The organism is Pseudomonas sp. CC11G, assembly GCF_056174845.1.
Genome location: NZ_JBWBZC010000008.1, coordinates 166,029 through 222,959, shown reverse-complemented (window position 1 = coordinate 222,959; position 56,931 = coordinate 166,029). Strand labels below are relative to the sequence as shown.

The window sequence follows — 56,931 nt, the reverse complement described above, 5'->3', positions numbered from 1 at the left end:
ACAAAGCAGTCGCCATCACCAGCTTTGCCGACTTCGAGCGCGGTTACGGCGGGCTCGACCGCGACAGCCCGGTGTCGTACGCCGTGCGCCAGTTTTTTCTCAATGGCGGCACCCAGGCGTTGATCGTGCGCGTGGCCACCGGCTATGCCACTGCCGGCTGGGTACTTAACGACGGCGCGGCGGCGGCCACCCTGAACGTCACTACGTCCAGCCCTGGCGGCTGGGGTAATGGCATTCGCCTGAGCGTACAGCAGACCGGTGTGCGCAACCCCGATAGCGACTTCAACCTGGTGGTGCTGCAACTGCAGCCCGACGGCGCCACCCTGGTGCCGGTGGAAACCCACCGCAACCTGAGCCTGGACAGCAAGTCGCCGCAGTACGTGGAGTCGGTGGTGAACAACGCCTCGGCCTATATCAAGGTGGAGCGCGACGGCGCCCTGGTGTTTGCCGGCAATGGCGCGGCGGTAAGTGCCGAATTGACCTTCCCCCTCGCCCCCGCCAATAGCACGCTCGGCGGCACGCTGGACGGCACCACGCCGTTTCTGCTGACCCTCGAAGGCGCGCCGTGGGCGAACATTGGCGACCTGGTGTCTGCCACCAACGACGCCATCGTCGCTGCCGGCCTGGCCGCCACCCTGCAAGCCTCGGAAACCGGCGAAGACGGCCAGGCCGGCAACGATCACCTGGCGCTGCAATCGTTAACCACCGGCGAGTTCTCCAGCGTGGTGATTGCCGGCGGCGCATTTGGCGGCCTCAGCGCCCTGGCCAAACTCGGCGCGGCCAATGGCGGACGGGAATTTACCGGCGCCGCCGAACACCGTCCGGCAGTGGTCAGTAATGTGGCGCCCGCCTCGGCCGGCGTCGACGGTGCTCGCGGTGGCGCCACCGATCTTGTGGGCAGCGAGTCGGGCAAGACCGGCATCTATGCGCTGCTCGATGCCGACCTGTTCAACCTGCTGGTGATACCGGAAACGTTCGAGATGACCGCTGGCCAGGAAGCCGGGATTATTCCGGCGGCGGTGGCGCTGTGCGAAGCGCGCCGGGCGTTTTATATCGTCGATGCGCCGGCCAATCGCACCCTGGCCAATATCGGCAGCTGGGCCAACGGCGCCTCGCAGTCGCGCAATGCGGCCACCTACTTTCCAGCGGTGCGCATTGTCGATCCGCTGGATGGTTTGCGACCGCGCGCCATGGCCCCATCCGGCACCCTGGCCGGGGTGTATGCGCGTACCGACGCCACCCGTGGCGTATGGAAAGCACCGGCTGCACAGACGCCAACCTGAATGGGGTTCTCGATTTGGCGTTGCCGGTCAACGACCTGGAGAACGGCCAGATCAACCCGCTGGGCATCAATGTGCTGCGCAGTTTTCCTGCCTACGGTCGCGTGGCCTGGGGCGCGCGCACGATGAAGGCGGCGACGCCCAGGCCGACGAATACAAGTACATCCCCATCCGCCGCCTGGCGCTGTTTCTGGAGGAAAGCCTGTACCGCGGCACTCAGTGGGTGGTGTTCGAGCCCAATGACGAACCGCTGTGGGCGCAAATCCGCCTTAACCTCGGCGCCTTTATGAACGGGCTGTTCCGCCAGGGCGCCTTCCAGGGCAAAACCCAGCAGGAAGCCTTCTTTGTGAAGTGCGACAAAGAGACCACCACCCAGGCCGACCGCAACCTCGGCATCGTCAATATCCAGGTCGGCTTTGCTCCGCTGAAACCGGCGGAATTTGTCGTCCTGACCATTCAACAGATCGCTGGCGATCTGCAATAAAGGAGTCGGACCATGGCCCAATTCGCGGTTACACCCATCGCTTCGACCCCTACAAAAACTTCAAATTTCGCATCAAGTGGGACGGCCGTTACGTGGCCGGCGTCAGCAAGGTCGGCGCCCTCAAGCGCACCACCGAAGTGGTGGAGCACCGTGAAGGCGGCGACCCCTCCACCTCGCGCAAATCGCCGGGGCGGACCAAGTACGAGGCCATCACGCTGGAACGTGGGGTTACCCATGATCTGGAATTCGAGACCTGGGCCAACAAGGTCTGGCATATCGGCACCGGCCTAGGCGCGGAAGTGAGCCTCAAGGACTTTCGCAAAGACCTGATCCTCGAGGTGTACAACGAGGCCGGGCAAGTGGTGCTGGCCTACAAGCTGTTCCGCTGCTGGGTGTCGGAATTCCAGGCGCTGCCGGACCTGGATGCCAACGCCAATGCCATCGCCATTCAAACCCTCAAGCTGGAAAACGAGGGCTGGGAGCGCGATAGCGAAGTGGCCGAGCCCAGCGAACCGGCGCTGGTGGGTTGACCATGACGGCGCGGGCCTTTGGCGCGGTGGAAGACCTCGACCTGGATTTTGCCAGCGCCGACCGGCCGCAGCTGGTCACGCAACTGCTGGCCCAATGCAGCGAGACGGCCGACGCCGCGTATTGGTGGGCGCAGCCGGTGAGCAGTCGCACCGTCGCCCTATTGCAGTTGGCGGCACGCAGTGAAGGGTTGAGCGTGTTGCCCTTTACCGCGCAATGCAGCCAGTGCAACGAGGCTTTCGAGTTCGACTTGCCGCTGGCGCCGTTACTGGCCGAGCCCATCGACCCCACGCCGCTGCGCGTGCAGTTGCACAGCCGCACCCTGGCCCTTCGGCGCGCCACCGGCAACGACTTGCGCCAGTGGCGCGCCGCCCAGCCCGGCAGCCAGGAACAGGCCGTGCAATTGATGCTCGACAGCCTGTTGCTCGAAGGCGAGGTGCAGGCCGACGACCATGGGCCGCTGGCTGCTGCGCTGGCCGATGCCGACCCGTTGGCGGCCTTTGCCGTGGCCTGCCAATGCCCGGCGTGCGGTGCCGAGCGCGAGGTGGATATCGACCTCGATGCCGCTGCCCTCGCCCGCCTGCACCAGCGTCAGCGCGCGTTGCTGCTGGATATCCATCAACTTGCCAGCCGCTATGGCTGGAGCGAAGCCCAGGTGCTGGCCATTCCGGCGAGCCGCCGTGCCCAGTATCTGGCCCTGATCGAGCAGACGTTATGAGTGATTATTTTGCCGCGCTGCTACGGCCAGTGGCCTGACCGGCGCGCCTGGCGCTGCACCACCTGGCGATGCGGGTTTGGAAGTGGTGGATACGTTTACCGCGCCGCCACCAGCTGTTGGCCAGACGACTACACCGCCGACCTCACCCGCCGCAAAGCCCATCATGCGTAAAAACGTTGAGCCGGCGACGGCTGTAGAGGTGCGAGCGACGGTAACTGAGGCCAGCCGTGCACCTGTTGCTCAACCTACGCTCGCCACACCTCAGCCGTCGGTTCCAGAGGCGATTACAGCGGCGGATCACCTGCCGTTACGCAACAAGCGCTGCTGCAATCGGTGTTCCAGTGGGTGGCCAGTGATCCGCAGCAAGCACCTGAAGTCGCTGTCAGTGAACCTGCGCCACATCGCGTGGCTGCTCCCACTCACGCGCAGATTTCTGCTGCTGCACAGCCTGCACCCGCTGTACCTCTGCCCAGCCCAACTGTGCTCGCCGCGCCCAACGAAACCCACAGCGTTGCCGCCGCCCACCCAGTGGCCAAACCGCTACCGGCGCCAAGCATTGCGCTGCCGGCAGCCAACCCGGTCGCCACACTTCAAACCACCGCACCAGCCGAGGTCTCCGCCGCACCCGTCGAGCAACCCATCACCGTGTCCATCGGCGCTATCCATTTGCGCGTGGACGCCCCTGCCGCCCCGGCGCAACCAGCGGCCGCCGTTAAACCCGCCACGACCAAACCCGCACCCGCAGCTGCCAGCAATGCACCCGCCCGAAGTGGCCTGAGCCGCCGCGCCTTGAGGTCGTTCTAACCATGGCCCTGGCCGATTCCGGGCGCGCCATCGGCGCTGTCACCCGCCTGCTGCAAGACCTGCTGATTCGCCGGGGCTTCGACGTGGCCGTGGGCAAACCCGAGCAAGCGGCCAAAACCAATAGCGACCAGAAACTCAACCTGTACCTGTTCGAAACCGCCTTCGATGGCCAGTTGCGCAACCAGGTGCTGCGCGACGGTGAAGCGCCGCCGATCTGGTTGGTGCTCAAGTACCTGCTGACCGCCTTCGACGTCGGCGAAAACAGCGACAGCGCCGCCGCCCACGACCTGCTCGGCCGAGGCATCGCCGCGCTGCAGGAGCTGGCTTTTTTGCGGTTGGACGCACTGGTACCGCTGGACGTGCGCAAGGCCCTGGAGAACAACCCCGAGCCGCTAAAGCTGAGCTTTGACGACGCCCACGTCGACCTCATCGCCAAGACCATGCAAGGCAGCGACGAGCGTTATCGGCTGTCGATAGCCTTTCAGATTCGTCCGGTGATGATCGTGCCCGCCGCCCTGCCCCGCGGTGCGCTGCTGGTGGGCGTGAACTACAGCACCGCGCCGCAGACCGTGATTGGCCGTGACGGTGTACAGATCGACGTCACTGCTTCCATGGGCGCGACGCTGATGCGCGTGGAGCCGGCGCGGGTAGAAATCGGCGCCACGTTTACGATTTACGGCGATGACCTGAATTCCAGTAGCCATGAGGTGCTGCTCGGCGCTGTGCCGCTGACCATCCTCGAACGCGCGCCGGATCGGCTGCGCGTGCAGGCCCAAGCCGCCAGTGGCGCCACCCTGGAAAGCGGCACGCGGCTGTCGGCCGGCGAGCTGCCGTTGATTGTGCGGCGGCGTCTGGGCAACGACCGGTTTCGCTCCAGCAACCTGCTCGCTGCCACGCTGTTGCCAACGTTGACCAGCGCCGCTCTGGCCGGCGGCGATCTGCAGCTACACGGTCTGCTGCTGGGCAAACAGGATGACGATGTAACGGTGCTGTTTTACCGCCAAAACGACGGCACCACCGTGCACCTGTTCGACACCTTTAGCGCCAGCGCCGACCAGCAAACCCTGACCGTTCCCGGCGCCGCCGCAGCGGTACCCGGTGGCGACTACCTCGTGATTCTGCGGGTGAACAACCAGCAGGCGCTGGGCAGCCCCGTGGTGAGCGTGCCATGAGCGGCTTTGTGCCTGGGCTGCAGACCACCGACGCCGGCACCCTGTACTGGCTGAATCAGGTCACCCTGCGCCTGCGTCGGGAAGTTTGCTGGTTGTGGCGTGAGCGCGGCGAACAGGGCAATGCCGTGCTGCCGGGGGAGATCAACCCCGCGGCCTTTGCCCTCGACCTGCAGCGTTATCACTATGAGAAACAGCAGTTCTTCAGCAGCGACGTGACGGCGCGCTACCTCACCGAGCAAATTGATCAGCCGCCCAGCACAGCACTTGTGGCCAGCACCTTCCTGGCGATGGCCGGGCGGTTGCAGCTGAAACCGGTGGAGCGTTTTGTGTTGGCCCTGGCCCTGCTGCCCAGCTTCGATAGCGCGGCAGGCGCCGTCATTGCGTGTTGCCAGAACGACCCTAACCGTCAGGCGCCGAACCTGGCCCTGGCCCAGCGTCTGTGGAACCAGCCGGACGAATTACTGCGCTGTTTCGATCCCGGTCACCCACTCTTCAGTCACGGCGTGTTGAACCCCATCAGCGGCTGGGATACGCCGTTGCACGTACCGGCCATGGTCGCCCGCGAGCTGCTGCTTCCCGGCATCCCCCTGCCGTGGGCATTGGCGACGGTCAGCCACTTGGACTACCCGTTACCGGCCCCGGCGAAGGCGCGGCTGTACACAGCCTCATCGCAAGCCGCACGAGGCGTGCAGATCATTCCCATGCTCGGCGTCAGCGACGCAAGGCTGGCCGTAGTCGCCAACGCCTGTGCCGGCGGCAAGGTGCTGGAACTGAGCAACGCAGTGCCGCGCGAACACCTGGGTGCGGCGATGACCGTGTGTTGGCTACGCAGCCACTCGCTGTACATCGATGTCGATGTTCTGAGGGACGACCACAGCCATGAAGCCCCGAGGCTCACCCTGCCACTGCCTGCCCTGCCCCTGGTGCTCTGGGTCGGCGCGCACGATGCGGCCAGCCTCAAAGGCCTGCCTAATGCCTTGCCGGTGCTGATAGTGCCGCCCTTGACCTACGCGCAACGGCTGATGATGTGGCAGGCGTACCTGCCCGACGCTCCAGCCTTGCCCGAACTGGCCCGGCGTTTTCGTTGCGAAGAGGCGACGATTGCCCGCGTGGCCGGCGAAGTAAACGCCATGCTCGAAGCACCCGACGCCCAGCAACTCTTCGCCGCCGCCCGTGCCGACCTAGACCTCGGCGCCCTGGCCCAACCGGTACAACCGCGCTTTACCCTCGACGAACTGATGCTGCCCGCCGCGCAAGCCGGCCAGGTGCAGGAAATCATCGCTGCGATGAACAACCTGACCCGCACCCACCACGACTGGGGCACCGCGCGCCCGTGGAGCGAAGGTGGCCTGGCCGTGCTATTCGCCGGTCCGCCCGGCACCGGCAAAACCATGGCCGCCGAGGCGATTGCCAGCGAACTGCAACTGCCGCTGTACCGCATCGACCTCTCGCAAGTGGTGAACAAATACATCGGCGAAACCGAGAAAAACCTGCGGCGTTTATTCGATGCCGCCGACGCCGCCGACCTGATTCTGTTCTTCGACGAAGCTGATGCGCTGTTCGGCAAACGCACCGAAGTCAAAGACGCCCACGACCGCTACGCCAACCTGGAAATCAGCTACCTGCTCGAACGCATGGAACGCTTTAAAGGGCTGGCGATTCTGGCCACCAACCGCCGCAAAGACCTCGACGACGCCTTTTTGCGCCGGCTGCGCTTTCTCATCGAATTCCCGCTGCCGGGCCCAGCCGAGCGGCTGCGCATCTGGAAAAGCGTGGTGCCGGAAAACATCGACACCAGCGCCATCGACTTCGACTTTCTTGCGCAGCGCTTTGCCCTGGCAGGCGGGCATATCCGCGGCATCGTCTTCAGCGCCTGTTTGCAAAGCGCTCACGAAGGCGCCGAGAAACGGCTGGAAATGCCAGCGGTGGTAAGGGCCATACAACGCGAATACGAGAAGCTCGACCGCGCTAACAGCCTTGATCAATTTGGGCCGTACGCCGAGTTGGTGGCAGCACAGAGGGTGGACCGATGAACCCACACCGCTGCGTTTTTTTGTAGGAGCCAGCTTGCTGGCGAACCCTGCAAACACAATTCGCGAATACCTTTTCCAGGGTTCGCGACCAAGGTCGCTCCTACAAGAGCCGTTCGCAGAAAAACGAGATTGCCAAATGGACCAGAACATCAAAAGCATCGCGGCTGAAGCCCCGAGCTTTTCCATCGACGCGCTACACCTGGACCTGCGCGGCATCTCCCCTGCCACCGCCCAGGCCGCCGTGCAGCTGCTCGGCCCTGCCCTGACCAACGCCCTGCACCACCCTCAGGACATACAACTGACTGGCACCAGCACCCCCGAGCAAGTCGCCAGCGCCATCGCCCACCAACTCGCCCGCCGCCTGGGGAGCCTGAAACCATGACCCTCTTACGCGGCGCCCTGATCGAATACGGCACCAGCCTTATCGGCCCGATCCCCAACGTGGTGATCTTCCAGTTCAACCCGGAATCCCTCTCCCGCTCCCTGGAAATCCCCACGCGCCCCGGCGGCGCCACCCCACGGGAAACCACCCAGGCCGGTGAGAAAACCTACGAGAAAATCACCTTCAAAGCCCACTTCAGCGCCGCCAATATGCTCGACGAAGGCAAGGTGCTGGCCCAGCTATTCGGCATCGGCCCGCAACTGGCCGCCCTGGAAAAAATGGTATTGCCCAGCGCCAAACTCGCCGGCCTGCTGGGCGCCGCGCTGGATGCCATCGGCAGCGCCCTGGGTGGCGGTGGCGAGAGCGCGCCGGCCCAGCCTATCCCCGGGAAAAATACCCACGCATCTTGTTTATCTGGGGCCTGACCCGCGTGCTGCCGGTGACCATCGATTCGATGAGCATCAACGAACTCGAATACGACGCCCTGCTCAACCCACCCGCGCCGAAGTGGATTTGCAACTGAGCGTGATCGCCGTGGACGACTGCTCCGACGACATCCTCGCCAAAGGCGCACTCGAATATTCGACCCTGGCCAAAGAGGCGCAGGCCATCGCGAATCTGGCCAATACAGCGGAGCAGATTGTGGAATTGATCCCGCTGTAAAACCCAACACCGTCATTCCGGCGTAGGCCGGAATCCAGAATTTCGAAGCGGGCACATTTCTTCGTCCCATCCGCAAGCCTGGATTCCGAATCGTCGGACCGCCACCTGCGCGGGAATGACGTGTTTCATTTGGAGATAGCCAATGTTCCTGCCCAACTCCCGCTACACCAACGTCGCCACCGTCCAAACCCCGGCCGGCCCCGCACTCAAACTGCGCTACCTGAGCCCGCAGAGCGGCGACCCGGTGATGGTGCAAGCCGGCGACCGCCTCGACCTGCTCGCCCAGGCCCTGAACGGCGACGCCACGCAGTTCTGGCATATCGCTGATGCCAACACCGCGCTGGACAGCCGCACCCTCACCGGCGAGCCCGGCGACACCGTTGTGGTGCCCAGGAGCTAAGCATGGCCGAGCAGCAATTTCGCCTGTGGTTTGGCACCACGCCCGCCAGCGCCGAGCAGTTGCGCCGCGTGGAGCAGATTGAGGTCACGCAGGAAATCGACGCCTGCTGGGAAGCCCAACTGCGCATGGTGCTGTGCCTGGACGCCAACGGCGCCTGGCTGCATTGGCCGGGCGATACGCAGGAGCCGTTTTCGCGGGTGCGGGTGGAACTGGATATCGGCGACGGGCGCTTTGTGCCGCTTATCGATGGCCCGCTGGTGAGCATCGACGCCGCGCTGGATGCCCTGCCCGGGCGCAGCACGGCCACCTTGCTGGTGCGCGATGACAGCGCTTTTCTCAACCGCGATGAAGAAACCGAGCCGCCCTTCGAACACCGCAGCGCCAGCGCCATTGCCACCGAATTGTTTGGCCGCTTCAGCCAGATTGGCAGCACCCAGATCGAGGCCACCGACAGCAGCCCGGAAACCACCACGCGGCGCGGCACGGTGTTGCAGTTTCTTCATCAGTTGGCGGCAGCCAATGACCGCCATGCCTATGTTCTGCCGGGCGACACCGCCGGCGCCAGCATCGGTTGTTTCAAGGCCGACCCCGAAGACCCGGCCGCACTGCCGCCGCTGGTATTGATTGGCGCCAACCGCAACCTGGCCAATGCCACGGTGATGCAAGACCCGGACGGCGGCGAACGCACCCAGGCGCAAGTGCTGCGCGTGGACGATCAGGGCGTGACCCATTTTGAAACCAGCGCCGCCGACCTCGGCCTGATGCGCAACCTGCCGGCCCTGCCAGCCGACCTGACCCCGCGCCGTCTGCTCAACCCCAGCGACAACAGCCGCGAAGACCCCACCGCCGCCGCAACCGCCCAGGCGCGGCGCAGTGGGTACGTGTATCGGCTCAGCAGCGAAGTGGTCAGCGGCTGCTACCCGGCGGTGCTCACGCCGTACCAAAAAGTGCGCGTGGACGCCGGCGCCACGCCGTACAGCGGCGAGTACCTGTTGACCCGCGTGGTGCACCTCATCACGCCGTCGGCCTATAGCCAGACCTTTGTCGCCAAGAGCAATTCCACCAGCGCAGTTTCTGGCGCAGCGGTGGCCGAGGCCTTGGGCGGCGGGCTCAATCTTTCCGTGTCGGTCAGTGTGGGGATTTTTTGATGGAGGCCAATCTGGAAGACGTGGTCGCGCAACTGGTGGAGCGCGTGGGCGGGCGGTATTTCGGCAAGTACCGCGGTGTGGTTACCGATGTTGGCGACCCCAAGAATCAGTGCCGTATCCGCGCCACAGTGCCGGCGGTGTTGGGCGAACACCCCAGCGGCTGGGCGCTGCCGGCGGTGCCGTTTGCCGGCGATGGGCACGGCATGGTGCTCCTGCCGGAGATCGGCTCCGGGGTGTGGATCGAGTTCGAGGCCGGGCAACTGGATAACCCGATCTGGAGCGGCGCCTGGTGGGCCAGCGGCGAACGCCCGCAGCCGCAGGGCGACCAGGTGCGGGTGCTGGTGTCCAAGGCCGGGCATCAGGTGATCCTTGATGACGCGGCCAACGAAGTGAAGATCGTCCATGGCGACAGCCTGATCGCCAAGACCATCACCCTGACCGCCAGCGACATTGTGATCAGCTGCGGCGCCTGCGAAATCAAGATCAGCAACGAGTCCATCTCGCTGAACAACGGCTTGATCAAGGTCGGCCTGGCCGGCGTCAGTCTGGTGAATGGCGCCATGACCTTCGGGGTGCCGCCGACATGATCCCGATCCTCACCGAAGCCAGCACGGTGATATGCCCCCACGGCGGGCAAGCGGTACTGATGACCAGCAATGTCGAGGCCAAGGTGGACGGTGCCCACATGCTGCTGATCACCGACCGCCACCTGATTGCCGGCTGCCCGTTTTTTACCACCGTGCCCATGCCCTGCCTGAGCATTCAGTGGGTCACGGCGGCGGCACAAACCAACCTGCATGGCATTCCGGTGTTGCTGCAAAACAGCGTGGGCCTGTGCCTTAACGCCGCCATGGCGCCGCAAGGCACGGCGGTGGTGGTGCAGGTTCAGCAGAAAGCCAAGGGGATCTGACATGGCACTTTCCAACGGACGACACCTGGCTTTCCCCTTCCATATCGGCGGCGATGGCCGCAGCGCCGCGCCCGCGGATGACGCCGCGCAGGTGCGCGACGAGCTGCTGCAATTGCTGCTCACCAGCCCCGGCGAACGGCTGTTTCTGCCGGAGTTTGGCGGCGGCGTGCGCAAGCTGGTGTTCGAGCCGGCGTCCGAGGCGCTGCGCGGCGTGGTGAAGGCGCGCATTACCAATGGCCTGTCGCGCTGGCTGGGCACGCGGCTGACCGTGGAGCTGATCGACGTCACCTGGGACGACAGCGCCGCCACCCTGGAAGTAACCGTGAAATACCGCCCTGCCGGCAGCCCGGATTCACGGGTCGTGAAGTTTCAACGCAGTTCCAAATAAGTCGCCCGTGAGCGACCAACAAGGACTTGTTAAACCATGCCTGCCATTACCTTTCCCGATCTGGTCGACGACCGCGCCGATGTGCTGCAGAGCCATGGGCTCGATGGGTTGAAGCTGGCCTTGGTCAGCCTTGGGCCAGGGGCCAATCCGGCGTATGCCGATATCGAGCTGAGTTTTTTCAATGGTCTGCACCTGGCGGCGATTCTGGCTGATCTGGGTGCCGACCCGAGCCGCGTGCACCAGGTGTTTCGCCTGCGTGGCGGCAGCCGCTTGGTGGCCGGCAATGCGGCGGGCCAGGTGCAGGTAACCGGCGTGAACGCGGTGGATGCCACGCGTCTGAGCCTGCGCATTGCCCCGGTCGGCGACTACTCCACCTACCGCCTGGAGCTGGTGTGGAACGCCAATCTGATCGACCCATTTTTCAGCAGCATCGGCTTTAAATTCCGTCCCGGCTGCTTTACCAATGACTGCGCGCCGCAACAGCGCGGCCGCCCGGCGCTGCCCAACCCCGGCATCGACTACCTGGCTAAAGACTACGACTCCTTCCGCCACACCCTGATGGTGGCGATGGCCGAGCGCGTGCCGGGTTGGACCAGCACCAGCGAGGCCGACCACGATCAAGTGCTGATCGATTTGTTTGCCGCCGCCGCCGATGAACTCAGCGATTACCAGGACCGGGTGATGGCCGAGGCGTACCTGGGCAGCACGCGCAAACGCGTGTCGCTGGCCCGTCATGCGCGGCTGATGGATTACCACCTGCACCAGGGCAATCAGGCCAGCACCTGGCTGGCGGTGGATGTGGTGGCCGGGCAGGCGCCGTTTACCTTGGCTGATCAGGAACTGGTGGCGCGCACGGGCGACGGTTCGGCGTACTTCGCCAGCCGTCAGCAACGTCTGCCAGCGGCGCAGCGGCAGCGTCTGGACCCGCTGCTTAATCGCCTGCGCCTGTACACCTGGCGCGACGCCCAACCGGCATTGGCTGCGGGCAGCACCAGCGCCGATCTGGTGCCTTTCGATGGCCTGGCCACCCAAGCCGAAGCCGATGCGCTGCGCGACCTGGTGCGCACCGGCCAATGGCGCGAGCTGCTGATCGCCGAGCGCCTTAATCCCCTCACCGGCCAAGCCGCCGGCTACCACCGAGGCAAGCGCCAGTTGCTGCGCTTACTCACCGGCAACGATGCCGCCGACACCCTGTTCGACCCGCTGCTCGGCGTATGGCTGGTGCGGGTGAATTGGCGCAGCGACGATGCCCTGCGGTTCGACTTCAGCTTCAGCACCTTCTGCCCCGGCCCGCCGCCGCAAACGATCACCGATGTATCGGTGTTTTACGGCAACCTGCTGCCGGTGTTTTCCGGGCAGCCGCTGACGGTGCAATTTCATGAGCCGGGCAGTCTGTTGCCTACCGATACGGCCGCCCTCAAGCACCGTTATTTCCAACGCCTGGATCGCAACCAGGACGGCCGCGATTGGGTGCTGGCCGAGCTGCCCGATGACGGCCCGCTCGCCTACCTGCCCACCGCGCAACGCGCCGGGGAAATCCCCCGCAATCAACCCTATGGGTGGAAGTGGAAGCCGAAGGCGGCGCCCAGGAAACCTGGGACGAAGTGGAAAGCCTGGTGCACAGCGATGACTCGGCGGAAAACGGCGACCACTTTATGGTCGAGACCGATGAGCTGCAGCAGAGCCTGCTGCGCTTTGGCAATGGCAGTAACGGCCGCCTGCTGCCGCTCGGCGCCACGGTGCAGGCGCGCTACCAGATTGGCGTTGGCCCGGCCGGCAATATCGGCGCCGATCAGTTGCAGTTTTTCGAACCCCTGCAAGGCGCCTTGAACGGCGCGGTAACGGCCACCACCAATCCCTTCGACGTAAAAGACGGCCGTGGCCCCGAGCCTCCCGAACGGATTCGCCGCAATGCGCCGGAAGCGTTTCGCGCGCGGCAACTGCGCGCTGTCACCCTCGCCGACTACATCAAGCGCGCTGAAGAAGTGCCCGGCGTTTCCCGCGCCGTGGCCCGCTACGCCTGGACCGGCAGCTGGCGCACGGTGCGTATCACCCTCGACCCGGCAGGTTTTACCGCCCTCGGTGATGAGCGCTCGCAAGCCTTGTGGGACGACTTGCTGCCACAGGTTTCCGCGCACCTTGAAGCCGTGCGGCTGATTGGCGAAGACCTGGAAATTCGCCCGCCGCGTTATGTGCCGCTGGAGATCAACGTGGTGGTGTGCGCCGCCGCCGATTACTGGTGCGAAGACCTGCGCTTCGTGCTGGAACAGGAGTTCTCCGAGCACTGGACCAGCGACGGCCGTCCGGGCTTTTTCCACCCCGATCAATGGACCTTCGGCCAGGCCCTGCACCGCAGCCTGATCGAAGGCCGGCTGCTGGCGATTGCCGGCGTCGCCCATGTGGTGAGCATCAGCATGAAGCGCTTTGCCTCGCCACTGCCGGCGCAGCTCGGCGCCGAACAGTTGCCCATGGCCAGCGATGAAGTGCTGGTACTGGCCAACGACCCCGACCATCTGGAGCGCGGCCTGCTGCGCTTTACCGTACAGGGAGGGCGCCGCTGATGGCCTGCAACCCACTGATTACCGACCCCTTCGTGTTTCCGCTGCGCGCCGATAACCGGCCGGGGCTGTCGCGCATTGCCGTACGCATTGGCCGCTATGGCGACTTTGTCGAAGCCATGACCCGTGGCATCGACGCCGCGCCCGAGCTGGCGGCCTGGACCCACCGCGAGGCCGACGACCCCGGAATCGCCCTGCTGCAAGGCGCGGCGATTCTGGGCGATATCCTCAGTTTTTATCAGGAGCACTACGCCAACGAGGCGTACTTGCGCACCGCTTCGTGGCGGGAAAGCGTGGCAGAGTTGGTGCGGTTGACGGGCTATCGCTTGGCACCCGGTATCGGCGGCAGGGCGACTTTGGCGTTCGAGGTGCGCGGCGATAAACCGGTGACCCTGCGCAGTGGTTTTCCGATCAAGGCTGAGCTGACCGGCCAACCGACCCCGGCCGACTTTCAAACCGATGCCGAGCTACAAGCCTGGCCGCACCTGGGCCGTTTTCATCTGTACCGGCCGCGCACCTATGCGCCCACGCTGCCCATCGGCACCACCCGCTTCGAACTGAATACCGTGGACCTTTACAGCGATAGCCAAAGCCTGGCCGCCTTCCCGTTGAAAGCCGGCGACCGCCTGTTGCTGCAAGCGCCGGAACCGAACTGGACCAGTGCCGGCACCACGCTGAGCGCGCAACAAGCCCCGCAGATTATCAAGGTGAAAACCGTCACCGCCCTGCTCGGCCGTGTCGTGGTGGAAACCGATACGCCGTTGCAGCAAGCCTGGAGCCAGCCGCTGGCGGCGTACCGGGTGAATCGTTCGTTCCGCCACTTCGGCCATAACGCGCCGGCCAAAACCGTGAGCAGCAAAAAGAGCGGCAGCGATATCGTCGGCGCCACCGAAAGCAGCACCACGTTTTTCCGCCATCTGTACGCCGGCCATGGCTGCACCAACACCAGCGCCAGCATCACCCTGGACCCGGAACTGTTGCCGTTGGATGCCGAGTTCAGCGACCTGCACGCCGGCATGCGCGTGGTAGTGCAGGCGCGCGTCACCAGTGATAACACCAGCACGGCGGTGCCGCTGAGTGTGGTGCGCCGGGTGGCCAGTGTGCGCAGCGCGAGCCTGGCCTTTGGCAACCTGAATGGCGCCAGCACCTTTCTGACTCTCGACAAGCCGCTGATCCGGCATGCCATGAGCACCCAGCCGGGCAGCGACGTGCGTGACCTGATCGTGCATGAAGTCACCAGCCCGCCGCTGACCCTCAAACCGGTGAACAGCCCCGCCGATGGCAGTTTTGCCAATGGCACCAGTGCGCTGCACTTTTACGGCACGCAAGACCAGGCGCGCGCCTTCGCCGGGCGACGGCTGTATCTGCAAGGCGATGATGGCCGCCAGGTGGAGTTGATCTGCACCAATAGCGTGGCCAGCTTCACCACGTCGCAACCCACCGTGCCGCGCCTGTGGTGGCTGAGCTTCGACCGCCCGCCCACCCCCTTTACTCGCGCCGATTTCGATGAGGTGACGCCACGGGTGACGGTGTTCGGCAACCTGGCCGATGCCTCGCAAGGCAAGAGCGAAACCCAGGTGGTGCTCGGCAATGGCGACCACCGCCAGGCCTGGCAAACCTTCCCCTTGGCCAAGGCGCCGCTGACCTATTTTCTTGCCCCCGCCGCCGTGCCGGCGCAACAGCCGGCGTTGCAGATCTGGGTGCAGGGGCGCCTGTGGCAGCAGGTCGACAGCTTCTTTGGCCATGGCCCGCAGGAGCCGATTTATATCGTGCGCGAAGATGCGCAGGGCAAAAGCTTTGTGCAGTTTGGCGATGGCGAAACTGGCGCGCGGCTGCCCTCTGGGTTGAACAATGTGGTGGCGAATTATCGCAGTGGCAGCGGCGCGTTCGGCCCGTTGAAAGACGGGGCCAGCCCCACCGCCAGCGAGCGGCCGCCGGGCTTCGACAAGCTCGGGCTGGCCGGCATTGTGTCGGGCGGCGCCGCGCCGGAAGCGGCGGAAAAAGCCCGGGTGACCGCGCCCGGCAAAGTGCAGAGCCTGGGCCGGCTGGTGAGTATTCAGGACTATGAAAGCGAGACCCTCGGCATCCCCGGCGTGGTCACCGCCAGCGCCGCCTGGGACCTGCATGCCGGGGTGCCGGCGGTGATTCTGCGGGTGTTGCTGGAGGGCGGGCGCGAGGCGGAATTCACCGCCGTGAAGACCACGCTCAGCCATGCCCAGCGCTGTCGCGGGCCGGACCGTTTTCCGCTGATCGTGGAGCAGGCGCTGTTGCGTTATGTGTTTATCGACCTCAGTTACGCCCGCGTGCCGAGCTACCTGCAAGCCGATGTCGAGGCCGGTATTCGCGCGGCCCTAGGGTTGGTGGCCGATGACGCGCAGGCGCGCAGCGGGCTGTTTGGTCTGCATAAACGTCGGCTTGGGGAACGTGAATACGCCAGCACCGTCGAGGGCGTGGTGCAGAACGTGGCCGGGGTGTTGTGGTGCAAGGTCACCGCCTTTGGCCGCCTGGCCAACAGCGTGCAAAACCCGCTGACCGCCACCCTGCCCTACGCCCCGCGCAGCTATGCCGCCAGCGTGGCGTGCAGCAGCCATGAACTGCTGCAACTGGCCGCACCACACCTGAGCCTGACCGCCCTGGCCGAGCCCAGCGCAGGGGAATGCCCATGACCCGCGTACCTCTGTTCGAACGCCTGCCGGAGATTTACCGCACCCGCGATGCCGAGGTCACGCCGCCTAACCAGCTGCGTGCGTACCTGGGCGCCATCGAAGGGCCGTTTAGTGCGTTGCATGCCGATATCGAGCGGCTTTACGACAACCTGTTTATCGACACCTGCGAAGACTGGGTAATTCCTTATCTCGCCGACCTGCTGGGTACCTCGCACCTGAGCGGCGACCCACGCACGCTGCGCGCCGATGTGGCCGACACCATCGCCCTGCGCCGACGCAAAGGCACCCTCGGCGCCATCGAGCGGCTGGCATTCAACCTCACCGGTTGGGCCTGTCGCAGCGTGGAGTTGCGGGAAAATTTAAGCTGGACCCAGCACCTCAATCACCAACGTCCGGATGCGGGCGGCGCGCCACCGTACGCCAGCCCGAACCGCACGCGCTTCGACATTCCCCATGGCGGCACCGCGCCGATTCGCGACCCCGCGGCGCTGGCATTGCTGGGCACGCCGTTCGACCGATTTGCCTATACAGCCGACTGCAAGATTGCCCAGGACGGCAACCGCCTGATCAACCTGCCCAACCTGGCGATTTTTCTCTGGCGCCTGGCGACCTACCGCCTGCCGCGCGTGCTGCCGTTGTGCAAAGGGGTCACTAATCTCGGCACCTTGCCGGCGGGGTTGGCGCGTCGCGCGCTGCGGTTTGATCTGCATCCGCTGGATATTCCTGTACAGCTGTTCAATACCGGGCGGCCGGGCTTTTTAACCGGCGAGGCGCTGACCCAGGCCGATGCCGTGCCGGGGCCGATGCTCGCGCCGCGCCTGACCACCGGCAGTATCGACGGCCACCCCGAAGCCTACGTGCAGGTGGACTATTACGACGCGACTAGCGATCCACTCAGCGGCTTCGATCTGGCTGACGGGGGCTTGCAGTTTTTTATGCCGCAAGCCTTGCAAGCGCTGTTGCCGGCGGACTGGATATGGCGCTTTCGCGGCGACAATTTATGCGCCTGGGAAAGCGGTTTGCGCCGGCCGTTGCAGTTGGGTGAAATCGTCATCGACCCCGCCATTGGCCGAGTACTGATCGGCCTACAAACCACCGCGCAAGCCAACCAGTTGGTGACCGATAACAGCGGCGAGTTGACCTCGCGGCTGTACACCAGCTTTACCTACGCCGCCGTCGGCCCGGTGGGCGCGCAACCGGTGTCGCGCAGTGTGCCGACCGATCCGCCTGCTGCTGATATCCGTCGCGTCGGCGCCATCGCTGGCGGCCTTACGCTGCAAGCGGCGCTGGCTGATCTGGACAGTGCTACCACGCCGGTCATCATCGAAATCCACGACAGCCTGGTGCATCCGCTGGACCTCACTGCCCTGCCAGGCACCTCGGTGGACGGCACCCGTTCATTGCGCCTCGCACAGTCGCTCACCATTCGCGCCATGGGTGAACACCGGCCCATTGTGCTGCTGACTCAACCGCTGTCGTTGCGCCCGGTGGATGCCGCTGCGGCCACGCCGGAATACCCGCAAGTGCGTTTGCAAGGCTTGTATCTCGCGCCCGCCGCGACCTTCGCCGGCGCGGCCTTGATCGACCGCGTCGCCGTCGCCCGCCTGGAACTGCTCGGCTGCACCCTGGCGCCCGGCGGCCATAGCCTGCGCGACGGCAGCCGCGCCCCGATGCAACCGGCGCTGCGGTTGCTCGACGGTTATGGCTTTGCCAGCGCAGCCGATGTCGACGCTTTTGTGCCGACCCCGGATATCGTCATTCAACGCAGCATGGTCGGCGCCCTGGCGGTGGACAGCCGCTACCGCCTGGACATTCAGGACAGCGTGGTGGACGCCGGCCTCGGCTTCAACGACGCACCGACCGGCCTGCTGGCCATCGGCGCGGCCACCGACCCGAGCACTGCCTGGGGCGCGCCGTTGGACTTCGCCGGCCTTACCTGTTTTGGCGCCGTGCGGGTGGCCGCCGTGGGTGGCAGCGGCGGCATTTTTACCCAGCGTTTCGAGGTGCTGGATAACCAGCGCGGCTGCATCAAGTGGAGCGCGTTTGCTGACACCGCCAACCGCAAACCGCCCAACCATTTCTGCGTGCAAGGCGCACGCATCGTATTTGCCGCCGAGCGTTTCAACGCGCCGGGGTATGCCCAACTGCAACGCGAAACCGACCGCCGCGTCCGAGAACTCGGGCCGGACGACGACGCCATGGGGGCTTTCGGCTTTCTGCTGGAAGCGCACAAGTGGACCAATTTGCACGTGCGGCTCAGGGAGTTCACGCCCGTTGGCGTGCGGCCGTTAGTGGTACCGATCAGCTGACGGAGGGAACCATGCAAGGCGACTTTTCCAAGCTCAATTTCGAGCCCCATGAGCACGAGCGCGGGGTCAGCACGCCTGACCAGGGCCTGCTGCGCAACCTCGCGGGCGTGTTGCACCAACAGGGCCGGGTAACCACCGATGCCGACCTCACCGAAAGCCAACTGCTGGAGCTGGCCTGGGCCGGCCAGGCCGGGCGCGACATTATCGGCGCCGGCGTATGCGCGGTGCCGGCCAGTGAGGCGGAAGGGTTTCGCGTGGAAGCGGCCGCCGCGCTAGACGGCGCCGTGCAGGTGCAATTGCGCCCGGGCCGCGCCTGGGTGGATGGCATTCTCACGCGCCTGGCGGGCGATGCCGATGCGCCACTGGATTTGGTCACCCGCCAAGCAACGTACCTGGGCGCGACCACGCCGAGTGATATCGGCGATGACGTGCGCGACGCGGTGATTCTTGAGGTGTCGCAAGAGGCGCTGCATGGCTTTCAGTATCCCCAGCGCTTGCTGGAACCGGCCCTCGGCGGCCCGGATACCGCCGAGCGTGCCTTCGTCAATTTTCGTCTGCGGCTGTTGCGTTTGGGCGCCGGCGAAGACTGCACCAGCATCCTCGGCAAATTGCGCGACGACCCGGCGAGCAAAGGCCACCTGAGCGTAAGCCTCACCCCGCAAGTGGCCATTGCCGGTGATTGCCCGGTGGTCGGCGGCGGCGGTTACAGCGGTTTTGAACATTGCCTGTACCGCGTCGAAATCGCCGAGGGCAGTACGCCGCGTTTCAAGTGGAGCCAATGGAACGGCGGCCTGGTGGGCCGTGGCCGGTTCGATGCGAGCACCGACCCCGACCGCGTGTACCTGGATGCCGGGCGCGCGGCCATCGTCAATTCCGGGCTCACCGAGTTTTACCTGGAAGCGCTGCAATACAGCGAGGCCAGCGGCAGCTGGGAAGTGGTGTACGGCAGCCGCGCCACCCTGAATACCGACCACGACCTGGAACTGGCCGCACCGGCTACCTTCGGCACTCTGCCCAGCAGCGGCGACTCGGTGTTTATCCGCCTGTGGAATGGCCTGGCGGATATCGCCGCCTTTACCAACGTGGCGAATCCGGTGGAATTGCAGGACGGCATTCATCTGGCCTTCGATGCCGCCACCGCCACCAACTACCGGCCCGGCGATTACTGGACCTTTAGCGTGCGGGCCGGCGAGATCAATAACCCGCAGGTGCTGGTCGACCACGCGCCCCCCAGCGGTATCGTCTACCACCGCGCGCCACTGGCGGAAATCAACTGGACCGGCCGGCGCAACACCGAAATCAGCGGCACCCTCGAAGACTGCCGCAAACGCTTTCGGCCGCTGGTGAACCAGAAGGTCTGCTGCACCTGGCTGGTGGGCAATGGCATCACCAGCTTTGGCGACTTCAACTCCCTGGAAGAAGCGGCCGAGCACTTGCCGGCGTCGGGCGGCGAACTGTGTTTGCTGCCCGGCCTGCACCGCGCCAACCTGGAATTGGAGGGGCGCCACAATGTGAAGATTCATGGCTGCCGGTGGCGCACGCTCGTGTTGCCGCACACCGAAAAACGCGACGAGCCGGTGCTGGTGTTCAGCAACTGCGTGGGCATTGAAGTGTGCGAGCTGGACCTGGTGACCTACGACAGCATCGCCGTGCTGATTCGTGGCGAACGCGAAGGCAGTTGCCGTGATATCAACGTGCATGACTGCCGCATGATCGCCCGGGTAAACACCATTCGCGTCGACCATGCCGCCGCCGTCACCCTCACCAGCAACCGCCTGCACCTGCTCGATACCGTCGATGGCCTGGCGACCATTTCGCTGGCCGCCGACGATGTGCTGCTGGAGCGCAACACCCTGGTGCTGCTGCCCTTTAGCGAACCCAAAGGCGACCAGCCGGACCAGCCCGACGACGACCCCACCCGCGACCCGGCCGACCCCTGCGCCAAACCCGACGTGCTGTACCTGTATCCGCTGTGGGTCATGACCTACGCCTATACCGTGTGGGGCTTTTTGCTGGCGCAGTTGATTCCACAGCAACCCTACCGCGCCTTGGGCGGCATTCATGTACGCGCCGGCAGCGAGCGGGTGCGGATGCTGGAAAACCAGATTGTCGGCGGCGCCGGCAACGGCATCACCCTGGGTGGTGAGCTGGATGGCCAGACCGTGCGCGAGGCCGATCCTGATAAGTCTCCGGTCGCTGTCGCCGTGGCCGCTGAAGGTAGTGGCAGCGACACCGTGGTGGTCACTGGCAGCAAAAAAGAAAAACTGGCCAGCGTGACGGTCGACGACAACGGCCAATTCCTCGCCTTGGTGCAGGACGAAAAAGGCAAAGCCGTGCCGGACCTCGACCTGTATTTGCAAGCCGCGCAGGTGGCCACGGACCGCACCGATGCGCAAGGCATGGCCAGCATCAAAACCGCGCCGGGCACCTACAGCATCGAGGTGGCGCCGCAGTATCAGGTGGTGCAAGTAAGCGAAGCGCGCGACCAGGGCACGCTGGTGAATGCCATCACCGTGACCGCCAACCCGCGCAAGGCCAGCCGGGGCTTTCTGCATGAAATCATCATCGAGGCGAACGACATCTCGCTGATGGGTTTATCGGCCATCGGCTTTGCCGCCCGGCGAGGCGCCTCGCTGCTGGGCGAGACGCGGGAGATACCGGCCAACGACCCCAAAGCCGCGGTTATGGCGTATATCGATGCGCTGTTGCTCAACCTCTCGCTCACCCCGTTATTACGCGCCACCGACCAGGTGCGCGACCTGCTGATTCTCAACAACCGCCTGCACCACAACCTGCAAAACCCGTTCACCGAACAGTTGCTCAAAGAGGCGCAATTTATCGGCCGTGGCGGTATTTCCCTGGCGCTGGTGGAGGCCGCGCGCATCAGCGGCAACCATATTCACGACAACGGCCCGCGCGCCGCCGACCCGGTGTGCGGAGTGTTTGTCGGCTATGGCGACAATATCGAAATCAGCGACAACCGCCTGAGCGCCAACGGCGCCGACACCCTGGACTACGAAGACAAACGCAACGCCGGCCTGCGCGGCGGCCTGTACCTGCGCTTTGCGGCAGCGCTGACCAGCCAGTTGTCCAGCTCCAGCGGGCGCAATGCTGCGCTGCGGGTGCACGACAACCGTATCGAGCAGCCAGTAGGCCGGGCCCTCACCGCCTTTGCCTTTGGCCCGGTGTCGGTGGGCAACAACCACTTCAATAGCGAGCTGACCGGGCTGCACGGGTTTATCGACACGTTTGTCGGCGGTGTATTGCTGGTCAACCTCGGCGGTATTCATCGCCTGCTGGCCCGTGTGCTGGGCAAGTACCTGGACACCCCGCCGCTAACCTCGGGGGCCGGCACCAGCTTCTATGGCGACGGCAAAAACGTTACGTGACCGCCGCCGAACAGGCCCTGCCCGGCGGCGAAACCCTGTTCAACGATAACTACATTCGCCTGGGCCAGAACAACCGCTCGCTGACCTCGCAGGTGCTCGGTTCGCTGGACGACCTGGGCTACTCGGCGAACACCTCGTCGGTGTACCGCAGCGACCCGTTTTTCGCCAATGCCCTGGTACTCGGCGACAGCGTGCGTGCCACCGCCTCACGACTGCGCGAAGACGTGAATCGCACCCTGTCACTGCTCAGCATCGGCATGCGCATGAACATGACCGCGCTGAACCAGGCCGACCATTGCATCGTCACCCTGCCCGAGGTGGAAACCAGCCCGCTGCCGACCATCAACCAGCTCAATCAGGTGCTCGACCGCGAGGTTTGCGAGAAGCTGTTTTCCTCGCCCGCCGCCATCGGCCAGTTTCTGGTGAAGGTGCTGCAAGCCAACGCCGCGCAGCTGGGCGGCAACCTGTCTAGCGATGCCTTTAGCGGTGATCAGCTGGGCGAACTCACCCAGCATTCGGCCGCCGAAGCCGTGGGGCAAATCCACGCCACCCAGGTGCAAACCACCCAGCTCTACCAGATGGAGGCCTACCGCCTGGAGATGAAACACGGCACCGACTACCCCGTGGTGCAGAGCATGAAAAATCAGGCCTATGCCAGTGCGCAGAGCAACCAGTTGCTCGCCACCAGCCAGGAACCCTGACCATCCGCGAGGCACGCAAAACCAGCAACGACGGCGCCTACTTCAGCGGCCGGTTGCTGAACGATCGGCAACAAGGCGTGGGCGGTTACACCATCGATCTGATCGCCAGCAATGGGCGCGTGGTGGAAAACGTTGGGGTCAGTGCGAGCAACGGCAGCTTTAGCGCCAGCTTCAGCAGCGAACAGACCGCCGCGTTGGAAAAGCAGAGCCCGCTGTTTGCCAAGGTGAGCGACGAGAACGGCAAAGTGCTGCTGAAAGACGCCAACCCGCTGCAATTTCGCGCCGGCGCCGAGCTGCATATCACCCTGACGGTGGCCCTGAAGGTGGTGCCCAAATCGGTGGTCAAAGATGGCACGGTGATCTTCGGCACCCGCGACACGTCGCCGCCTCCACCTTCGCCACCACCACCACCACCACCACCACCACCACCACCCACCGAGCCGAGCACGCCGACCGAACCGACGCCACCCAACGTGCCGCCCGTTGAGCCACCGGCACCCACCGAGCCCGAACCCAAAGTACGCACGCCACTGAGCAAGCTCGAACTGGACGAAGCCACGCTGAAACAGCTGGCCCGCCTGAAAGTGATCGACGTTGAAGGCGTACTGGAAACCGACCGCGACCGGTTGGCCAAAGTGCTCGGCAGCGAAGAGAAAGCCCAGGCCCTCTTGGAGCGTGCCAAACGCGTGCTGGACGGCGCCAAACCCAGCGGCAAAACCGCGGCGACGGAGGTGAAGAGCGAGGTGAAGGTCGACAAGGTCGCCATCCCGACGCGTAAAGCCGTGGTGGGCAAGACACCGAAAACCGACATCGCGCTTCCAGCGAAAGACGCCGTGGTCAAACGAACCATCGTGAAAAAAACAACACCGAAGAAATAGCACGCGTTGCGCCTGAGGAACGGGACGCTGGCGGTTGATCAGGCTGTTGATCTTCCGCCTTTGACCTACCCGCCCCTTTAGCGCCAGGCCGAGCGAAGTCGTTGCGTAAGGGGTCGTAGCGGCCGGGAGCCGCGGAGAGGGCTGGGGCCATGGATGGCCCTCAGCCCGGCCCCTGGAGCGGCGACGTAGCGAGGGGAGTTTTCACGCAGTGAAAACCCCAGGTGGGGGCAAGCCTTTTTGGTTTCTTTTTCGGCGACTGGAAAAAGAAACTCGCGCGTAAGGCGCGAAACAAAACGTTCAGCCAACGCGGTAACGAATAAGAAAACCGATCACCAACAATCGCATTGGTGCGCGCAGCACACCCTACAAAAACCTCGCAACGTTAAGACCGCGCGGTAATGAAGAAAACCTCCATATGCCAGAAGACAAGATGTCCATCCCGACGCGCAACGCCGTGGCGGGCAAGACGCTTACAACCAACGCCCAAGCAATAGCGAGCCCCCCATGAGAAGCCTTAGCCGAGGTCAGATCAGCGATGAACAGCGCCGCCAGACGCGTAAGTCAGCCGATATGCCGGGCGCCCAGCAGGCAGCGGTCAGCCCCAAACCGTCGGGCTGCGCCTGTGGCGGCGGCTGCCCGCGCTGTCAGAGCAGCGGTCGCAAGGCGGCGGATGGTGAGCCCGGTGTCGGCTCCTGGCTGAGTGACATTGGCAGCGGCATTGCCGATGCGCTGGTGGGTGTCGGCAACGCCGTGGCAGCAGCCGCGATGCCCACCAAAACCCTGACCATCGACGCGGTAAAACTGCGCGCGGCGTCCCGCGACCCGGCTTCCGACGTCACCTTTGCCAACACCGTGTTCCGGCCGGCCAATGTGCAGTTCAGCCTGGTGAACAACGCCACTGCCAGCACCGCCGACTCCGATAGCTGGCTGGGCGGCGACACCGACCTGCTGACCGGCACCTGCGGCCACGCCACCGCCGAAGAACTGGCCGCCTGGAACGGCGCGGCCACCACCCACAAATTCAGCAGCCGCATGCGCGCCTTCTATGTGAAAAGCATTGCCAGCGGCGCGCGTGGCGACAGCTACTCGCCGGGCTGCGCCAAGAAGGGCAACAGCGCCCCGCTCACCGGGATGATCTCGGTCACCAACAGCGGCGCCAGCCGCACCCTGGCCCATGAGCTCGGGCATATCTTGCTGGATGAAATCGGCCACGCCGCAGCCACCGACAACCTGATGCACCCGACCAATACGTCGACCGGTGAAAACCTGACGGATGCGCAGAAGCTCATCATCTACGCCAATGCCTGAGTGACCCCGCCATGCCTGCCGCACCCTCAGCCCAGCACCAACGCCAGAACGCCCCCGCGCGGCAGCCGTCCGCCAGCGCGGCGGCGCCGAGCGCGCAGGCGGCAACGCCAGGCCCGGTGAGAGTCGCCGGCGCGTGCGCCTGCGGCGGCGGATGCCCGCGTTGCCAATTGCCCACCTCGCAACCGGGCGATGCCAGCGAACAGCGCGCAGAACGCAGCGCCCAACGGGCCCTGGGCGGATTGCCGATGGCGGCTGCGGCCGTGCGCAGCGGCCCGGAGCAATTGCCCGGCTTGCCGGTGGGCGCGGCGCAGCGTCTGGCGCCGACCACCCAAGCCGCGATGGAAAACCGCTTTGCCAGCGACCTGAGTGCCGTGCGCGTGCACACCGACGCCGCAGCTGGCGACGCCGCACGTTCACTGGCAGCCAAGGCGTTCAGCTTTGGCCGGCACATTGTGTTCGGCCGCGAGCGGTATGCGCCGGGCACGCCCAGCGGCCAACAATTGCTGGCCCATGAACTGGCCCATGTGCTCGATGGCGGCGCAGCGGCGTTGATTCAGCGGGATGTCGATACCGATCTGGACGCCGCCACCGAGGTCAGCGAACCCACGCCCCCGCCGCGTCCGGATGTCGATGAGCTGGATTACGCGTTTATCTTTCCCAGCGATATCTATGGCCAGTCAGCGCGCGCCTTTATCCGCCGCTACTACCCCACTCACCGGGTAATTCAGGCGAGCAGTTTCGAGGACATGTTCGACCGCCTGTACACCGACACCCGTCGAGTGCCGCGCGGGCACCAGGTGCACCTGCGTGAGTTGGTGGTGGTGACGCACGCCAATATGCATGGCGGCATGCGCATTCCCCTGGCGCGCAGTGACGTGGCCCGTCACCGGTTTTTCACCCCGTGGGACCTGGACGACCTGCAAGAGGAGTTTCAGGAAGGCGCCCATGCGCGCTTTCGCGACCGGCGCCATACGGTGGTGAGCACGCTGATGGATGCCAGCACCCGCGTGGTGGTGCGGGGCTGCGAACTCGGCCAATCGGATGACGCGCTGGAGGGCTTGCGGTCCTTCTTCGGCGGCCAGGCGTGGGTGTGGGCGCCGCGGGATTTCCAGGGTTATGAAACCATTCCGATTGGTTCGGACTTGCTGCGCACGCCCGAGGATGCCTTCGACTTTCTGGTGCAGCAGGACTTCCTGCCTGCCGAGTTGATGCCCGCCCCGGATGAGGAAAAACGCGCTTATATCGCCCGCGTATTTGGCCTGCAAGGCGCCATTCCCGCCGAGTTCTTTGTCGTGGGCCATGAGGCCCGCGAGCGGCTGGGCGCGTTGATCGCCGCGCACCAAGGCATTACGCCGGCGGCCGAGGCGGAGAAAAGCCGCGAGCCTGCGAGCATTCCCTCCGTTGGCGAGCACTGGGGTTTGGCGGCACCCAGTGCCTTGGGCGATGACGCCGAGCTGGACCGTTTGAGCCTGCGCGACATCGCGATTCGCGCCCACCCGCTGATCACCGCTTACCGCGCCGAGAATGCCTGCATGCTTGCCCGGCTGCGCAGCGCCTGGGAACGCCAGGAAACCAGCGACCGGATGTGGATGGATTATGCGTTTGCCGATAGCCACGACCCGTTGGCTGGCATGCCCGGCGAAACGGGCGGGTTTTTCGCCTATATGGCCAACCGTTTCCGCGACAACCCGAGCGCCAACCCCTTCGATGGCCTGCCGGTGGAGAACCTGTTTGGCGACTCGAACCTGATCGCCATCGACGCTGCCCGCTACCCCTGCCCGACTCCACACGACGACCTGTTTGAAAGCCAGGACCACCTGCTCAATTACGAGATTCCGCCCGCGGAAACCGCCTCGGGCACCTTCGACGACCCGCTCGCCATCGGCACGCCAGAAGCGCCGCCGCCCACTCGGGCCCCCTCCGGTTCCGGCTCCGCCCCAAGTGCCGCACCGGGCAGTGATCGCGCCCTCGCCCTCGCGGCGCGCGCCCGCGCACTGGACTTCAGCAAAAGCACCGGCACGGCCCCCGAAGGCCTGGATCTGCTTGATGCCCTGCAACGGCTGTCGGTGGAAGACCTGGTGCTCGCCCTCGGGCTGGCGATGGATGTAGCCGCCGGCGGTGGCGACCGGCGCTACCTGACGGCGGTGGAAGGCGAATTGCAGCGCCGGCAATTGATCGGACCTGCCAATGGCGTGGCGATCATGAACCTCAGCGAGGCTGAATTTACCGCCGCCACGGGGTTGGATGTCAGCAGCACGCCGATGCAGACCGCGCTGACCGGCGGCGCCGCAGGCGGCCTGTATATCCCCGAGCCGCTCTGGTACTACCGCGTACTCACCCCCTCCGACCCGACAGCCGCCGGCATCAGCGGCGGCGCCGACCTGGTGCCACGCGAACCGAACCCCGGACGCACGTTCGAACCCGCTGCGTCACGGGCAGAAATGACCTTTCGCCATACGCGGCCCAACGGCAACGTGCCTCAGGTGGGCACCGACCGGGTATCGACGGCACGTTCGCTGGAAGCCTTTGAGACCATCCTGCGCGACCGTGGCACCGGCGAGATGGTGCGCGTCGACGTTCCGGCGGCCCGCCGTTTGGGCGCCGAGTTTCTGGAACACCCGGAGATTCAGCTCGACCTCAATGCCATGGAGCGCCAGTTGGTCGCCGAGCTGGAGCAGGCCCAGGCGGCCGGACGCGGCGCCAACCATATCCGCCGCTTGCAGGGACGCCTGGATGCCCTGCGCGCCGCCCGCGAATACACCCTGACCTTTCAGGAGGGCCACGGCGTGGGTAGCATTCCGGCCGAGGCGGTAACCCCGGTGGAGGGCGCGACCTTGAGCGAGGCCGTGGCCGCCGAGCGCGCCTTGCTGCGCAACGTGCGCTACCTGCGCTGGGGCGGCCGGGTGTTGGTGGTGGTGGGCGTGGGGTTGTCCATCGCCAATATCGCCACCGCCGCGCCGGCCGACCGCCCGCGCGTGGCCAGCCGTGAAGCCGGCGGCTGGGCATTCAGCCTGGGTGGCGTGTGGGTGGGCACCAAGGCCGGCGCGCTGCTGGGCGGTGCGCTGGGTATAGAGTCCGGTCCCGGTTTATTGGTAACCGGCGGCATTGGGGCATTGGTGGGCGGCGTGGCTGGCTTTTTTGTCGGGGAGGAAATCGGTGACCGTATCTACAACCTGTTTTAGCCAAGAGGCTCGACGATGAACCTGGCCAACCTGGCCGCACAACGGCGCGCCGCGCCGCTGGCCTGCGCGCCACTGGAGCGGCTCTGGCTGCTGGCGGCCTTGGATACCCTGGCCGAAGGGATGCCGATAACCCCGGACCCCGCCGCGTTACAAACCTTGACCCAGGCACCTGACCAGGTTTGGGCAGACCTGCGGGTGGGCGACTCGCAGGCCCTGACCGAGCGCTTCGACAGTCTGGTGAACTGCCAGCACCTGGCAATAACCCTGGCTGAGCACACGTGGCTGGAACAGCTTGACCGGTGCTGGGCGGCGGCCCCGGCGTGGATTGAGCCGGGTTGGCCCTTGCGTGCACGCGGCGAAATCGCCCTGGCGCTACCGGACCGCGAGAAGCCGCGCTGGAGCGCGGACGATATCGAGTACCTGATCGAAGAAAGCGTATTGGCAGCCAGTGCACCGGCCGATCAGGCCTGGTTGGCCCTGCACCACGGCGATAGACCGGCAGCGTTACTGGCCATCGACGCCCATGGACGGCTGCTCGAACAGGCCATGCAACGCTGGCAGGCCGATCCCGAAAGGGGCCTGCGCCACGCCATGGCGTATCCGGGGGCGGTGCTGTGCTGTGAGTGGCGGGCTTTGCAACGGCTGGCTCGGCGCTGAACGCTTGGAAGGCTCGTCACACGACGGGCTTTTTTTTGCCCGCGTTTAGGCAGTCGCCGCGTCGATCCGCACCCAGTAGCGGGAAAAACTGCGCAATTGCACCGGTAGCGAGGCCACCAGATTGGCCAACACGGCATCGGTGTCGTTCAGGGTAAACGCACCGGAAACCCGCAGATCGGCCACTTGCGGCGCACAACTCAAATGGCCAGGCCGGTAGCGCGACAGTTCGGTGACAAAGTCACCCAGGCGCCAGTCGATGGCCACCAGCATGCCGCGCGACCAGGCGCTGATATTGGAATCAGCCGCCTGCACCGCACCGACCTGACGCGCATCAAACTGCAGCTGCTCGCCGGCATTCAGACGCTGGGCAATGTTCGGCGTCAGGCGGCTGCGCACTTCGACGGCGTGGTCCAGCACGGTAACGGCGGTGGCTTTTTCGCCCAGGCGCACATTGAAGTCGGTGCCCAGCGCGCGCACCCGACCGTGCGGGGTGACTACCGACAACGGACGCGGCGTCGGCACCAGGCGGTCCGGCGCGGTGAGCAGGCGGATTTCGCCGTGGCGCAGGGTGATCAGCCGCTCGGTGCTGCTGTAGTGCACATCCACCTGGGTGTCGGTGTTGAGGTCCAGGCGGCCGCCATCGGGCAGCAGCACGTGGCGCAGTTGCCCGGTGCCCGTGTAGTAGTCGGCGCCCAGCGGCGAATATTCGTAGCCGACGCCCGCCAGACCCAGCCCGGCAAAAACCAGCAGCGATTTCATGGCCAAGCGTCTTTCCACGCCGGCCTGGGTAAGTACCGGCATGGCCAGGTCCAGCGGTACGCCGCGCAATTGGCGTTGCAGTTTTTCCACCCGGGCCCATGCACGGGCGTGGTCCGGAGAGGCGGCTAGCCAACTTTGCCAAGCCTGACGTTGGCTTTCCTTGACGGCGCCGTCGTGCAGTTGCACGTACCAGTGCACGGCCATTTCCAGGCAGGAAGGCGGCATAGCGTGAGGCGCTGAAGTGGCCATCAGTCTTCCACCAGCAGCAGGCATTGCAGCAGCGCTTTGCTCAGGTGGTTTTTTACCGTGGTCACCGATACGCCTAGGCGCTGGCCGATTTCTACGTAGCTGAGTTCTTCGAGCTGGGCGAGCAGGAAGATTTGCCGGGTACGCGCGCCCAGGCCGTCGAGCATGGTGTCGATGGCTAGCAGCGCTTCCAGAATCAGGTGACGGGTTTCCAGGCTTTCTTCGTACGCTTCGGGCCGCGCGGCCAGGGCATCGAGGTAGGCGTTTTCCACGGCGCGGCGACGGAACAGGTCGATCAGCAGGCCACGGGCGATGGTGGTCAGGTAGTGCCGCGGTTCACGGATGCTCGGTGCGGTGCGGGCGGTGAGCAGGCGCACGAAGGTGTCTTGCGCGAGGTCGGCGGCATCGGCGGAGTTGCCGATGCGGCTGCGCAGCCATTTCTGCAGCCAGCCGTGGTGTTCGCCGTAGAGGCTTTCCACGCTGTGCTGAGGGAAGAAGGTGTCGGTAGACATGCCGCCGGAATCGCTACAGATGAGATTGGCTCGCATCTTTAACGATAACGCAGCGGCATTGCAACGGCTGTTTTGCCCTTAGTCGTCGGAAATGACGATATTCGGCATGGCCTGCGACGCCTGCCCGCTTTGTGCGATACGCGCGCCAACGGCACGGGCGACTTCCTGGTAGAGCATGGCGATCTGGCTTTCCGGGTCGGCAATGGCGGTCGGCTTGCCGCCGTCGGATTGCATACGAATAGCCATCGACAGCGGCATGGAGGCCAGCAGGTCGACGTCGTATTGCGCGGCCAGCTTCTCGCCGCCGCCTTCGCCGAACAGGTGCTCGGCATGGCCGCAGTTGGAGCAGATATGCACGGCCATGTTTTCCACCACGCCGAGCACCGGAATGTTCACTTTGCGGAACATTTCCACGCCTTTGCGGGCGTCTAGCAGGGCCAGGTCTTGCGGGGTGGTAACGATAACGGCGCCGGCCACCGGCACTTTCTGCGCCAGGGTCAGCTGGATATCACCGGTGCCGGGCGGCATGTCTACCACGAGATAATCCAGATCGCCCCAGGCGGTTTGCGTAACCAGCTGCAGCAACGCGCCGGACACCATCGGACCGCGCCAGACCATGGGCGTGTTGTCGTCGGTCAGAAACGCCATGGACATCACTTCCACGCCGTGGGCCTTGATCGGCACAAACCACTTCTGGTCTTTCACCTGCGGGCGCGTGCCTTCAGGAATGCCGAACATGATGCCTTGGCTCGGGCCATAGATATCGGCATCCAGAATGCCGACCTTGGCGCCTTCACGGGCCAGCGCCAGCGCCAGGTTGGCGGCGGTGGTGGACTTGCCGACGCCGCCTTTGCCGGAGGCCACGGCGATGACGTTTTTAACATTGGCCAAGCCCGGCACCTGGGCCTGGGCTTTGTGCGCGGCGATGTTGGTGTCGATTTGCACGATGGCGCTGTCGATGCCATCGACATTCTCCAGGGCCATTTGCAGCATCTGCGCCCAACCGTTCTTGAACAGGTCGGCGGCGTAACCCAGCTCCAGGCGCACACGCACCTTGCTGCCGTCGATGCTCACATCGCGCAGGCAACCGGCGGTTACGGGGTCTTGATTGAGGTTGGGATCGGTGAACTGACGCAGGGTCGCTTCGACCAGCTGGCGGGTAACGGCGCTCATGGGGCAACTCCGAAAGACTGAGCAAAACAGGCGGGCATATTACTCCACCGCCAATCGATTTGTGGCGTTGGGCTTCGCGTTGCTCAACCCAACCTACCCCGCAACCGTAGGTTGGGTTGAGCCGCAGGCGAAGCCCAACGGGCTGCGGCGGGTGAAAAAAATCGCCCAGGCCTTTATAGTTGCCGACTTCCCTCGTAATGCCAGTGCAGCCGATTACCATGTCCGAGCCCCGCAAAATCCTCGTCACCAGCGCCCTGCCCTATGCCAACGGTTCGATTCACCTTGGCCATATGCTCGAGTACATCCAGACCGATATCTGGGTGCGCTTTCAGAAGCACCGCGGCAATCAATGCATTTATGTCTGCGCAGACGACGCCCACGGCTCGGCCATCATGTTGCGCGCCGAGAAAGAAGGCATCACCGCCCAGCAGCTGATCGACAACGTCAAAGCCGAGCACAGCGCCGACTTCGCCGCCTTTCTGGTCAACTTCGACAACTTCCACTCCACCCACTCGGAAGAGAACCGCGAGCTGTCGACCTCGATCTACCTGGCCCTGCGCGACAAAGGCCATATCGCCACGCGTTCGGTCACCCAGTATTTCGACCCGGAAAAAGGCATGTTCCTGGCCGACCGCTTTATCAAAGGCACCTGCCCGAAATGCGGCACGGAAGATCAGTACGGCGATAACTGCGAAAAATGCGGCGCCACCTACGCGCCGACCGAACTGAAAAACCCGCGTTCGGCCATTTCCGGCGCCGTGCCAGTGCTCAAAGACTCCAAGCACTTCTTCTTCAAGCTGCCCGACTTCCAGGCCATGCTGCAAACCTGGACCCGCAGCGGCACCTTGCAAGACGCCGTGGCCAACAAGATCGCCGAGTGGCTGGATTCCGGCCTGCAGGAGTGGGATATCTCCCGCGATGCGCCGTACTTTGGCTTCGAAATTCCCGATGAGCCGGGCAAGTATTTCTACGTGTGGCTGGATGCGCCGATTGGCTACATGGCCAGCTTCAAGAACCTGTGCGACCGCACGCCGGAGCTGGACTTCGATTCGTTCTGGAACAAGAACTCGACCGCCGAGCTGTACCACTTTATCGGCAAAGACATCGTCAACTTCCACGCCCTGTTCTGGCCGGCGATGCTCGAAGGCGCGGGCTACCGCAAGCCGACCGGCATCAACGTGCACGGCTACCTCACCGTGAACGGGCAGAAAATGTCGAAGTCGCGCGGCACCTTTATCAAGGCGCGCACCTACCTCGATCACCTGTCGCCGGAATACCTGCGTTACTACTACGCGGCCAAACTGAGCCGCGGCGTGGACGACCTGGACCTGAACCTCGAAGACTTTGTGCAGAAGGTCAACTCCGACCTGGTGGGCAAAGTGGTGAACATCGCCAGCCGTTGCGCGGGCTTTATTCACAAAGGCAACGCGGGCGTGCTGGTCGGCGAAAACGCTGCGCCGGAGCTGACCGAGGCCTTTCTCGCTGCCACCCCGAGCATCGCTGATGCCTATGAAGCGCGCGACTTCGCCCGTGCGATGCGCGAAATCATGGCCCTGGCCGACCGCGCCAACGCCTACATCGCCGACAAGGCGCCGTGGGCCTTGGCCAAACAGGAAGGCAAGCAGGACGAAGTGCAGGCCGTGTGCGCCCTGGGCATCAACCTGTTCCGCCAGTTGGTGATTCTGCTCAAGCCGGTATTGCCGACCTTGGCAGCGGACGCCGAAGCGTTCCTCAACGTGGCCCCGCTGACCTGGGACGACCACAAGACCCTGCTGGCCAACCATCAGTTGAACGCCTTCCAGCCGCTGATTACCCGTATCGACCCGAAAGCCGTGGAAGCCATGACCGATGCCTCGAAAGAAGACCTGGCCAGCAGCGAAGTCGCTGCCGCCCCTGCCGGTAACGGCGAGCTGAGCAAAGACCCACTGGCCGCCGAAATCAGTTTTGACGCCTTCGCCGCCGTCGACCTGCGCATTGCGCTGATCGAGAAATGCGAGTTCGTCGAAGGCGCCGACAAGCTGCTGCGCCTGACCCTGGATATCGGCGATGCCAAGCGCAACGTGTTCTCCGGCATCAAGAGCGCCTACCCGGACCCAAGCAAACTGGAAGGTCGCCTGACCCTCTACGTGGCCAACCTGGCGGCGCGCAAGATGAAGTTCGGTGTCTCTGAAGGCATGGTGCTGGCGGCCGGCCCAGGCGGCGAAGAGATTTACCTGCTGAGCCCGGACAGCGGCGCGAAGCCGGGACAGCGGGTTAAGTAAAGCGGTATCCAGCGGGGCTGAATTTTCAGCCCCGTTTTTATTTCCGCCTGGCACGCCCGGCTGTACCGAGCGGGCGCCATCCCCGATAATGGCGCCCCTCTCTGGCAACACAACGACCGCGCAATGACCGCCTTTTTCCTCGCCCTGCTTGGCGCCGCCCTAGTGAATAACCTGCTGGTGCTGCTGCCCGCTGGCGCCGACGCCGTGCAGGCGCGGCCGGCGCAGGTGGCGGTGTTGGGGCCGGCGAGCGCGTGGCTGATTGCGCTGGCGACGCCACTCGGTTGGCTGCTGTTTCGTGGGGTGTTGGTGCCGCTGGAGCTTGGCTATCTGCGGTTGTTTGGGTATGTGCCGTTGTTGGCGGCGTTAGCGTGGCTAACGCGGTTGGCTCTTGGTAGGAGCGAGCTTGCTCGCGAACCAGGCGATGCGCTTACCCGTGAAACCGCGTCGAGCCCTTCGCGAGCAAGACCGATCGCGGCCCGCTCGCTCCTACGTCCGTGGTTGGTCGGTAGTGGCGCCGCGCTAGGCAGCCTATTGCTCGCTGAACAGCAGTCGTTCGTTCACGCCCTGGCTCAGGGCATTGGCGGCGGCCTGGGCTTCTGGCTGGCTTTGAAAGTATTTGCCGACCTGCTTGAACGCATTGACCACACCGCCGTACCCGCCGCCTTTCGCGGCGCCCCGCTGCTGCTGATCTGCGCTGGCCTGCTTGGCCTGGTGGTCCTGGGTCTGCAAGGATTGGCCCCGCAATGACCAGCCTGATTTCCGTCCGCGCCATCGACGCCCTGCTACCGCAAACCCAATGCGGCAAATGCGGGCACCCAGGCTGCATGCCGTATGCCGAAGGCATCGCCCAGGGCGAGGCGATCAACAAATGCCCGCCGGGCGGCGAAACCACTATCGAGGCCTTGGCGCAGTTGCTCAAGGTGCCGGTGCTGCCGCCGGAGTTGCCGCCGATCCCGCCGCAACTGGCGGTGATTCGGGAGGCCGAGTGCATTGGCTGCACCAAGTGCATTCAGGCCTGCCCGGTGGATGCCATCGTCGGCGCGGCGAAGTTGATGCACACGGTAATTGCCGATGAATGCACCGGCTGCGAGCTGTGTGTGGCGCCCTGCCCGGTCGACTGCATTGACCTGATTGCGCTGCCCGAGCCGCAAGCGCAAGAGCAGCGTTTGCGTGCCGACCATTTCCGCCTGCGCCATGAAAACCATCAAACCCGGTTGCAGCGTGAAGACGCGCGACGGCAGGCGGCACGTGCTGAGCGGCAGGCCAAACCGGTTGCCGCCGCGACGCTCGACCCGGTGCAAGCGGCTATTGAACGGGTGAAGGCGCAAAAAACCGCCAGCGGCGATGATCAGCACAAACGTCTGAAAATCGAAGCGGCCATGGCTCAGGTGGCGTACAGCAAAGCGCAACGACAATTGGCGACCTATGGAACGGCCGAGTTGGAGCAGCAAGTGGAGGCGTTGCGGCAGGTCGCCGAAACCGCCCAGGCGACGCTACAAGCAGCCAACGCTGCGGCGCCTGCTGACGAAAGCCAGATCGCCCTGAAAAAAGCCAAGATCACCCTCGCCGTCGCCCGCGCCGCCTTGAAAACGGCGGAGCGCGACGGTGCCGAACTGGCCCCCCTGCAAGCCACCCTTAGCGCCGCCGAACAGGCGTTGCACCAGGCCGAAGCGGCCTGCAACAAGCCGGCGCCGAACCTGCAACGTATCGACAAGCGGCCGATAGACGCTCAATCCCGCGCGCTGAAAACCGAGCTGGCCTATGCCCGCGCCGATGTCAGCAAACTCGAGCGTCAGCAGCCGCTCGATGAGGCGGCGCTGGCGACGGCCAAACAACGTCTACGTGACGCCGAGGCGCGGCTCAATGCCTACCACGCCCCTTAACCTCGCCTTCGACCCACGCCCCAGCATGCAATGGGTGTTGCTCGCCTGCGTGCCCGGCGCGTTGGTGCTGAGCTGGCAATTTGGCTGGGGCACGTTGTTGCAGCTGCTGTTGGGCCTGGCCACGGCGTTGGAGTGTGAGGCGTTGATGCGCCGCAAAGCCAGCCCGGCGCTAGCCGACGTTGCCCTGTTGGGCGACGGCAGTGCGCTGGTCAGCGCCGTCCTGCTGGCTTTGGCGTTGCCGCCGTATGCACCCTGGTGGCTGAGCGTGAGTGCGGCGGCCTTTGCCCATCTGGTCGGCAAGGCGCTGTTTGGTGGCTTTGGCAAAAATCCGTTTAACCCGGCGATGCTGGGGTACGCCTTCGCCTTGCTGGCCTTCCCCGCCCATATGAGCCAGTGGCCGGCACCGGGCAGCGGCCAGGGTCTGTTGGCCGGGTTGCAGCAGGTGTTTATCGGGCAAAACCCCGTTGATGGCTGGAGCCAGGCCACCGTGCTCGACAGCCTGAAACACAACGACCGCCTGACGGTGGATGAACTTTTTGCGCGCAACCCGGCGTTTAGTCACTGGAGCGCCGGCTGGGTGAATCTGGCGTTCTTGCTTGGCGGGTTGCTGTTGATTCAGCAGAAGGTGATTCGCTGGCATACGCCTGTGGGCGTGCTCGGGGCGTTGTTTGTCGCCAGCCTGCTGTGCTGGAACGGCTCGGGCTCGGACTCCAATGGCTCGCCGTTTTTCCATCTGTTTTCCGGGGCGACCATGCTGGGCGCGTTTTTTATTGCCACGGAGCCGGTGTCCGGCCCGACCAACGACCGCGCGCGGCTGCTGTTCGGGGTTGGCGTGGGGCTGTGGCTGTATGTGATCCGCACTTGGGGCGGATATGCCGACGGCGTGGCTTTTGCAGTGCTCGGCATGAATCTGTTGGTGCCCGTGCTGGAACGGCATGCCGCGCGCCGGCTGGAGAAAATGGCCCATGAATAAACGTTCGTTGGCCATGGTGGGTGTGGTGCTGCTGGCGTTGATAGTCGCCGTAGTCGGTGTCGAGCGCCTGCTGAGCGAGCAGATTGCCAGCGAGCGGCAGGCGGCGCAGGAGCGTGCGTTGCTGGATCTATTGGCGCCCGGCAGCTACGACAACCATCCCCTCGCCGCCCCGATTGCCCTGCCAGACAGCGAGCAACTCGGCCTGCCAGCGCCCGCCTTTGCCTACCTCGCTAGCCGCGACGGCATGGCCAGCGCGGTGCTGCTGCCGGCCCGTGGCGCGGGTTACGAAGGCAGTATCGACCTGCTGCTGGCTATCTCCCCAGCCGGCCAATTGCTGGCGGTGAAGGTGTTGAGCGAGCACGAAACGCCTGGCCTTGGCGACCTTAGCAGCGCGGCGAAAAGCCCGTGGTTGCGGGGCTTTTTCGGCCACAGCACCAGCGATACCGATTGGCGGGTGAAAGCTGATGGCGGGCAGTTCGACCAAATGGCCGGCGCCACGGTGACGTCCCGCGCGGTGAGCAAAGCGGTCCAGCAAGGTTTGAGTTACTTCGATGCGCATAAGCCGTTACTGCTCAACCAGGTGACGCCATGAGGCCAGTGATGCTGGTTGCCTTGGCGCCGTTGTTGGGCGCGGCCGACCTGTTGATCAAAGCGTTGGGCCTGAGCCTGGTCGCCCTGCCGTTGCTGACGCTGCTGGGTGTGCTCGCCACGCTGCTGCAGCGCCTGGACGCCAAGCTGCGCATGTTGGTGTTGCTGCTGGTGGCCTGCGCCGTGCTGAGCCTGGCCGACTTGCTGCTGCAAGCCTGGGCACTGGAACTGCGCACGGCCCTGGGGATTTTTCTGCCGCTGTTGCTGGTGGCGCTGCTTCAACCGCCGCTGACGGCCAGCCAGGGGCTGTGTCAGGGCGCATTGTTTACCACCGTGGCGCTGCTGCTCGGCGCGCTGCGTGAGTGCCTGGGCAGCGGCACGTTGCTGAGCCACGCCGAGTGGTTGTTCGGCCCGGCGGCGGGAAGCTGGACGTTGCACCTGCCCGGCTTCACCGGAATGCACCTGTTTGCCCTGGTGCCCGGTGCCTTTATTTTGTTGGGCGTGCTCTGGGCAGTCGCCCGCAGCGTGCTCCTTTCCCCGGATTCCAAAGCCTGATGAATGCCGCCAAGCGTTTCGAAATCTTTCGCCGTCTGCACGAAGACAACCCCGAACCGAAGACCGAACTGGCGTACACCACGCCGTTTGAATTGCTGATTGCGGTGATTCTGTCGGCGCAGGCCACCGACGTCGGGGTCAATAAAGCCACGGCCAAGCTTATCCCGTGGCCAATACCCCCGATTTACGCGTTGGGCGTCGACGGCTTGAGCGAATACATCAAGACCATCGGCCTGTACAACAGCAAGGCCAAGAACGTGATCGAAACCTGCCGCTTGTTGATCGAGCTGCACGGCAGCAGGTGCCGGACAACCGCGAAGCGCTGGAAGCCTTGCCCGGCGTGGGCCGCAAGACGGCAAACGTGGTGCTGAACACCGCGTTCGGCAATTGGCGATGGCGGTAGACACCCATATTTTCCGCGTCGCCAACCGCACGAATATTGCGCCGGCAAGAATGTGGTCGAGGTGGAAAAACAGTTACTCAAATTTGTACCCAAGGAATTTCTGCTGGATGCGCACCATTGGCTGATCCTCCACGGCCGCTACGTGTGCCAGGCGCGCAAGCCGCGCTGCGGCAGTTGCCGGATTGAAGACCTGTGCGAATACAAGGCGAAAACGTCGGACGATTGACTTAATTGTGTTCTTGCTATGGGTCGATTGAAAAATCTTTTACCGCTCAGGGTTTTGCCGATATAAGGTGCGCCAATGGCCCTGTAGCCGGGAGTGGACGTCAATGAGCACTAGCAAAGAAGAACTGGAACTCGACGAAGACGCAGTGAGCGAAGATGGCGATGAGGTTGCGGAGGCCCCGGTTGAAGTGGCCAAGACCACCTGACCAAACGTCGCATCATCGACAACCTCTTGGAAGAGCGACGTTGCACAAACAACTGGCGGAATACGATTTCGATCTGTGATCAGCCAATAAAAAGCCCGACTTGATGTCGGGCTTTTTATTGGGCGCTTAATTCTTGTAGGTCTGCCTTTAGTCACCGCGCGACGGCGACAGCAGCTCAATCTTGTAACCATCCGGGTCTTCCACAAACGCCAGAATACTGGTGCCGTGTTTCATCGGACCCGGCTCGCGGGTGATCTTGCCGCCACGGGTGCGGATGTCTTCGCAGGCTTTATAAACGTCGGCCACTTCCAGGGCGATATGACCGTAGCCGTGCCCAGCTCGTAGCTCTCAACGCCCCAGTTGTGCGTCAGCTCGATCACACTGTTGTCCGCTTCGTTGCCGTAGCCCACGAATGCCAGGGTGAACTGGCCATCCGGGTAATCTTTGCGGCGCAGCAGGGTCATGCCGAGCACTTCGGTATAGAACGCGATGGATTTATCCATATCGCCGACACGCAGCATGGTGTGCAGCAGTCTCATCAGTCTTTTCCTCATCGGTGCCCGTAGTCTCGGGCTTAGAAATGCAAACCCCGGCTCATGGCCGGGGTTTGTTCAGGCGTTTGCAAGCTTATCAGAACAGCTTGCGGCCCTTGTTGGCGGCGATGCGCATGCGCAAGGCGTTCAACTTGATAAAGCCAGCCGCGTCGGCCTGGTTGTACGCGCCGCCGTCTTCTTCGAAGGTGGCGATGTTGGCGTCGAACAACGAGCCTTCGGACTTGCGACCGTAACGATCACGTTGCCTTTGTACAGTTTCAGGCGAACCACACCGTTCACGTGGGCCTGGGAGGCGTCGATCATCTGTTGCAGCATCAGACGCTCAGGGCTCCACCAGTAGCCGGTGTAGATCAGGCTGGCGTACTTGGGCATCAGCTCATCTTTGAGGTGAGCGACTTCACGGTCCAGGGTGATCGACTCAATGGCGCGGTGAGCGCGCAGCATGATGGTGCCGCCGGGCGTCTCGTAGCAGCCACGGGATTTCATGCCGACATAGCGGTTTTCCACGATGTCGAGACGACCGATACCGTTCTCGCCGCCGATTTTGTTCAGCGTGGCCAGTACGGTAGCTGGGCTCATTTCCACACCGTCGAGGGCGACGATGTCGCCGTTGCGGTAGGTGAGTTCCAGGTAGGTCGGCTTGTCTGGAGCGTTCTCCGGGGAGACGGTCCATTTCCACATGTCTTCTTCGTGCTCGGTCCAGGTGTCTTCCAGCACGCCGCCTTCATAGGAGATGTGCAGCAGGTTGGCATCCATGGAGTACGGCGATTTCTTCTTGCCGTGACGCTCGATCGGAATGGCGTGTTTCTCGGCATAGTCCATCAGCTTCTCGCGGGACAGCAGGTCCCACTCGCGCCACGGAGCAATCACTTTTACGCCAGGCTTGAGCGCATAAGCGCCGAGCTCGAAACGAACCTGGTCGTTGCCTTTGCCGGTGGCGCCGTGGGAAATGGCGTCAGCGCCAGTTTCGTTGGCGATTTCGATCAGGCGTTTGGCGATCAGCGGACGAGCGATGGAAGTACCCAGCAGGTACTCGCCTTCGTACACGGTATTGGCGCGGAACATCGGGAACACGAATCACGCACGAATTCTTCGCGCAGGTCGTCGATATAGATTTCCTTGACGCCCATGGCCTGTGCCTTGGCACGAGCAGGCTCAACTTCTTCGCCTTGACCGAGATCGGCGGTGAAGGTCACCACCTCACATTGATAGGTGTCTTGCAGCCACTTGAGAATTACCGAAGTGTCCAGGCCACCGGAATACGCCAGGACAACCTTCTTTACGTCCGCCATGCCATCACTCCACGGGGTTCTACGGAAAACCCGCGATTCTACTGCCCGCGCGGCACAATTTACAGAGGCGCGACAGCTTATGACGATGAAGCGACGGATTCTTTCGTCTAAACGACGGACGTATTAGGACGTGGCAGCCGGTTTTATCGGAGCTGTCGCAGGTGTGGTGGGCGCCGGCGGAATGGGATCACGCGACAAATGCACCGTTACCCGACGATTTTTCGCGCGGTTGGCGGCGTTAGTGTTGGGCACCAGCGGGTAGCGTTCACCGTGAAAACGCAAAACGATCTGCGATTCGGGAATGCCGTTGGCTTTGAAGTACTCGGTCACGGCCAGGCCCCGGCGGCGGGACATATCGAGGTTGGTCAGACGATTGCCGCCGTTGTCGGAATGCCCATCAAGCTCGATATGGTTAACGCTCGGATCGGCCTTTATATATTGCAGGATGATTTCTAGCTTGGCCTTGGACACATCGTCGAGGTCGGCGCCACCGCCGGGGAAGTTGATTTGCGCTTGCTTGATCTGGTCGTAGTTGACCGGCAGCAGCTTGGTCGTGCAGTCGAGGTAATCGTGGTAGGCCTTGTTGAATTTCACCGGCATCAGGCGCACTTCAACGCCTTCGCTGCCATCGGCGGTGCGGTGGCGGACCAAGGGGCTACGCCCTTCCAGCAAGCCAGTGAGCAAGCGCGTGCCTTGTTGCTGGGTGCTGTTGAATGGCATGGGACCGTTGTCGGCGACATTGACCATGCCCAGGTTGATATCGCCACGACCCGGCTGCCAAGGCGCGGCGGCGGCCACCAGCGTTGCCGAGCCGGCGCCCAGCCAGCGTTCGCGGGCTTGCAGGCGGAAGGTAACCTGCTCACCAGCACGGCGCACGAATTGGCCTTGGCCAAAATCGGTGATGTCTTGCGACAAACGGCACTCGAACTGATCGCCATCAACCTTCCATTCGACCTTTTCCAGGCGCGTCTGAAAGGTAATCGCCATGGCCGGCAGGCTGGCGAATAAGCTGAACAAAGCGAGATAGCGCTGGCGCACGGTAGGCTCCACAAGGATTTACTGCATTCTCACGGGGTATCGGTTGGCATTGGCAAAACTTGATAGCGAGTGCCGCTCTCAGGCTTTTCCGGTAGCATTCGCAGCAGTTTTCACCGCACAAATTTCGCTGATCTGGTATTGCCCCCATGACTGACCGCCTAACCCTGCTGCGTCCCGACGACTGGCATATTCACCTGCGCGACGGCGCAGTGCTGCCGCACACGGTCGCCGACGTCTCGCGCACCTTTGGTCGCGCCATCATCATGCCGAACCTGGTGCCGCCAGTGCGCAACGCCGCTGAGGCCGATGGCTATCGCCAGCGCATTCTCGCCGCGCGTCCGGCCGGCAGCCAATTCGAGCCGTTGATGGTGCTGTACCTCACCGACGTAACCCGCCCGGAAGACGTGCGCGCCGCCAAAGCCTCGGGCTTTGTACATGCCGCCAAACTGTACCCGGCCGGTGCAACTACCAACTCTGATTCTGGCGTCACCAGCGTCGACAAGATTTTCCATGTACTCGAGGTGATGGCCGAAGTTGGCCTGCCGCTGCTGGTACACGGCGAAGTGACCCGTGGCGAGATCGATGTGTTCGATCGCGAGAAGGTGTTATCGATGAGCACCTGACCCGTGTGGTCGAGCGCTTCCCGACCCTGAAGGTTGTGTTCGAACACATCACCACCGGCGATGCGGTGCAGTTCGTCAACAGTGCCTCGGCCAACGTGGGCGCCACCATCACTGCGCACCACCTGCTCTATAACCGCAACCACATGCTGGTCGGCGGTATTCGCCCGCACTTCTATTGCCTGCCGATTCTCAAGCGCAACGTGCACCAGGAAGCCCTGCTGGACGCCGCCACCAGCGCCAGCGCCAAGTTCTTCCTCGGCACCGACTCGGCGCCCCACGCGCTGCACGCCAAGGAAGCTGCCTGCGGCTGCGCCGGTTGCTACACCGCGTACGCCGCCATCGAGCTGTACGCCGAGGCCTTCGAGCAACGCAATGCACTGGATAAGCTGGAAGGTTTCGCCAGCAAGAACGGCCCGGATTTCTACGGTCTGACGCGCAACACCGACACCATTACCCTGGTCCGTGAAGAATGGACTGCCCCGACCAGCTTGCCGCTTGGCGAGCACAGTGTCGTCCCGCTGCGCGCCGGTGAAAAACTGCGCTGGCGCCTGCTGGAGCAAACTGCGTGAGTGAAGACAACTACGACGACGAACTGGAAGGCGGTGGCGGCAGTAGCGGTTCTCGCCACCCCATGGCTGAGCGCTTTCGCGGCTATCTGCCAGTGGTTGTCGACGTCGAAACCGGCGGCTTCAACTCGGCCACTGACGCGTTGCTGGAAATTGCCGCAACCACCGTCGGCATGGATGAAAAAGGTTTTCTGTTTGCTGAACACACCTACTTCTTCCGTATCGAGCCGTTCGAAGGCGCCAATATCGAAGCGGCAGCGCTGGAGTTCACCGGCATTAAGCTCGATCACCCGCTGCGTATGGCGGTGAGCGAGGAGTCGGCGCTGACCGATATTTTCCGCGGCATTCGCAAGGCGCTGAAAGCCAATGGCTGCAAGCGCGCGATTCTGGTGGGGCATAACAGCAGCTTCGACCTGGGCTTCCTCAATGCCGCGGTTGCGCGCAACGATTTGAAGCGCAATCCGTTTCACCCATTCTCCAGCTTCGACACCGCCACCCTCGCCGGCCTTGCCTATGGGCAAACCGTGCTGGCGCGGGCCTGTCAGGCAGCAGGCATGGACTTCGATGGCCGTGAAGCGCATTCGGCGCGTTACGACACCGAGAAGACCGCCGAGCTGTTCTGCGGCATCGTCAACCGCTGGAAAGAACTGGGCGGCTGGCAGGATTTCGACGACTGATCGCGTTTGCAGCCCACAAAAAACCCGGCCTTGGTGCCGGGTTTTTTGTGGGCCATTGAATGGCCCTTTACCGTTTATCGGTGCGCGGGATTATCGGCGCCAATATCCTTCTCACGTTTTGACAAGCGTTCTCATTAACATTAGTATCCTTCGCATCAAGCCATTTTGAGTGTTAGGCCTTTTATGTACGTATGCCTTTGCATGGGTGTCACTGACGGTCAGATCCGCGATGCAATCAACGAAGGTTGCTGCAGCTACCGCGACGTTCGTAACGCACTGGAAGTCGCCAGCCAATGCGGCAAGTGCGCGACCCTGGCCAAGCAAGTGGTTCGCGAAACCCTCACTGAAGTGCAAAGCAGCCAGGCCGCCCTCGCCTACCCAGCAAATTTTGTAATGGCTTAAAGTAGTCCTTTTCCGAAAACCGGACCTAGTGTCCGGTTTTTTTATGCCTGCAATTCAAGCAGTTAGCGCCAAGACGCAGAATCTAAACATTCGTATTCGGTTTTAATTTTCGTTTAAATTCAAACACTTACATTTGACAGCCGAAAACCACAGGGTCAGACTCTCACGCTATCACTCCCCCGCACGGCAGGACCCCGACATGAAAGGCGACAAGAAAGTCATCCAGCACCTCAACAAAATCCTCGGCAACGAGCTGGTCGCCATCAATCAATACTTCCTGCATGCGCGCATGTATGAAGATTGGGGCCTGAAAAAGCTGGGCGAGCACGAGTACCACGAGTCCATCGACGAGATGAAACACGCGGACAAGCTGATCAAGCGCATCTTGTTCCTCGAAGGCCTGCCAAACCTGCAAGACCTCGGCAAAATCCTGATCGGTGAGAACACCAAGGAAATGCTGGAGTGCGACCTTAAGATCGAGCACAAAGCGCATATCGATCTGAAAGAAGCCATCGCCTACTGCGAGACAATTGCTGACTACGCCAGCCGCGAACTGCTCGAAGAAATCCTCTGCTCCGAGGAAGACCACATCGACTGGCTGGAAACCCAACTGAGCCTGATCGACAAAGTGGGCCTGCAGAACTACCTGCAGTCGCAGATGGACGAGTAATTCGTCAGGCATAAAAAAGCCCCGCTTCGGCGGGGCTTTTTATTTACCGCAGTTCAATCAAGCGTCCGCTTTGGCGGAAGCTGCCTTGACCAGAGTTTGCAGCTCACCGTTTTCGAACATCTCAACCATGATGTCGCTACCGCCAACCAGCTCGCCGCCAACCCACAGCTGCGGGAAGGTAGGCCAGTTTGCGTATTTCGGCAGGTTGGCGCGGATTTCCGGGTTTTGCAGGATGTCGACATAGGCGAACTTCTCGCCACATGCCATGACAACCTGGGCGGCTTTCGACGAGAAGCCACATTGTGGGGCGTTCGGCGAGCCTTTCATGTACAGCAGGATGGCGTTGTTAGCGATCTGCTCTTTGATGGTTTCGATGATATCCATGGGTACCTCAGCACTAAGGCCTATCTGACTGTCCAACTCGCCGACTCACGGGCCGACATGGTTGCGGGCATTGTATCGGAAAGCCGCGCAATTGGCGCGACCCTCCTATCGTCGTAGTCCGATTCCGAAAATCAGGCAGCCGCAACCACCACCGGCACGCCATTCAACGCCGCGTTGCCCGACAGCACATCCAACTGACGCTCATCTGTCAGGTCGTTGGCACTGGCACCTGGCTGCGCACTGGCAATCGCCATCTGCACGCCCGGCCGGCCATGGCCCCAACCGTGAGGCAAGCTGACCACGCCTTGCATCATCTCGTCGCTGCCCACCGCCTCCACTTCAATCATGCCGACCCGTGAACGCACGCTCACCAACTGGCCATCGGTGAGCGCCCGGCTGGCCATGTCCTGCGGGTTCATCAGCAGTTGGTGGCGCGGTTTGCCTTTCACCAAGCGGTGGTAGTTGTGCATCCAGGAATTATTGCTGCGCACGTGACGGCGGCCGATCAACACCAGTTCGTCTGCCTTGGGCGCTGGCTGCGCGGCAAAGCGCGCCAGGTCATTCAGCAGGATGTCCGGAGCGGCCAACACGGTTTTGCTTGGGGTTTTCAGGCGTTCCAGCAGATTGGGTTTCAATGCGCCCAGATCGATGCCGTGGGGATGTTCACGCAGCTTGGCCACCGACAACTGATGCTCGGACTTATCGCCATACAGACCAAAACGCAGGCCCATATCGATCATCTGTGCCGGCTCCATGGTCGGCTTGAGTACCGCTTCGGTCTTCGCCGCAAAGGCTTTGGCCAACCCCACGAAAATTTCCCAGTCGTGCAGCGCGCCAGCCGGCTTGGCTAGCACCGGCTCGTTAAACCGGGTGACGTTACGCACGGCGAACACATTAAAGGTGGTGTCGTAGTGATCGTGTTCCAGCGGCGCGGTCGGCGGCAGAATCAGGTCGGCGTAGCGCGTGGTTTCATTGATATAGAAGTCGACGCACAGCATGAACTCCAAACCATCCAGCGCCTGCTCCAGCTGGCGACCATTGGGCGTCGACAGCACCGGGTTCCCGGCCACGGTTACCAGGGCGCGAATCTGCCCCTCGCCCGGCGTCAGCATTTCTTCGGCTAACGCGGAAACTGGCAGCTCGCCGGCGTATTCCGGCAACCCGGACACCCGGCTCTGCCAGCGATTGAAATGGCCACCCGAGGTGGTGGCCACCAGATCCACCGCAGGCTCAGTGCACAGCACACCGCCCACGCGATCGAGGTTACCGGTCACCAGGTTGATCAGCTGCACCACCCACTGGCACAGCGTGCCAAATACCTGGGTGGACACGCCCATGCGGCCGTAGCACACGGCTTTATCAGCGCCGGCAAAGTCGCGGGCCAGTTGGCGAATGGTCTCGGCCGGCACGCCGCAGCGGACGCTCATGGCTTCGGCGGTGAAGTCGGCAACGGCCTTGCGTACGTCCTCTATACCGTCGATGGGCAAATGGCTGGTGCGCGTCAGGCCTTCTTCGAACAGGGTATTGAGCACGCCAAACAACAGCGCCGCGTCGCCGCCTGGGCGTACAAATATATGTTGGTCGGCAATCGAGGCCGTTTCACTGCGGCGCGGGTCGACCACCACCACTTTGCCGCCACGGGCCTTGATGGCCTTCAGACGTTTCTCCACGTTGGGCACCGTCATGATGCTGCCGTTGGACGCCAGCGGGTTGCCGCCGAGGATCAACATAAAGTCGGTGTGATCGATGTCCGGGATCGGAATCAGCAAACCATGGCCGTACATCAGGTGGCTGGTCAGGTGATGGGGTAGCTGGTCCACCGAGGTCGCTGAATAGCGATTACGGGTTTTCAGCTGGCCGAGAAAATAATTGCTGTGGGTCATCAGCCCGTAGTTGTGCACGCTAGGGTTGCCTTGATAGACCGCCACCGAGTTCTGCCCGTGACGCGCCTGAATATCGGCCAGGCGTTCGGCAACCAGAGCGAAGGCCTCTTCCCACTCGATGGCCTGCCATTCGCTGCCAACGCGACGCATCGGTTGGCGGATGCGATCGGGGTCGTGCTGGATATCTTGCAGGGCTACGGCCTTGGGGCAGATATGGCCGTTGCTGAAGCTGTCCTGCGCATCACCTTTAATAGAAAGGATCTGCTGGCTGCCGTCAGATTGGGTTTCAGTTTCGATGGTCAGGCCGCAAATGGCCTCACAGAGGTGGCAAGCACGGTGATGGAGGGTCTTGGTCATGGCCTAGCCTCATTTTTTATTTGGAGCGACTAATCAGGTCGGTAAGCACGAACTATGGAGTGCGCGCAGCAGCTTCGCCATAGGCTTAAGCCCCGTGAATCGGGGCCTATCAGGAGATTCCATATACCGGTTCAGACGGCGACTACAGCGTTCTTGACCTGCCAACCAGGGCGCGTTTCGGCAGATATATGCCATTTATATCGATAACAACGGCTTCGCTAGTCGCATTACTCAAACAAAGTGCGTATCTTTAGGCCACTGTGCTGCATGTGTACCGCGAATCGCAACCTGGTGTTTAGATCTCGATCCAACCATCTACACGTATTCCGATAACTCTTTGCACTCAGTACTGGCTGGGCCTGTAGCCCGCCGCAATCCACTCTGTTCAAGGATCTACACCATGGCTAATCGCGAAACTGGTACCGTTAAATGGTTCAACGATGAAAAAGGCTTCGGCTTCATCACTCCAAGCAACGGCGGCGCTGACCTGTTCGTTCACTTCAAAGCTATCCAATCCGATGGCTTCAAAAGCTTGAAAGAAGGTCAGACCGTATCTTTCGTGGCCGCCAAAGGCCAGAAAGGCATGCAAGCTGAAGAAGTACAGGTAGTCTAAGACTCCCCGCGCTTCAAAAAAACCCCGCTTCGGCGGGGTTTTTTTCTGCCTGAAAAATGTCGTTCCCTGCCCTCCCGATGCCGCAGGCAGGTTTGCCAAGCCACTTGGCGGCAGTGTACAAAGGCTGCCCTCCAGGCAATGCCTGGCGCATTACACACCTGGCATGAGACATCTGATACAAACGTCGCCGCTTTCAAAGATGACATCACGCGACATTTCCTTATGATGCCCCTCGGGGGTCATGGGGGCCTGTAGGGCCCATTCCACCGTTGCACCCTCTCAGCAAAACCACCCCTTCCCCCCTGCTTTCCCCAGGCATTGGTACAGAAAGTGGTACAGCCATCAGCCCGTTCTGGGCGCCGCGTCACCCCTCCCTACTGCAACTCGTCAGACCATGCTCGAAAACCAGACCCGCTCCGAATACTGTATGCGCATACAGTTATTATCTCGGGAGCACTATGCGCGGAAATATCCACCACCACGGCACGGCCGACGTGTCGATTGCCACAGAGTTCACCACTGCGGTGCTGCCCGGCGTGGACATCCTCTTGCAGGAAGTCATGCCTGGCATGTTTTCCATACACCTTCCGGCCGATTTGGTGCCGACCGATGCCACCACTATCAAGGTCAGCTACGGGGGCAAGGTGCGCGACGGCGTAATCGAGTATCAGAACCGCGGCAGCCTCACTTTCCGGTAGCCCTACCCCTTCCGGTTCTTCAGGTAGTCATACTCGCGCTCGCAGGCCTCTCCCGCTATTCGGGATTGGTCAGCGATCTTTGCCAGCTCTCCCGCTCTTTTGTCAGCGCGCTGGAGCATGTCGGAGAGCACACCGGCAGCACGGGCGGCTGACGCGCCTCGTTGGATAGCTCCGGTATCGCAGGACACGTTGCCGGCAGTGGCTGCCAGTTTGTTTGCTGCGTCCCGCACGCTGTCACCAGCAGTATCAGCAGCAACCCCATCAGCGGCCGCAGCCGCGCTTTGTGCTCGAGCATCTTTTCCCACCTGGTTGGAATTCGTTTGCCAGTCCTGTTCGGTTTCCCGCGCGCCGGCCGTTGCCGCCGCCAATCCCTTGGCCTGTAGCAGTTGCCGATCAGCGTCAGCCCTCGCCCACTTGTTGTCCGTGACGGTCACGCCGTGGCTGTAGGCTCCGTAAAGCGCGGCAAACACCAGCGCCAAAGCAAGTGCGTACGGCCAAACCCTCAGCAGCAGCGTGTTCAAGCCAGCACCCGCTTGGCCACTTCCCACAGCGCCACGCGTTCGGCCTGGCCGTTCAGTCCGCCGTTGATGCGTTTAGTGATCACCTCAAACTGCCCGCCATCGGCCAGCTCGTTCAATCCGTGCTCCTGCCAGAACCAAGCCGCCGACTGTGCCGCGTACAGCGGCTGTTCGAGCAGTTGCGGAATTTGCTCCAGGTCGGCGCCCAGGGCTTGGCCGGCGGCACGGTAGTTCGCACGGCCGGTGGTCTGGATCAGCCCACGCCCACGGAAGCGCCAGCCATCACCAGACTCCGGCGCGCCATTGCCAAGCCTTCCGGAGTAAACCGAATTGGCGATACCTTCGGGGTTGCGCTGGAGTTGCAGCGCCAAGGCATTGGGCTTGCCGTCGGCGCCGCGAAACCGATTGGGCCAGGTATTGGCCAAGCCCTGGGCGCTGTAGCTGAGGTTTTCGCTCAACCGAGTGAGCTGCCCACTTTCGTGGCCGACCTGGGCGAGAAAGGCCGCGGCGCGTACCGGCGAGGTAATACCGAAACGCGCCATCGCCTGGTTGAGTGCAGGAACAAAAACGCCCGCGGCTTGGCGGGCGTTCGGCAGAATCAGCAGTAGCTGCTGCGGGGTGAGTTGCATAGCTTTCTCCAGCGGTGGTGAGCTATCAAACGGTGAAACCGCCATCGATGCAGGCCAGTTCCATAATGACGGCAGTGGTCGTGGCGCCATTGCGCGCGTTTGCCCGGACGCCCAGTAAAGCTGAGCCGGCGGGGATTTCGGTCGTGAAGCTTGTATCCAGGCAGACAACGCCCGAGGAAGCGTTGTCGAGACGCACGGAGACTTCTGGCCCGCCAGCACTAGCGGAAAGAGTGAGCTTGTAAACGTCGGTGGAGTTGCGCGGTGCTAGCGGTACATCAACCCGTACGCCTGACCCGGACGCGTCATTGCGGATTACTTGCCAGTTGCCCGTCGCAAGGTCGGTGTCCTCATAGCCAATCCCGATGCAGTTCGTATAAGTGGTCGGGTTGCCACCGATTGCGGTGGTCGATGAGGTGAGCCCGATAAAAGCTTGGTGACCACTTTCGTTGCTGGCCAAGCTGAACGTGATTTCCACCAGGAACCCGCCCACACCAGAAACGTCACCCCGCATTTTTGTGGGCGGGTTTTCGTACATGCCAGCGCCTTGGCCAGCGGTTAGCGCGGAAGCCCAGCGTGCTCGGCGAATGGCGCTTTGCAAAGATCCCGACGTTTGTGTCGGGTGGGTGGTGGTCCCCGACGTAGAGATCGCCAGCCCAATTTGGGCGCCCACGGCACTGGCGCTACCCGGCCGAAAAGACTGGATGTTTCGATACTTGTCCCAGCGGCTTGGGTCGGCGTACGCAAGAGCACCGCCGACAACCCGAAGCGCCTTGCCCTCGGCGCCGATGCCGAGCCGCAACGCGCTGCCGCTCGCGCCGCCGACGATAAGGTCGCCAGCGGTGGTCATCGGGTTGGTTAGCTTCTGGTTGATGGCAGTGACCATGCTCGAAAGCATCGATGCCAGGTCATTCCATTTACGCTGCAGCTTGCCGAAGGCGACGAGCACCGTGTCGGCCGCCTCCAGGTCTCCGGCAGTTGAGAGCGATAGGCCAGTCAGCAGAACACCCAGCGCACGAGCATTGGTGAACCACTTGTTCGTAGGCGTGGCGCTTTCTTGCAGCTCATCCGTGTTGCTGTTCTTGGTGGCGCCGGTCGCAATGCCGGTCAGCTTGGTCTTGAAAGCATCCGTAAAGGCATTGCGATCCGGGTTGGATTCATACAGGGCCAACACCTGCGCGGCGGTCAGCGGCGTGGCAGTAGACCCGCTCGGCGTCCATTCCTGGTCGCTTACGTCCCAAATGTACTGAAGCGCTTTCGAGCCGGCGCCAGCGTCCACGTTGGCGTAATCGCCAGCGACAGCCGTGGGCAATGCGGCTTGCAAAGCGGCAAGCGTGGTGTGGGTTCCTTTCCAGTGCTGCGACTCCATCGCATCGAGCTTGGCGGCCCGCGCGTCGGTCAGATCGTTCTTCGACAGGCCATAGCCCGCGACTTTGTCGACCTTCGCCGCCAGGCCGGCAATTAGTGCAGCCTGCTGCACTGCGGTTGCCGCTAGGGCGCCCTGCTCCGCCGTGGCCGCGCCGATATCGCCAGGGGTGGTCGGGATAAATGGCTTGTTGAACAGCGAAAGGTAGCTGCCGTTAAACGCCACAGGCGAAAGCGAACTGGAGTTGACTGGCGGGTAGCCGAGAGCGGCTGTTACATCGGCGCCGATGAGCACCGCCGCCGGCGCGGTCCGGCCATTGAAGCTCACCAGCCCACCACCACCGCCACCCTCGCCGCCTGCACCAGGCGGGCCCTGCGTGCCGAAAGTGAAGACCCAGCCTGGCCAGTTGCCGCACACGGTCGGAGTCGCACCTGGCGCCAAGACCGCAGCAGCCCCGGTGAACACCCGAACCACATCCCCATTGGTAAAAGTAACGTCCAACTGCCAGACGCCCTTACGCCAGGCTAATGCTGCGGTTTCCTCTGGGGTCATTTCGATATCGATCCAGCCGGCCGCATTCACCGTAGGAGCGAACTCCAAAAGCAGTTCGCCCTTGTCATCCAGTACGCGCAGCACCGCAGATGTTCCGGTCAGGTCAACAGCCGGGTGGTAAACCAGCATCCCGCCCACAGCACTCCTACCAGCCCCCGAGACGGCGTTGATTTCCAGATGCGAGGAATCGAGCACGATGGCCAGCAGCGGCGCCTGATTCGAAGCACGGTTAAGTTCTTGCAGGCCTTGGACACCCTGCACCCAAACAGGCCAGTCCTTCGGCAGATCGTGATCCACGGTCAACAGCACCGGGGCGGTGTTAGAAATCGCCGTGATTGGCCGATATTCAAACTGGGACTGCATGACGCGCAACGACTCGCGCAGGGTTGCACCCTGCGTTATTTGAAGCGTTACCTGAGCGGGCTGCATGGTTTCTCCGGACGTAAAAAAACCCGCGCGCGGCGGGCTCTGGCCAATGGTGGATGTCACAAATAAACGGTAGGGATGGTTGCGTGCGTTTCGATGCGCACATCGAACTCGTCACCGAACGAGGAAATTGTGATGGAAGCCCGTGTTGACGTCGTTAGCTCCCAAACCATAAGCGGGCCGCTGGCAGTGGCTGACATTCCTTCCGGAACCGCAAAGTAGACATCCCCTAAAGCTGCGACCGAACTGAAGTCCAGAGTCAGTTGCATGGTCGAACCGGGAGACACAAAAACATCAAGCATCACGTTTCTAACAGTCTGGCGATAGGCCGGAAATTGAAGCGCGATAACAGGATCAGCGATCGAAATATCGCCTCTTACAGCTGCCGTGACGTAGGTTGCAAACGGCCCTATTTCTGCCGAATGGGAAGTGGTGAGAGCGACGACGTATTGCTGATATCCCTCAGTCGTTAACAACCAGTCTCCTACCTCTTCGGTTCCCATGGCGATGAAAGCTGTGCCGGTAGCAAAGTCAACGTATTGCACGCCTATCGCCAAGGGCGGCGCAGATGGAGGAACGGAGGCGGCGACCGCGGTCACGCCTCCCAAAGACGTCAAAACTCCAGCAGTGAGCGCGCAATAGATGATGCTGCCTGCCGGCCAAGCCTGGTCCGTCGTACCTTCCTTGCCACGCTGCAGGGTGGCGGCACCTGATGCAACTGTGGCCAGGACAATCTCCCACCTGGTTGGGGCTGTCGCCGAGTCGGACAGAGTCAGCGTGTAATCCCCATCCGGCAGGCCCGTAAGATCGGCCACACTTTCCTCGCCAGCGTCCAATTCAATGGGCCGGCTCCAGTTGTTTACAAAGTTCATGGTGTTCCTCGGTTAGACCCAGCAAACAGGTTGCGTGGCACGGGCAGCCTGGTTGGTGACTGGGCACCAACTGCCGTAGACAGGGGTGGAGCTTGGATCGAACCCGCCAGAAAACGCGGGCAGCGTTATGGCCCCGCCGAAGGTGGCCACCTCTGGCAGGTAGTTCGTTGTGGTGGGGGTCGTGCCTGTGACCCAATGGCAAAGGCCAAACAGGGCGTTCGCGTGACGCTGCACCATGAAGGAGAGGTACTGGGGCTGGTTCGTGCCAAAACTCCACGTATATCCGTTGGCATTGCCGCCCATATCCCGAGGTATCAACTCAGGGCAGAGGCGGCAGCCATCAGCTCCGTGTGCTGCCCGCCAAGCCCCCCCTTGCCGTCATATAGAAATGGGAGAGTCCCGCTGGCACCACGGCTTCCGCCGGGGCTGTAATCCACGTTCCAGCTATAAACATTGCTGTCCCCGCCATCCGTAATCGTCCCGGTCTCGGTCGATGATTGCGTAGCGGTTGCCACGTAGGAGCAGATTTCGTCGCCATCCTTCGCAAAGGTGATGGTCAGGGTCGTATCGAAGTTGGTGGTGCTGGCCCAAATACCGGTTACGGGTTCGTTAGGCTCGAAATCGGTCGGGCCCGAGTGAACCGCCGGAGGCGAGCTGTAGTTGGTCAGCGCCTGCTCGCTCAGCGTCAGTTCGTGCAAGCCGGTGCTGTCGTAGAACATGCCCACCACATAGCCGGTGTACCCGCTCGACTCAGTCCCGGAAATCGCTTCGTGCTGCACCAACCGGTAGTAGGTCGTGTCACCCGTCGGCGTTTGCGTCAGCCGGGTACCGCCGCCGATTTTTTCTTCGAGGTACCAGTGATCATCCACGCGCGTCAGCGGTGAGTTGCTGGCAGTGCCCAGGGTCTGCGCCCGCGTTTTCACCGTGCTGGCCGTAACGACACACGCAGCACCAAGCCCCGCCAACTTTAGCTCTGCCCAGCCGCATGGCCGCCAGCTCCAGTAGCCGTAAAGGTCGCCAGGGAACTGGGTCGACACTTCGAACACGGCAGCCGAGCCCACCTTGTTTGTGTGGTACCGACTCACGCGCACAGACCCGCTGGAGCCTTCCAAGGCCGGGGTTGCCTGCCCCATGTTCGGCACGGTGACGTTGTAGGTGTATTCCTCTGGAGCGCCGCCCAAGACGCCAAAGCGCTTGAGCGTTACCGTGGCCACGCCGCCGGCCACATGCTCATCTGAAAGCGTGGTGCTCACCCACCAGCAGGCGCCGGCCGGGTCGATGTATATCCACCCGTTCAGCGCGCGCCCATACAGCGAGTCTCCCGACAAGATGGCCTTGTTCCACCACTGCCGGCCGGCCGCTGCATCTGCGGCGGCTTCTTCCGGGCTCCGCACAACGTCCGGGGCATTCGGGTGCTGGATCAGCGCGGTAGAACCCTGCTGCCAGCCCATGGAGCCAGAAGGCTGGGGAAAGGTCATTGCCGTGCCGTTGGGCAGCGAGAGGCTGTAATCCTTCACCAGGCCATGCCACGGGCAACCCCAGGGCGGAACAACAATCGCAGCCATCAGGCAGTACCTGCTGGGTTGGCCAGCTGCAACACCGCCGGGTCGCCGTTGGCGTCGGTCATGTTCAGCGTTTGAATGGCCGGCAAGGTGAGCAGGCCGTCACTGCTTTTGAAGCCCGCCGGGTAGTAGGTCCGGCTGGTCTCCGTCAACGGGCTGGCCAGACCGCCACCGCCAGTGCCACCGGTGGGTGCCTTGTAGGTGGCCGACCCTCGGGTGGCCGGCAGTGAGCCGCGCGGTTCCACGGTACGCAGGCTGGCCTGCTGCTTCTCCGGGCGAACCAAGCTGTTGAGGTCGTCCTGGATCGAAGATCCACGGCGTTCCGAAGTGTTCCGCGGCTGGATGGCCTGGCGCTCAGCTTCACGGTTGGATGCGTTACGCGACGTTGTGATGTTGCGGCCGGCCTGCCTGCGCTCGTCTCCCAATGCCATGTCAAAGCTCCAGCCAGTCGTTAGGTACCACCACGCGGTACGTCAGCGGCACTTCAATTGCCTTCTCGTCACGCAGCGCCTCGGAAATCTCCGGCGCTTCCAGGTCCATGCGGCGCGGGAACAGTTCGAGGTCGGGGTTTATGTCCAAGTCGTTTTCGGAGTAGTTGCCGGAAAACCCCAGCTTGTCCTCGTCATATGCTGGGCTGGTGTTGCGGCCGCCCAGCTGGGTGGGCAATACCTTGGTCACGTCTTCCGGGTCGCCCTCGGATGGGGTGTACCCGGGGAACGCCGGCGCTACGAGCGGATCACTGACCGACCCACCGCCGCGCATCACGGAAATGCTCAGGGTGGTGATTGCCAGGCCGCTGGCCATGTCGAAGTTGTCGTTTACCCGGCTGCAGCGCGCTTGAGCGCCGACGCCCTGGTCTTCCAGGCGCAGGGTGTGCGTGAGGTCCACAGCCATGACCATGCTGGTGGGAACATCCCAGCTGACTTCGGTCTGGGTGTGCGCGCTGATGATCGTGGTGGCCGACTGATTGAGGATGCAGTTGATGGCCGAGCCCCGCCGCCCTTCGTCAATCACATCGCTTTGCCCGGTCACGCCGTCCTTGATTTCGCTCGACTCCCAATCGTTGCTGGCGTCGGTTTCGACCTCGAGCGCGATTCGCTCCCGGCCAATCACTTCGCCGGCGGCGGTCACACTTTCTTCCGCCACCACGTTGAAGCGGTACTGCATGGTTACCGGCTGATTCCAGCGGCGCGCGCCGGTCCAGCCTGCGGCCAACAGCAACTCTGTGTAGCCGTTGATCCATGCCTGGGGTGGGTCGCAATACACGCCAGTTGGCGGCAGGCGCTGATAGGTTGGGTTGAGCAGGGTTTGCCCGCTCGAATCGGTAGCAGACTCCACCATTTCCACGTCCGGCAGCTCGGTGTCGTCATGGCGCCAAAGGCAGAAACCGGCCTCGCCGGCGGAGCCGCCCATGTCCGGGTGAATCCAGGTGTAGTTGACGTTCCACTGCCACAAGCGAGCGAAGCGGTAGTCAGCCTCGATCTTCACCGTGTTGGTGAGGTTGCTAAGCTCTGCATAGGAAACGCGCACAGACTCGTAAACAGTGGTGTCCGGACCAAACACGAAATCAGGGGTAGCAGCTGCATACCAGGAGCTGACGCGCAGCGTTCCGTCGGTTGCGGAATCCAGGCTGGCCGGAATCGTGCCCATGCGCTCCATGGCGTAATCCCACCGGCTACGGCCTTCAACCGCTTCGAACACGTCAGGCGACCAGTAGCCGCCGGCGAGCGTATCGATGGCGGCAATCTCCAGGGCCTCCACGCGCTGTTGCAACTGGTCGCTGCACTGGCAGCTCAGCATGCGGTTCAGCGAGTCCCAATCGGTTTTCACAATCCGACCGGTGAAGCGTAGGGACGTGGCAGTAAGCCCCAGCGCGGTGCTGACATAACGGATAGTGACCGTGCGCCCAATCCAGTCCGCAGGTACCACGGCGCCGGGCAAAAGCTGCAGCACCAACTCAGCCACGCCGGCCGAGCCGCGTTCGCGGTCAACGGTTACGGTGCCAGTCAGCCTTGAGGACATATCGACCCCGCCTACCAGCACCAACAGTTTCCAGCGGAACGCGTAGCCTTTGACGATTGGAACAGTTGCAGCAACGGCGACGGCCAGCGAGTTCAGCGGCAGGCCGTTTAGAGGCGATCCGTTGAACTGCATCAGACTTCTTCCCAGTCGATTTGCCAGCTGTACCGGCGCGCGCCGTGGCTGAAGCTTTTTGGAGGACGCGTTGCGAACACCACATACATCGGCATCCACTCCACCATGTATCTATCGGCGCCAGGCACGGCGTCGAGCGTGACCACTCCATCAGTTACAGCGCATGGCGTGCGCTCCAGCTCCCCGTCGATTAGGGCGTAGCCCCACGGGGCCACGTCATCGCGCGGCACGCTGGTAAGCTCAATCACCCGGCCAACGGCGGTGATGCACTCGGGCATGGTCAGCTTGAGCAAGAGCGGCCCGGAGTAATCCAGACCATCCAACCCCGAAGAGAATAAGCCCTCGGCGCTGATGCTCCCCGAGGCTTTACCCCAGTGGCTCAGCTTTACGCCGGCCCCTTCCCCGAGGCGTACTACCGACTCGCCAAAGATAGGATTGCTGCTTTGGTCCGGCGCCCCCGAATCAATGACGATAGGCACCCCGCCCAGCTCAACACGTGGGTAATCGGGCTCCATCTAAATACTCCGGGGAATCAGGAACGAGTGCGGCCGCGTTTCACGCGGAGCGTTTGGATTTGCTGGAGGGCATCGGCTTCGCCGTGCAACGTAACGGCCTGGCCGCCAACGTTCAGGTGAACCGTTCCCAGGTCGCGGCCGCTTGCTGGCGTCACCGAGGCAGCGGCCGCCGACGTGCTATCGAGAATGCTGGGGGTGTTCAGCCCGGACATGCGCGAGGCAATGCGCCGGGATATGTCGG

The 56,931-nt window shown here is 63.1% G+C and carries 52 protein-coding genes and 5 pseudogenes (2 of these 57 running past the window's edge); 40 read left to right on the top strand and 17 right to left on the bottom strand.

What is annotated here, in order from left to right; genetic code table 11:
- The 24 genes from AC0V2S_RS13160 to AC0V2S_RS13045 form a co-directional block, all read left to right on the top strand.
- On the top strand, nucleotides 1–1,283 hold the 3' portion of the coding sequence (locus AC0V2S_RS13160) for a phage tail sheath family protein (RefSeq protein ID WP_475510134.1). The gene continues 121 nt to the left of window position 1, outside the view; the window shows 1,283 of its 1,404 coding nt (coding positions 122–1,404); its start codon lies off the left edge, out of view; it ends in the stop codon at nucleotides 1,281–1,283.
- Complete coding sequence (locus AC0V2S_RS13155; protein WP_475510133.1) at nucleotides 1,243–1,764, top strand: phage tail sheath C-terminal domain-containing protein; 522 nt, start codon at nucleotides 1,243–1,245, stop codon at nucleotides 1,762–1,764. The genes AC0V2S_RS13160 and AC0V2S_RS13155 overlap by 41 nt, the downstream gene beginning before the upstream one ends.
- Nucleotides 1,765–1,856: 92 nt before the next feature.
- Nucleotides 1,857–2,294, top strand: a complete 438-nt coding sequence (locus tag AC0V2S_RS13150) for a phage tail protein (RefSeq protein ID WP_475510132.1) — start codon at nucleotides 1,857–1,859, stop codon at nucleotides 2,292–2,294.
- A 2-nt stretch (nucleotides 2,295–2,296) separates the two neighbouring features.
- A complete protein-coding gene (locus AC0V2S_RS13145; protein ID WP_475510131.1) occupies nucleotides 2,297–3,010 on the top strand; it encodes a hypothetical protein in 714 nt (237 codons plus the stop codon).
- A gap of 405 nt (nucleotides 3,011–3,415) precedes the next feature.
- Nucleotides 3,416–3,814 (top strand): hypothetical protein, encoded by a 399-nt coding sequence (locus tag AC0V2S_RS13140; protein ID WP_475510130.1) that lies wholly within the window; start codon nucleotides 3,416–3,418, stop codon nucleotides 3,812–3,814.
- Nucleotides 3,815–3,816: 2 nt separating this feature from the next.
- Nucleotides 3,817–4,986 (top strand): Pvc16 family protein, encoded by a 1,170-nt coding sequence (locus AC0V2S_RS13135; protein ID WP_475510129.1) that lies wholly within the window; start codon nucleotides 3,817–3,819, stop codon nucleotides 4,984–4,986.
- Nucleotides 4,983–7,019, top strand: a complete 2,037-nt coding sequence (locus AC0V2S_RS13130) for an ATP-binding protein (RefSeq protein WP_475510128.1) — start codon at nucleotides 4,983–4,985, stop codon at nucleotides 7,017–7,019. The genes AC0V2S_RS13135 and AC0V2S_RS13130 overlap by 4 nt, the downstream gene beginning before the upstream one ends.
- A gap of 136 nt (nucleotides 7,020–7,155) precedes the next feature.
- Nucleotides 7,156–7,401, top strand: a complete 246-nt coding sequence (locus AC0V2S_RS13125) for a hypothetical protein (protein ID WP_475510127.1) — start codon at nucleotides 7,156–7,158, stop codon at nucleotides 7,399–7,401.
- The gene (locus AC0V2S_RS13120) at nucleotides 7,398–7,826 is read left to right on the top strand and encodes a hypothetical protein (RefSeq protein WP_475510126.1); all 429 of its coding nucleotides are present in this window, start codon (nucleotides 7,398–7,400) and stop codon (nucleotides 7,824–7,826) included. The genes AC0V2S_RS13125 and AC0V2S_RS13120 overlap by 4 nt, the downstream gene beginning before the upstream one ends.
- Before the next feature lie 82 nt (nucleotides 7,827–7,908).
- The gene (locus tag AC0V2S_RS13115; protein ID WP_475510125.1) at nucleotides 7,909–8,064 is read left to right on the top strand and encodes a hypothetical protein; all 156 of its coding nucleotides are present in this window, start codon (nucleotides 7,909–7,911) and stop codon (nucleotides 8,062–8,064) included.
- Between the two features lie 142 nt (nucleotides 8,065–8,206).
- Nucleotides 8,207–8,464, top strand: a complete 258-nt coding sequence (locus tag AC0V2S_RS13110; protein WP_475510124.1) for a hypothetical protein — start codon at nucleotides 8,207–8,209, stop codon at nucleotides 8,462–8,464.
- A 2-nt stretch (nucleotides 8,465–8,466) separates the two neighbouring features.
- A complete protein-coding gene (locus AC0V2S_RS13105) occupies nucleotides 8,467–9,612 on the top strand; it encodes a hypothetical protein (RefSeq protein WP_475510123.1) in 1,146 nt (381 codons plus the stop codon).
- A complete protein-coding gene (locus AC0V2S_RS13100) occupies nucleotides 9,612–10,199 on the top strand; it encodes a phage baseplate assembly protein V (protein WP_475510122.1) in 588 nt (195 codons plus the stop codon). The genes AC0V2S_RS13105 and AC0V2S_RS13100 overlap by 1 nt, the downstream gene beginning before the upstream one ends.
- Nucleotides 10,196–10,522, top strand: a complete 327-nt coding sequence (locus AC0V2S_RS13095) for a hypothetical protein (protein WP_475510121.1) — start codon at nucleotides 10,196–10,198, stop codon at nucleotides 10,520–10,522. The genes AC0V2S_RS13100 and AC0V2S_RS13095 overlap by 4 nt, the downstream gene beginning before the upstream one ends.
- Nucleotide 10,523: 1 nt before the next feature.
- The gene (locus AC0V2S_RS13090) at nucleotides 10,524–10,910 is read left to right on the top strand and encodes a GPW/gp25 family protein (RefSeq protein ID WP_475510120.1); all 387 of its coding nucleotides are present in this window, start codon (nucleotides 10,524–10,526) and stop codon (nucleotides 10,908–10,910) included.
- Between the two features lie 36 nt (nucleotides 10,911–10,946).
- Nucleotides 10,947–12,740 carry a hypothetical protein gene (locus AC0V2S_RS13085; protein ID WP_475510119.1) on the top strand — a complete coding sequence of 598 codons (1,794 nt, stop codon included), beginning with the start codon at nucleotides 10,947–10,949 and terminating at the stop codon, nucleotides 12,738–12,740.
- A gap of 730 nt (nucleotides 12,741–13,470) precedes the next feature.
- Entirely contained in the window at nucleotides 13,471–16,134 is a 2,664-nt protein-coding gene (locus tag AC0V2S_RS13080; protein WP_475510118.1) for a baseplate J/gp47 family protein, read from the top strand.
- Nucleotides 16,131–18,443, top strand: a complete 2,313-nt coding sequence (locus AC0V2S_RS13075) for a phage tail protein (protein WP_475510117.1) — start codon at nucleotides 16,131–16,133, stop codon at nucleotides 18,441–18,443. Before AC0V2S_RS13080 ends, AC0V2S_RS13075 begins: the two co-directional genes overlap by 4 nt.
- 11 nt (nucleotides 18,444–18,454) lie before the next feature.
- Entirely contained in the window at nucleotides 18,455–21,832 is a 3,378-nt protein-coding gene (locus tag AC0V2S_RS13070; RefSeq protein ID WP_475510116.1) for a hypothetical protein, read from the top strand.
- Nucleotides 21,829–22,533, top strand: a complete 705-nt coding sequence (locus tag AC0V2S_RS13065; RefSeq protein ID WP_475510115.1) for a hypothetical protein — start codon at nucleotides 21,829–21,831, stop codon at nucleotides 22,531–22,533. The genes AC0V2S_RS13070 and AC0V2S_RS13065 overlap by 4 nt, the downstream gene beginning before the upstream one ends.
- A 53-nt stretch (nucleotides 22,534–22,586) precedes the next feature.
- Nucleotides 22,587–23,411, top strand: coding sequence for a hypothetical protein (locus AC0V2S_RS13060; protein WP_475510114.1), 825 nt, complete (start codon nucleotides 22,587–22,589; stop codon nucleotides 23,409–23,411).
- 504 nt (nucleotides 23,412–23,915) lie between these two features.
- On the top strand, nucleotides 23,916–24,719 hold the full coding sequence (locus AC0V2S_RS13055) for a hypothetical protein (RefSeq protein WP_475510113.1): 804 nt from the start codon (nucleotides 23,916–23,918) through the stop codon (nucleotides 24,717–24,719).
- 11 nt (nucleotides 24,720–24,730) lie between these two features.
- Entirely contained in the window at nucleotides 24,731–27,901 is a 3,171-nt protein-coding gene (locus AC0V2S_RS13050; RefSeq protein ID WP_475510112.1) for an eCIS core domain-containing protein, read from the top strand.
- A 15-nt stretch (nucleotides 27,902–27,916) separates the two neighbouring features.
- Entirely contained in the window at nucleotides 27,917–28,558 is a 642-nt protein-coding gene (locus AC0V2S_RS13045) for a hypothetical protein (RefSeq protein ID WP_475510111.1), read from the top strand.
- 45 nt (nucleotides 28,559–28,603) lie between these two features.
- Here AC0V2S_RS13045 and AC0V2S_RS13040 read toward each other — a convergent pair whose 3' ends face one another.
- The 3 genes from AC0V2S_RS13040 to apbC form a co-directional block, all read right to left on the bottom strand.
- Nucleotides 28,604–29,566: a FecR domain-containing protein gene (locus AC0V2S_RS13040; protein ID WP_475510110.1), complete on the bottom strand. Its 963-nt coding sequence runs from the start codon at nucleotides 29,564–29,566 to the stop codon at nucleotides 28,604–28,606.
- On the bottom strand, nucleotides 29,566–30,075 hold the full coding sequence (locus tag AC0V2S_RS13035; protein WP_475510109.1) for a sigma-70 family RNA polymerase sigma factor: 510 nt from the start codon (nucleotides 30,073–30,075) through the stop codon (nucleotides 29,566–29,568). The genes AC0V2S_RS13040 and AC0V2S_RS13035 overlap by 1 nt, the downstream gene beginning before the upstream one ends.
- A gap of 78 nt (nucleotides 30,076–30,153) precedes the next feature.
- Nucleotides 30,154–31,248: an iron-sulfur cluster carrier protein ApbC gene (gene apbC / locus AC0V2S_RS13030; RefSeq protein ID WP_475510108.1), complete on the bottom strand. Its 1,095-nt coding sequence runs from the start codon at nucleotides 31,246–31,248 to the stop codon at nucleotides 30,154–30,156.
- A 218-nt stretch (nucleotides 31,249–31,466) separates the two neighbouring features.
- On the opposite strand from apbC, the gene metG reads away from it, so the two are divergent.
- The 10 genes and pseudogenes from metG (at nucleotide 31,467) to AC0V2S_RS12980 (ending at nucleotide 38,421) form a co-directional block, all read left to right on the top strand.
- The gene (gene metG, locus AC0V2S_RS13025; protein ID WP_475510107.1) at nucleotides 31,467–33,509 is read left to right on the top strand and encodes a methionine--tRNA ligase; all 2,043 of its coding nucleotides are present in this window, start codon (nucleotides 31,467–31,469) and stop codon (nucleotides 33,507–33,509) included.
- A 123-nt stretch (nucleotides 33,510–33,632) separates the two neighbouring features.
- Nucleotides 33,633–34,256 (top strand): Rnf-Nqr domain containing protein, encoded by a 624-nt coding sequence (locus tag AC0V2S_RS13020; RefSeq protein WP_475510106.1) that lies wholly within the window; start codon nucleotides 33,633–33,635, stop codon nucleotides 34,254–34,256.
- Nucleotides 34,253–35,392: an RnfABCDGE type electron transport complex subunit B gene (locus tag AC0V2S_RS13015; protein WP_475510105.1), complete on the top strand. Its 1,140-nt coding sequence runs from the start codon at nucleotides 34,253–34,255 to the stop codon at nucleotides 35,390–35,392. The genes AC0V2S_RS13020 and AC0V2S_RS13015 overlap by 4 nt, the downstream gene beginning before the upstream one ends.
- On the top strand, nucleotides 35,373–36,365 hold the full coding sequence (locus AC0V2S_RS13010) for an RnfABCDGE type electron transport complex subunit D (protein ID WP_475510104.1): 993 nt from the start codon (nucleotides 35,373–35,375) through the stop codon (nucleotides 36,363–36,365). The genes AC0V2S_RS13015 and AC0V2S_RS13010 overlap by 20 nt, the downstream gene beginning before the upstream one ends.
- Entirely contained in the window at nucleotides 36,358–36,957 is a 600-nt protein-coding gene (locus AC0V2S_RS13005) for an RnfABCDGE type electron transport complex subunit G (RefSeq protein ID WP_475510103.1), read from the top strand. Before AC0V2S_RS13010 ends, AC0V2S_RS13005 begins: the two co-directional genes overlap by 8 nt.
- A gap of 8 nt (nucleotides 36,958–36,965) precedes the next feature.
- Nucleotides 36,966–37,508, top strand: coding sequence for an Rnf-Nqr domain containing protein (locus AC0V2S_RS13000; protein WP_475510102.1), 543 nt, complete (start codon nucleotides 36,966–36,968; stop codon nucleotides 37,506–37,508).
- Nucleotides 37,508–37,816: pseudogene (locus AC0V2S_RS12995) on the top strand (endonuclease III); the annotation flags it as partial. The gene AC0V2S_RS13000 and the pseudogene AC0V2S_RS12995, both read left to right, overlap by 1 nt.
- Nucleotides 37,810–37,911, top strand: coding sequence for a hypothetical protein (locus tag AC0V2S_RS12990; RefSeq protein WP_475510101.1), 102 nt, complete (start codon nucleotides 37,810–37,812; stop codon nucleotides 37,909–37,911). The pseudogene AC0V2S_RS12995 and the gene AC0V2S_RS12990, both read left to right, overlap by 7 nt.
- Nucleotides 37,912–37,972: 61 nt before the next feature.
- A complete protein-coding gene (locus AC0V2S_RS12985) occupies nucleotides 37,973–38,137 on the top strand; it encodes a hypothetical protein (protein WP_475510100.1) in 165 nt (54 codons plus the stop codon).
- Nucleotides 38,138–38,240: 103 nt separating this feature from the next.
- Nucleotides 38,241–38,421 (top strand): annotated as a pseudogene (locus tag AC0V2S_RS12980) (PA3496 family putative envelope integrity protein).
- A 68-nt stretch (nucleotides 38,422–38,489) separates the two neighbouring features.
- On the opposite strand, the pseudogene gloA reads toward AC0V2S_RS12980, so the two are convergent.
- The 3 genes and pseudogenes from gloA to AC0V2S_RS12965 all read right to left on the bottom strand — a co-directional run bounded on the left by gloA (nucleotide 38,490) and on the right by AC0V2S_RS12965 (nucleotide 41,226).
- Nucleotides 38,490–38,881, bottom strand: a pseudogene (gene gloA / locus AC0V2S_RS12975) (lactoylglutathione lyase).
- A gap of 91 nt (nucleotides 38,882–38,972) precedes the next feature.
- A pseudogene (locus AC0V2S_RS12970) lies at nucleotides 38,973–40,188 on the bottom strand (argininosuccinate synthase).
- A gap of 123 nt (nucleotides 40,189–40,311) precedes the next feature.
- Nucleotides 40,312–41,226, bottom strand: coding sequence for a flagellar protein MotY (locus tag AC0V2S_RS12965; RefSeq protein WP_475510099.1), 915 nt, complete (start codon nucleotides 41,224–41,226; stop codon nucleotides 40,312–40,314).
- Between the two features lie 146 nt (nucleotides 41,227–41,372).
- Between AC0V2S_RS12965 and pyrC the strand changes: the two are divergent.
- The 4 genes and pseudogenes from pyrC to bfr all read left to right on the top strand — a co-directional run bounded on the left by pyrC (nucleotide 41,373) and on the right by bfr (nucleotide 44,164).
- Nucleotides 41,373–42,418, top strand: a pseudogene (gene pyrC, locus AC0V2S_RS12960) (dihydroorotase).
- Nucleotides 42,415–43,092 (top strand): ribonuclease T, encoded by a 678-nt coding sequence (gene rnt, locus AC0V2S_RS12955; protein ID WP_475510098.1) that lies wholly within the window; start codon nucleotides 42,415–42,417, stop codon nucleotides 43,090–43,092. The pseudogene pyrC and the gene rnt overlap by 4 nt, the downstream one beginning before the upstream one ends.
- A 183-nt stretch (nucleotides 43,093–43,275) precedes the next feature.
- A complete protein-coding gene (locus AC0V2S_RS12950) occupies nucleotides 43,276–43,494 on the top strand; it encodes a bacterioferritin-associated ferredoxin (protein ID WP_108097517.1) in 219 nt (72 codons plus the stop codon).
- A gap of 199 nt (nucleotides 43,495–43,693) precedes the next feature.
- Nucleotides 43,694–44,164: a bacterioferritin gene (bfr, locus tag AC0V2S_RS12945; protein ID WP_475510097.1), complete on the top strand. Its 471-nt coding sequence runs from the start codon at nucleotides 43,694–43,696 to the stop codon at nucleotides 44,162–44,164.
- Nucleotides 44,165–44,221: 57 nt separating this feature from the next.
- On the opposite strand, the gene grxD is transcribed toward bfr, so the two are convergent.
- Nucleotides 44,222–44,548, bottom strand: coding sequence for a Grx4 family monothiol glutaredoxin (gene grxD / locus AC0V2S_RS12940; RefSeq protein WP_271194464.1), 327 nt, complete (start codon nucleotides 44,546–44,548; stop codon nucleotides 44,222–44,224).
- Between the two features lie 131 nt (nucleotides 44,549–44,679).
- On the bottom strand, nucleotides 44,680–46,788 hold the full coding sequence (locus AC0V2S_RS12935; protein WP_475510096.1) for a molybdopterin oxidoreductase family protein: 2,109 nt from the start codon (nucleotides 46,786–46,788) through the stop codon (nucleotides 44,680–44,682).
- 400 nt (nucleotides 46,789–47,188) lie between these two features.
- Between AC0V2S_RS12935 and AC0V2S_RS12930 the strand changes: the two genes are divergently transcribed.
- A complete protein-coding gene (locus AC0V2S_RS12930; protein WP_108097521.1) occupies nucleotides 47,189–47,401 on the top strand; it encodes a cold-shock protein in 213 nt (70 codons plus the stop codon).
- Nucleotides 47,402–47,859: 458 nt separating this feature from the next.
- On the top strand, nucleotides 47,860–48,099 hold the full coding sequence (locus tag AC0V2S_RS12925; protein ID WP_475510095.1) for a hypothetical protein: 240 nt from the start codon (nucleotides 47,860–47,862) through the stop codon (nucleotides 48,097–48,099).
- 2 nt (nucleotides 48,100–48,101) lie between these two features.
- Here AC0V2S_RS12925 and AC0V2S_RS12920 read toward each other — a convergent pair whose 3' ends face one another.
- The 9 genes from AC0V2S_RS12920 to AC0V2S_RS12880 all read right to left on the bottom strand — a co-directional run.
- The gene (locus tag AC0V2S_RS12920) at nucleotides 48,102–48,620 is read right to left on the bottom strand and encodes a DUF2514 family protein (RefSeq protein WP_475510094.1); all 519 of its coding nucleotides are present in this window, start codon (nucleotides 48,618–48,620) and stop codon (nucleotides 48,102–48,104) included.
- Nucleotides 48,617–49,246: a glycoside hydrolase family 19 protein gene (locus tag AC0V2S_RS12915; protein ID WP_475510093.1), complete on the bottom strand. Its 630-nt coding sequence runs from the start codon at nucleotides 49,244–49,246 to the stop codon at nucleotides 48,617–48,619. Before AC0V2S_RS12915 ends, AC0V2S_RS12920 begins: the two co-directional genes overlap by 4 nt.
- A 25-nt stretch (nucleotides 49,247–49,271) precedes the next feature.
- Nucleotides 49,272–51,590 (bottom strand): hypothetical protein, encoded by a 2,319-nt coding sequence (locus AC0V2S_RS12910; RefSeq protein ID WP_475510092.1) that lies wholly within the window; start codon nucleotides 51,588–51,590, stop codon nucleotides 49,272–49,274.
- A gap of 56 nt (nucleotides 51,591–51,646) precedes the next feature.
- Entirely contained in the window at nucleotides 51,647–52,459 is an 813-nt protein-coding gene (locus tag AC0V2S_RS12905) for a hypothetical protein (protein WP_475510091.1), read from the bottom strand.
- Nucleotides 52,460–52,773: 314 nt separating this feature from the next.
- The gene (locus tag AC0V2S_RS12900; protein ID WP_475510090.1) at nucleotides 52,774–54,024 is read right to left on the bottom strand and encodes a hypothetical protein; all 1,251 of its coding nucleotides are present in this window, start codon (nucleotides 54,022–54,024) and stop codon (nucleotides 52,774–52,776) included.
- The gene (locus AC0V2S_RS12895; protein ID WP_475510089.1) at nucleotides 54,024–54,452 is read right to left on the bottom strand and encodes a hypothetical protein; all 429 of its coding nucleotides are present in this window, start codon (nucleotides 54,450–54,452) and stop codon (nucleotides 54,024–54,026) included. Before AC0V2S_RS12895 ends, AC0V2S_RS12900 begins: the two co-directional genes overlap by 1 nt.
- A gap of 1 nt (nucleotide 54,453) precedes the next feature.
- Nucleotides 54,454–56,175, bottom strand: coding sequence for a hypothetical protein (locus AC0V2S_RS12890; RefSeq protein ID WP_475510088.1), 1,722 nt, complete (start codon nucleotides 56,173–56,175; stop codon nucleotides 54,454–54,456).
- Nucleotides 56,175–56,690 carry a hypothetical protein gene (locus AC0V2S_RS12885; protein ID WP_475510087.1) on the bottom strand — a complete coding sequence of 172 codons (516 nt, stop codon included), beginning with the start codon at nucleotides 56,688–56,690 and terminating at the stop codon, nucleotides 56,175–56,177. The genes AC0V2S_RS12890 and AC0V2S_RS12885 overlap by 1 nt, the downstream gene beginning before the upstream one ends.
- Before the next feature lie 17 nt (nucleotides 56,691–56,707).
- A protein-coding gene (locus AC0V2S_RS12880) for a phage tail tape measure protein (protein ID WP_475510086.1) crosses the window boundary here: on the bottom strand, nucleotides 56,708–56,931 show its 3' end. It continues 1,831 nt past the right edge of the window; 224 of the gene's 2,055 nt are visible here — the last part of the coding sequence; its start codon lies beyond the right edge, outside the window; it ends in the stop codon at nucleotides 56,708–56,710.

Excerpts from the sequence above, each read along its gene's own strand:
- AC0V2S_RS13035 (WP_475510109.1), bottom strand. The coding sequence starts at position 30,075 with ATGTCTACCGACACCTTCTTCCCTCAGCACAGCGTGGAAAGCCTCTAC.
- bfr (WP_475510097.1), top strand. The coding sequence starts at position 43,694 with ATGAAAGGCGACAAGAAAGTCATCCAGCACCTCAACAAAATCCTCGGC.
- AC0V2S_RS13125 (WP_475510127.1), top strand. The coding sequence starts at position 7,156 with ATGGACCAGAACATCAAAAGCATCGCGGCTGAAGCCCCGAGCTTTTCC.
- AC0V2S_RS12890 (WP_475510088.1), bottom strand. The coding sequence starts at position 56,175 with ATGCAGTTCAACGGATCGCCTCTAAACGGCCTGCCGCTGAACTCGCTG.
- AC0V2S_RS12915 (WP_475510093.1), bottom strand. The coding sequence starts at position 49,246 with ATGCAACTCACCCCGCAGCAGCTACTGCTGATTCTGCCGAACGCCCGC.
- AC0V2S_RS13105 (WP_475510123.1), top strand. The coding sequence starts at position 8,467 with ATGGCCGAGCAGCAATTTCGCCTGTGGTTTGGCACCACGCCCGCCAGC.
- AC0V2S_RS13135 (WP_475510129.1), top strand. The coding sequence starts at position 3,817 with ATGGCCCTGGCCGATTCCGGGCGCGCCATCGGCGCTGTCACCCGCCTG.
- AC0V2S_RS12910 (WP_475510092.1), bottom strand. The coding sequence starts at position 51,590 with ATGCAGCCCGCTCAGGTAACGCTTCAAATAACGCAGGGTGCAACCCTG.
- grxD (WP_271194464.1), bottom strand. The coding sequence starts at position 44,548 with ATGGATATCATCGAAACCATCAAAGAGCAGATCGCTAACAACGCCATC.
- AC0V2S_RS13080 (WP_475510118.1), top strand. The coding sequence starts at position 13,471 with ATGGCCTGCAACCCACTGATTACCGACCCCTTCGTGTTTCCGCTGCGC.
- AC0V2S_RS12925 (WP_475510095.1), top strand. The coding sequence starts at position 47,860 with ATGCGCGGAAATATCCACCACCACGGCACGGCCGACGTGTCGATTGCC.
- AC0V2S_RS13085 (WP_475510119.1), top strand. The coding sequence starts at position 10,947 with ATGCCTGCCATTACCTTTCCCGATCTGGTCGACGACCGCGCCGATGTG.
- AC0V2S_RS12900 (WP_475510090.1), bottom strand. The coding sequence starts at position 54,024 with ATGGCTGCGATTGTTGTTCCGCCCTGGGGTTGCCCGTGGCATGGCCTG.
- AC0V2S_RS13110 (WP_475510124.1), top strand. The coding sequence starts at position 8,207 with ATGTTCCTGCCCAACTCCCGCTACACCAACGTCGCCACCGTCCAAACC.
- AC0V2S_RS13010 (WP_475510104.1), top strand. The coding sequence starts at position 35,373 with ATGCCTACCACGCCCCTTAACCTCGCCTTCGACCCACGCCCCAGCATG.
- AC0V2S_RS13000 (WP_475510102.1), top strand. The coding sequence starts at position 36,966 with ATGCTGGTTGCCTTGGCGCCGTTGTTGGGCGCGGCCGACCTGTTGATC.
- AC0V2S_RS12935 (WP_475510096.1), bottom strand. The coding sequence starts at position 46,788 with ATGACCAAGACCCTCCATCACCGTGCTTGCCACCTCTGTGAGGCCATT.
- AC0V2S_RS13145 (WP_475510131.1), top strand. The coding sequence starts at position 2,297 with ATGACGGCGCGGGCCTTTGGCGCGGTGGAAGACCTCGACCTGGATTTT.
- AC0V2S_RS13005 (WP_475510103.1), top strand. The coding sequence starts at position 36,358 with ATGAATAAACGTTCGTTGGCCATGGTGGGTGTGGTGCTGCTGGCGTTG.
- AC0V2S_RS13040 (WP_475510110.1), bottom strand. The coding sequence starts at position 29,566 with ATGGCCACTTCAGCGCCTCACGCTATGCCGCCTTCCTGCCTGGAAATG.
- AC0V2S_RS13120 (WP_475510126.1), top strand. The coding sequence starts at position 7,398 with ATGACCCTCTTACGCGGCGCCCTGATCGAATACGGCACCAGCCTTATC.
- AC0V2S_RS13015 (WP_475510105.1), top strand. The coding sequence starts at position 34,253 with ATGACCAGCCTGATTTCCGTCCGCGCCATCGACGCCCTGCTACCGCAA.
- AC0V2S_RS12905 (WP_475510091.1), bottom strand. The coding sequence starts at position 52,459 with ATGAACTTTGTAAACAACTGGAGCCGGCCCATTGAATTGGACGCTGGC.
- apbC (WP_475510108.1), bottom strand. The coding sequence starts at position 31,248 with ATGAGCGCCGTTACCCGCCAGCTGGTCGAAGCGACCCTGCGTCAGTTC.
- AC0V2S_RS13020 (WP_475510106.1), top strand. The coding sequence starts at position 33,633 with ATGACCGCCTTTTTCCTCGCCCTGCTTGGCGCCGCCCTAGTGAATAAC.
- AC0V2S_RS13050 (WP_475510112.1), top strand. The coding sequence starts at position 24,731 with ATGCCTGCCGCACCCTCAGCCCAGCACCAACGCCAGAACGCCCCCGCG.
- AC0V2S_RS13045 (WP_475510111.1), top strand. The coding sequence starts at position 27,917 with ATGAACCTGGCCAACCTGGCCGCACAACGGCGCGCCGCGCCGCTGGCC.
- AC0V2S_RS12895 (WP_475510089.1), bottom strand. The coding sequence starts at position 54,452 with ATGGCATTGGGAGACGAGCGCAGGCAGGCCGGCCGCAACATCACAACG.
- AC0V2S_RS13095 (WP_475510121.1), top strand. The coding sequence starts at position 10,196 with ATGATCCCGATCCTCACCGAAGCCAGCACGGTGATATGCCCCCACGGC.
- AC0V2S_RS13055 (WP_475510113.1), top strand. The coding sequence starts at position 23,916 with ATGAGAAGCCTTAGCCGAGGTCAGATCAGCGATGAACAGCGCCGCCAG.
- AC0V2S_RS13070 (WP_475510116.1), top strand. The coding sequence starts at position 18,455 with ATGCAAGGCGACTTTTCCAAGCTCAATTTCGAGCCCCATGAGCACGAG.
- AC0V2S_RS13075 (WP_475510117.1), top strand. The coding sequence starts at position 16,131 with ATGACCCGCGTACCTCTGTTCGAACGCCTGCCGGAGATTTACCGCACC.
- AC0V2S_RS13100 (WP_475510122.1), top strand. The coding sequence starts at position 9,612 with ATGGAGGCCAATCTGGAAGACGTGGTCGCGCAACTGGTGGAGCGCGTG.
- AC0V2S_RS12930 (WP_108097521.1), top strand. The coding sequence starts at position 47,189 with ATGGCTAATCGCGAAACTGGTACCGTTAAATGGTTCAACGATGAAAAA.
- metG (WP_475510107.1), top strand. The coding sequence starts at position 31,467 with ATGTCCGAGCCCCGCAAAATCCTCGTCACCAGCGCCCTGCCCTATGCC.
- AC0V2S_RS12950 (WP_108097517.1), top strand. The coding sequence starts at position 43,276 with ATGTACGTATGCCTTTGCATGGGTGTCACTGACGGTCAGATCCGCGAT.
- AC0V2S_RS13130 (WP_475510128.1), top strand. The coding sequence starts at position 4,983 with ATGAGCGGCTTTGTGCCTGGGCTGCAGACCACCGACGCCGGCACCCTG.
- AC0V2S_RS13090 (WP_475510120.1), top strand. The coding sequence starts at position 10,524 with ATGGCACTTTCCAACGGACGACACCTGGCTTTCCCCTTCCATATCGGC.
- AC0V2S_RS12885 (WP_475510087.1), bottom strand. The coding sequence starts at position 56,690 with ATGGAGCCCGATTACCCACGTGTTGAGCTGGGCGGGGTGCCTATCGTC.